This window comes from Pseudomonas sp. NFPP25 (assembly GCF_900116505.1).
Classification (GTDB): Bacteria; Pseudomonadota; Gammaproteobacteria; order Pseudomonadales; family Pseudomonadaceae; genus Aquipseudomonas; species Aquipseudomonas protegens.
Window position 1 is genome coordinate 111,814 of sequence record NZ_FPBG01000007.1, and the last position, 55,979, is coordinate 167,792.

51 protein-coding genes and 3 tRNA genes (2 of these 54 only partly in view) are annotated in these 55,979 nt (G+C 62.5%); 34 read left to right on the top strand and 20 right to left on the bottom strand.

The window, feature by feature from the left end:
• A protein-coding gene (locus tag BM382_RS25730; protein WP_011062285.1) for a DUF1993 domain-containing protein crosses the window boundary here: on the top strand, positions 1 to 470 show its 3' portion. The gene continues 40 nt to the left of window position 1, outside the view; 470 of the gene's 510 nt are visible here — the last part of the coding sequence; its start codon lies off the left edge, out of view; the stop codon is at positions 468 to 470.
• Positions 471 to 533: 63 nt separating this feature from the next.
• On the opposite strand, the gene sstT is transcribed toward BM382_RS25730, so the two are convergent.
• Positions 534 to 1,763 carry a serine/threonine transporter SstT gene (sstT, locus tag BM382_RS25735; protein ID WP_011062284.1) on the bottom strand — a complete coding sequence of 410 codons (1,230 nt, stop codon included), beginning with the start codon at positions 1,761 to 1,763 and terminating at the stop codon, positions 534 to 536.
• A gap of 341 nt (positions 1,764 to 2,104) precedes the next feature.
• Between sstT and BM382_RS25740 the strand changes: the two genes are divergently transcribed.
• A complete protein-coding gene (locus BM382_RS25740; protein ID WP_011062283.1) occupies positions 2,105 to 3,262 on the top strand; it encodes an MFS transporter in 1,158 nt (385 codons plus the stop codon).
• Here BM382_RS25740 and nhaR read toward each other — a convergent pair whose 3' ends face one another.
• Positions 3,263 to 4,168 (bottom strand): transcriptional activator NhaR, encoded by a 906-nt coding sequence (nhaR, locus tag BM382_RS25745; RefSeq protein ID WP_011062282.1) that lies wholly within the window; start codon positions 4,166 to 4,168, stop codon positions 3,263 to 3,265.
• A gap of 134 nt (positions 4,169 to 4,302) precedes the next feature.
• On the opposite strand from nhaR, the gene BM382_RS25750 reads away from it, so the two are divergent.
• Complete coding sequence (locus BM382_RS25750; RefSeq protein ID WP_011062281.1) at positions 4,303 to 4,554, top strand: hypothetical protein; 252 nt, start codon at positions 4,303 to 4,305, stop codon at positions 4,552 to 4,554.
• 30 nt (positions 4,555 to 4,584) lie between these two features.
• On the top strand, positions 4,585 to 5,340 hold the full coding sequence (locus BM382_RS25755) for a TerC family protein (protein WP_011062280.1): 756 nt from the start codon (positions 4,585 to 4,587) through the stop codon (positions 5,338 to 5,340).
• Positions 5,341 to 5,419: 79 nt separating this feature from the next.
• Here the strand turns inward: BM382_RS25755 and BM382_RS31935 are convergent, their stop codons facing one another.
• On the bottom strand, positions 5,420 to 5,590 hold the full coding sequence (locus BM382_RS31935; RefSeq protein ID WP_011062279.1) for a hypothetical protein: 171 nt from the start codon (positions 5,588 to 5,590) through the stop codon (positions 5,420 to 5,422).
• A gap of 222 nt (positions 5,591 to 5,812) precedes the next feature.
• Between BM382_RS31935 and BM382_RS25760 the strand changes: the two genes are divergently transcribed.
• Positions 5,813 to 6,487 carry a peptidase C39 family protein gene (locus BM382_RS25760; protein WP_011062278.1) on the top strand — a complete coding sequence of 225 codons (675 nt, stop codon included), beginning with the start codon at positions 5,813 to 5,815 and terminating at the stop codon, positions 6,485 to 6,487.
• 53 nt (positions 6,488 to 6,540) lie between these two features.
• Here the strand turns inward: BM382_RS25760 and pbpG are convergent, their stop codons facing one another.
• Together pbpG and folD are read right to left on the bottom strand one after the other, a co-directional pair.
• On the bottom strand, positions 6,541 to 7,479 hold the full coding sequence (gene pbpG, locus BM382_RS25765; protein WP_011062277.1) for a D-alanyl-D-alanine endopeptidase: 939 nt from the start codon (positions 7,477 to 7,479) through the stop codon (positions 6,541 to 6,543).
• A 282-nt stretch (positions 7,480 to 7,761) separates the two neighbouring features.
• Positions 7,762 to 8,616, bottom strand: coding sequence for a bifunctional methylenetetrahydrofolate dehydrogenase/methenyltetrahydrofolate cyclohydrolase FolD (gene folD, locus BM382_RS25770; RefSeq protein ID WP_011062276.1), 855 nt, complete (start codon positions 8,614 to 8,616; stop codon positions 7,762 to 7,764).
• 280 nt (positions 8,617 to 8,896) lie between these two features.
• On the opposite strand from folD, the gene BM382_RS25775 reads away from it, so the two are divergent.
• The 9 genes from BM382_RS25775 (at position 8,897) to BM382_RS25815 (ending at position 18,148) form a co-directional block, all read left to right on the top strand.
• A tRNA-Arg gene (locus tag BM382_RS25775) sits at positions 8,897 to 8,973 on the top strand.
• A gap of 32 nt (positions 8,974 to 9,005) precedes the next feature.
• Positions 9,006 to 9,081 (top strand) — tRNA-His (locus BM382_RS25780).
• A gap of 57 nt (positions 9,082 to 9,138) precedes the next feature.
• A tRNA-Leu gene (locus tag BM382_RS25785) sits at positions 9,139 to 9,223 on the top strand.
• Between the two features lie 411 nt (positions 9,224 to 9,634).
• Positions 9,635 to 10,945, top strand: a complete 1,311-nt coding sequence (tig, locus tag BM382_RS25790; protein WP_011062275.1) for a trigger factor — start codon at positions 9,635 to 9,637, stop codon at positions 10,943 to 10,945.
• A gap of 92 nt (positions 10,946 to 11,037) precedes the next feature.
• Positions 11,038 to 11,673 (top strand): ATP-dependent Clp endopeptidase proteolytic subunit ClpP, encoded by a 636-nt coding sequence (gene clpP, locus BM382_RS25795; protein WP_011062274.1) that lies wholly within the window; start codon positions 11,038 to 11,040, stop codon positions 11,671 to 11,673.
• A gap of 112 nt (positions 11,674 to 11,785) precedes the next feature.
• Positions 11,786 to 13,069, top strand: coding sequence for an ATP-dependent Clp protease ATP-binding subunit ClpX (clpX, locus tag BM382_RS25800; RefSeq protein ID WP_011062273.1), 1,284 nt, complete (start codon positions 11,786 to 11,788; stop codon positions 13,067 to 13,069).
• Positions 13,070 to 13,231: 162 nt separating this feature from the next.
• Complete coding sequence (gene lon / locus BM382_RS25805; RefSeq protein WP_011062272.1) at positions 13,232 to 15,628, top strand: endopeptidase La; 2,397 nt, start codon at positions 13,232 to 13,234, stop codon at positions 15,626 to 15,628.
• A 149-nt stretch (positions 15,629 to 15,777) separates the two neighbouring features.
• Positions 15,778 to 16,050, top strand: a complete 273-nt coding sequence (locus tag BM382_RS25810) for an HU family DNA-binding protein (protein WP_011062271.1) — start codon at positions 15,778 to 15,780, stop codon at positions 16,048 to 16,050.
• A 226-nt stretch (positions 16,051 to 16,276) separates the two neighbouring features.
• Positions 16,277 to 18,148 carry a SurA N-terminal domain-containing protein gene (locus BM382_RS25815; RefSeq protein ID WP_011062270.1) on the top strand — a complete coding sequence of 624 codons (1,872 nt, stop codon included), beginning with the start codon at positions 16,277 to 16,279 and terminating at the stop codon, positions 18,146 to 18,148.
• 69 nt (positions 18,149 to 18,217) lie between these two features.
• Here BM382_RS25815 and BM382_RS25820 read toward each other — a convergent pair whose 3' ends face one another.
• A complete protein-coding gene (locus tag BM382_RS25820; protein ID WP_072444577.1) occupies positions 18,218 to 19,183 on the bottom strand; it encodes an AraC family transcriptional regulator ligand-binding domain-containing protein in 966 nt (321 codons plus the stop codon).
• A gap of 66 nt (positions 19,184 to 19,249) precedes the next feature.
• Here BM382_RS25820 and BM382_RS25825 point away from each other — a divergent pair, with 66 nt between their 5' ends.
• Complete coding sequence (locus BM382_RS25825; protein WP_072444575.1) at positions 19,250 to 20,128, top strand: sterol desaturase family protein; 879 nt, start codon at positions 19,250 to 19,252, stop codon at positions 20,126 to 20,128.
• A gap of 58 nt (positions 20,129 to 20,186) precedes the next feature.
• On the opposite strand, the gene BM382_RS25830 is transcribed toward BM382_RS25825, so the two are convergent.
• A complete protein-coding gene (locus BM382_RS25830; protein ID WP_047337323.1) occupies positions 20,187 to 21,392 on the bottom strand; it encodes an MFS transporter in 1,206 nt (401 codons plus the stop codon).
• A gap of 124 nt (positions 21,393 to 21,516) precedes the next feature.
• On the opposite strand from BM382_RS25830, the gene BM382_RS25835 reads away from it, so the two are divergent.
• Both BM382_RS25835 and BM382_RS25840 read left to right on the top strand, forming a co-directional pair.
• Complete coding sequence (locus BM382_RS25835; protein ID WP_011062266.1) at positions 21,517 to 22,416, top strand: LysR family transcriptional regulator; 900 nt, start codon at positions 21,517 to 21,519, stop codon at positions 22,414 to 22,416.
• Positions 22,417 to 22,508: 92 nt separating this feature from the next.
• A complete protein-coding gene (locus tag BM382_RS25840; RefSeq protein ID WP_011062265.1) occupies positions 22,509 to 23,354 on the top strand; it encodes a DUF2242 domain-containing protein in 846 nt (281 codons plus the stop codon).
• Positions 23,355 to 23,359: 5 nt separating this feature from the next.
• Here BM382_RS25840 and aceE read toward each other — a convergent pair whose 3' ends face one another.
• Complete coding sequence (aceE, locus tag BM382_RS25845) at positions 23,360 to 26,035, bottom strand: pyruvate dehydrogenase (acetyl-transferring), homodimeric type (protein ID WP_072444573.1); 2,676 nt, start codon at positions 26,033 to 26,035, stop codon at positions 23,360 to 23,362.
• A 160-nt stretch (positions 26,036 to 26,195) separates the two neighbouring features.
• Between aceE and BM382_RS25850 the strand changes: the two genes are divergently transcribed.
• Positions 26,196 to 26,666, top strand: coding sequence for a MarR family winged helix-turn-helix transcriptional regulator (locus tag BM382_RS25850; protein ID WP_072444571.1), 471 nt, complete (start codon positions 26,196 to 26,198; stop codon positions 26,664 to 26,666).
• Positions 26,667 to 26,677: 11 nt separating this feature from the next.
• Here BM382_RS25850 and BM382_RS25855 read toward each other — a convergent pair whose 3' ends face one another.
• Positions 26,678 to 27,766, bottom strand: coding sequence for a transketolase-like TK C-terminal-containing protein (locus tag BM382_RS25855; RefSeq protein WP_072444569.1), 1,089 nt, complete (start codon positions 27,764 to 27,766; stop codon positions 26,678 to 26,680).
• Positions 27,767 to 27,980: 214 nt separating this feature from the next.
• Here BM382_RS25855 and BM382_RS32210 point away from each other — a divergent pair, with 214 nt between their 5' ends.
• On the top strand, positions 27,981 to 28,106 hold the full coding sequence (locus tag BM382_RS32210) for a hypothetical protein (RefSeq protein ID WP_011062261.1): 126 nt from the start codon (positions 27,981 to 27,983) through the stop codon (positions 28,104 to 28,106).
• Positions 28,107 to 28,135: 29 nt separating this feature from the next.
• Here BM382_RS32210 and BM382_RS25860 read toward each other — a convergent pair whose 3' ends face one another.
• Both BM382_RS25860 and BM382_RS25865 read right to left on the bottom strand, forming a co-directional pair.
• The gene (locus BM382_RS25860; protein ID WP_072444567.1) at positions 28,136 to 29,176 is read right to left on the bottom strand and encodes an AraC family transcriptional regulator; all 1,041 of its coding nucleotides are present in this window, start codon (positions 29,174 to 29,176) and stop codon (positions 28,136 to 28,138) included.
• Between the two features lie 4 nt (positions 29,177 to 29,180).
• Positions 29,181 to 30,311: a carbon-nitrogen hydrolase family protein gene (locus BM382_RS25865; protein ID WP_015636340.1), complete on the bottom strand. Its 1,131-nt coding sequence runs from the start codon at positions 30,309 to 30,311 to the stop codon at positions 29,181 to 29,183.
• 509 nt (positions 30,312 to 30,820) lie between these two features.
• Between BM382_RS25865 and BM382_RS25875 the strand changes: the two genes are divergently transcribed.
• From BM382_RS25875 to BM382_RS25890, 4 genes are all read left to right on the top strand, one after another.
• Positions 30,821 to 31,888, top strand: a complete 1,068-nt coding sequence (locus BM382_RS25875; protein ID WP_072444565.1) for a fatty acid desaturase — start codon at positions 30,821 to 30,823, stop codon at positions 31,886 to 31,888.
• A 148-nt stretch (positions 31,889 to 32,036) separates the two neighbouring features.
• Positions 32,037 to 33,182: an EstA family serine hydrolase gene (locus tag BM382_RS25880; RefSeq protein WP_011062257.1), complete on the top strand. Its 1,146-nt coding sequence runs from the start codon at positions 32,037 to 32,039 to the stop codon at positions 33,180 to 33,182.
• Between the two features lie 159 nt (positions 33,183 to 33,341).
• Positions 33,342 to 35,381 (top strand): NADPH-dependent 2,4-dienoyl-CoA reductase, encoded by a 2,040-nt coding sequence (locus BM382_RS25885; protein WP_011062256.1) that lies wholly within the window; start codon positions 33,342 to 33,344, stop codon positions 35,379 to 35,381.
• A gap of 207 nt (positions 35,382 to 35,588) precedes the next feature.
• Positions 35,589 to 36,518: a 1-aminocyclopropane-1-carboxylate deaminase/D-cysteine desulfhydrase gene (locus BM382_RS25890; RefSeq protein WP_072444563.1), complete on the top strand. Its 930-nt coding sequence runs from the start codon at positions 35,589 to 35,591 to the stop codon at positions 36,516 to 36,518.
• Here BM382_RS25890 and BM382_RS25895 read toward each other — a convergent pair.
• The 3 genes from BM382_RS25895 to BM382_RS25905 all read right to left on the bottom strand — a co-directional run bounded on the left by BM382_RS25895 (position 36,509) and on the right by BM382_RS25905 (position 39,304).
• Entirely contained in the window at positions 36,509 to 37,063 is a 555-nt protein-coding gene (locus BM382_RS25895) for a cytochrome b (protein WP_011062254.1), read from the bottom strand. The two genes, BM382_RS25890 and BM382_RS25895, sit on opposite strands and share 10 nt — an antisense overlap.
• Positions 37,064 to 37,264: 201 nt before the next feature.
• Positions 37,265 to 38,092 carry a phosphonoacetaldehyde hydrolase gene (gene phnX / locus BM382_RS25900; protein WP_072444561.1) on the bottom strand — a complete coding sequence of 276 codons (828 nt, stop codon included), beginning with the start codon at positions 38,090 to 38,092 and terminating at the stop codon, positions 37,265 to 37,267.
• A 102-nt stretch (positions 38,093 to 38,194) separates the two neighbouring features.
• Positions 38,195 to 39,304, bottom strand: a complete 1,110-nt coding sequence (locus tag BM382_RS25905) for a 2-aminoethylphosphonate--pyruvate transaminase (RefSeq protein WP_011062252.1) — start codon at positions 39,302 to 39,304, stop codon at positions 38,195 to 38,197.
• A gap of 110 nt (positions 39,305 to 39,414) precedes the next feature.
• On the opposite strand from BM382_RS25905, the gene BM382_RS25910 reads away from it, so the two are divergent.
• Positions 39,415 to 40,275 (top strand): LysR substrate-binding domain-containing protein, encoded by an 861-nt coding sequence (locus BM382_RS25910; RefSeq protein WP_047337317.1) that lies wholly within the window; start codon positions 39,415 to 39,417, stop codon positions 40,273 to 40,275.
• Positions 40,276 to 40,445: 170 nt separating this feature from the next.
• Here the strand turns inward: BM382_RS25910 and BM382_RS25915 are convergent, their stop codons facing one another.
• Positions 40,446 to 41,333, bottom strand: coding sequence for a LysR substrate-binding domain-containing protein (locus BM382_RS25915; protein ID WP_011062250.1), 888 nt, complete (start codon positions 41,331 to 41,333; stop codon positions 40,446 to 40,448).
• A 286-nt stretch (positions 41,334 to 41,619) separates the two neighbouring features.
• Between BM382_RS25915 and BM382_RS25920 the strand changes: the two genes are divergently transcribed.
• From BM382_RS25920 to BM382_RS25930, 3 genes are all read left to right on the top strand, one after another.
• Entirely contained in the window at positions 41,620 to 42,945 is a 1,326-nt protein-coding gene (locus BM382_RS25920; protein WP_019095130.1) for an MFS transporter, read from the top strand.
• A 98-nt stretch (positions 42,946 to 43,043) separates the two neighbouring features.
• Positions 43,044 to 44,435, top strand: coding sequence for an FAD-dependent oxidoreductase (locus BM382_RS25925; RefSeq protein ID WP_072444559.1), 1,392 nt, complete (start codon positions 43,044 to 43,046; stop codon positions 44,433 to 44,435).
• 108 nt (positions 44,436 to 44,543) lie between these two features.
• Positions 44,544 to 45,248 (top strand): YebC/PmpR family DNA-binding transcriptional regulator, encoded by a 705-nt coding sequence (locus BM382_RS25930; RefSeq protein WP_011062247.1) that lies wholly within the window; start codon positions 44,544 to 44,546, stop codon positions 45,246 to 45,248.
• A 65-nt stretch (positions 45,249 to 45,313) separates the two neighbouring features.
• On the opposite strand, the gene BM382_RS25935 is transcribed toward BM382_RS25930, so the two are convergent.
• The 4 genes from BM382_RS25935 to zapE form a co-directional block, all read right to left on the bottom strand.
• Positions 45,314 to 46,627, bottom strand: coding sequence for a leucine-rich repeat-containing protein kinase family protein (locus BM382_RS25935; RefSeq protein ID WP_072444557.1), 1,314 nt, complete (start codon positions 46,625 to 46,627; stop codon positions 45,314 to 45,316).
• Positions 46,628 to 46,716: 89 nt separating this feature from the next.
• On the bottom strand, positions 46,717 to 47,085 hold the full coding sequence (locus BM382_RS25940) for a hypothetical protein (protein WP_011062245.1): 369 nt from the start codon (positions 47,083 to 47,085) through the stop codon (positions 46,717 to 46,719).
• The gene (locus BM382_RS25945) at positions 47,072 to 47,686 is read right to left on the bottom strand and encodes a hypothetical protein (protein ID WP_011062244.1); all 615 of its coding nucleotides are present in this window, start codon (positions 47,684 to 47,686) and stop codon (positions 47,072 to 47,074) included. Before BM382_RS25945 ends, BM382_RS25940 begins: the two co-directional genes overlap by 14 nt.
• Positions 47,683 to 48,813 carry a cell division protein ZapE gene (zapE, locus tag BM382_RS25950; protein WP_072444555.1) on the bottom strand — a complete coding sequence of 377 codons (1,131 nt, stop codon included), beginning with the start codon at positions 48,811 to 48,813 and terminating at the stop codon, positions 47,683 to 47,685. Before zapE ends, BM382_RS25945 begins: the two co-directional genes overlap by 4 nt.
• A 240-nt stretch (positions 48,814 to 49,053) precedes the next feature.
• Here zapE and BM382_RS25955 point away from each other — a divergent pair, with 240 nt between their 5' ends.
• From BM382_RS25955 to BM382_RS25985, 7 genes are all read left to right on the top strand, one after another.
• A complete protein-coding gene (locus BM382_RS25955; protein WP_170866354.1) occupies positions 49,054 to 49,554 on the top strand; it encodes a Csu type fimbrial protein in 501 nt (166 codons plus the stop codon).
• Between the two features lie 102 nt (positions 49,555 to 49,656).
• Positions 49,657 to 50,193, top strand: a complete 537-nt coding sequence (locus BM382_RS25960; RefSeq protein WP_011062241.1) for a Csu type fimbrial protein — start codon at positions 49,657 to 49,659, stop codon at positions 50,191 to 50,193.
• Positions 50,194 to 50,213: 20 nt separating this feature from the next.
• Positions 50,214 to 50,750 carry a Csu type fimbrial protein gene (locus tag BM382_RS25965; RefSeq protein ID WP_015636327.1) on the top strand — a complete coding sequence of 179 codons (537 nt, stop codon included), beginning with the start codon at positions 50,214 to 50,216 and terminating at the stop codon, positions 50,748 to 50,750.
• A gap of 4 nt (positions 50,751 to 50,754) precedes the next feature.
• Positions 50,755 to 51,255, top strand: a complete 501-nt coding sequence (locus tag BM382_RS25970; protein ID WP_072444551.1) for a Csu type fimbrial protein — start codon at positions 50,755 to 50,757, stop codon at positions 51,253 to 51,255.
• Positions 51,256 to 51,322: 67 nt separating this feature from the next.
• Entirely contained in the window at positions 51,323 to 52,093 is a 771-nt protein-coding gene (locus tag BM382_RS25975; RefSeq protein WP_227454130.1) for a fimbrial biogenesis chaperone, read from the top strand.
• A 119-nt stretch (positions 52,094 to 52,212) separates the two neighbouring features.
• Positions 52,213 to 54,570: a fimbria/pilus outer membrane usher protein gene (locus BM382_RS25980; protein WP_072444549.1), complete on the top strand. Its 2,358-nt coding sequence runs from the start codon at positions 52,213 to 52,215 to the stop codon at positions 54,568 to 54,570.
• Positions 54,571 to 54,602: 32 nt separating this feature from the next.
• A complete protein-coding gene (locus BM382_RS25985) occupies positions 54,603 to 55,592 on the top strand; it encodes a Csu type fimbrial protein (RefSeq protein ID WP_011062236.1) in 990 nt (329 codons plus the stop codon).
• 3 nt (positions 55,593 to 55,595) lie between these two features.
• On the opposite strand, the gene BM382_RS25990 is transcribed toward BM382_RS25985, so the two are convergent.
• Positions 55,596 to 55,979, bottom strand: partial view of an anti-sigma factor family protein gene (locus tag BM382_RS25990; RefSeq protein ID WP_072444547.1) — the 3' portion only. It continues 342 nt past the right edge of the window; the window shows 384 of its 726 coding nt (coding positions 343-726); its start codon lies off the right edge, out of view; its stop codon occupies positions 55,596 to 55,598.

Below are 55,979 nucleotides of genomic sequence, written 5' to 3' on the forward strand. Positions count from 1 at the left end.
AGCAAATGCTCAATGCCTTGAGCGACGTGCTGCACAAGGCCGAAGCCCACGCCACGGCGAAGAACATCGAGCCCAACGCCCTGCTGCAGGCGCGCCTGTACCCGGACATGTTCCCGCTGGTGCGCCAGGTGCAGATCGCTGTGGACTTCGCCAAGGGCGTATCGGCGCGCCTGGCCGAAGTCGAGCTGCCCAAGTACGACGACACTGAAACCACCTTCGCCGACCTGCAGGCGCTGATCGCCAAGGTCCTGGCCTTTATCGACGGCATCCAACCGGCGCAGATCGATGGCAAGGAAGGCATCGAGATCGTGACCCGTCCGGGCACCCCGAAAGAGAAGCGCTTCAGTGGCCAGTCCTACCTGCTGACCTACGGCCTGCCGCAGTTCTTCTTCCACGTCACCACCACCTACGCAATCCTGCGTCACAACGGTGTGGAAGTGGGCAAGCGCGACTACATGGGCGCGTTCTAAACCCCAGGCGATAAAAAAGCCCGGCCAGGTTGACCCTGGCCGGGCTTTTTTGTGGCCGTTGGATCAGGCGGCTTGCGCCTTGTCTTCCTGGGCCATGCACGCGGCGGCGGTGAAGAGTACGTCGGTGGAGGAATTCAGCGCGGTTTCCGCCGAATCCTGCAGCACGCCGATGATGAAGCCCACGGCCACCACCTGCATGGCGATTTCGCTGGGAATGCCGAACAGGCTGCAGGCCAGGGGAATCAGCAGCAGCGAGCCGCCGGCCACGCCGGAAGCACCGCAGGCGCAGATGGCCGCGACCACGCTGAGCAGCACGGCGGTGGGCAGGTCGACGGCGATACCGAGGGTGTGCACGGCGGCCAGGGTCAGCACGGTAATGGTGATTGCCGCGCCGGCCATGTTGATGGTGGCGCCCAGCGGGATCGACACCGAGTAGGTGTCTTCATGCAGGCCCAGGCGCTTGCTCAGTTCCAGGTTGACTGGAATGTTGGCCGCCGAGCTGCGGGTGAAGAAGGCGGTGATGCCACTTTCGCGCAGGCAGGTCAGCACCAGCGGGAAGGGGTTGCGGCGAATCTTCCAGAACACGATCAGCGGGTTCATCACCAGGGCCACGAACAGCATGCAGCCGATCAGGACCGCCAGCAGGTGCAGGTAGCCGAGCAGGGCGTTGAAGCCCGAGGTGGCCAGGGTCGAGGCCACCAGGCCGAAGATCCCCAGGGGCGCGAAGCGGATCACCACGCGCACGATGACAGTGACCCCGTTGGACAGGTCATCGAGCACGGTGCGGGTGGTCTCGCCGGCATGACGGATGGCCACGCCCATGCCAATGGCCCAGGCCAGGATGCCGATGAAGTTGGCGTTCATCAGGGCGCTGACCGGGTTGTCCACCACGCTCAGCAGCAGGCTTTGCAGCACTTCGGTGATCCCGCCGGGCGCGCTGATGGCCACGTCGTGGGTCGACAGCACCAGGGCGGAAGGAAACAGGCTGCTGGCGATCACCGCGACCACGGCGGCGGCGAAGGTACCCAGCAGGTAGAGCACCAGGATCGGCCGGATATGGGTTTCCTGGCCGTGCTTGTGGTTGGCGATGGAGGCCATCACCAGCACGAACACCAGGATCGGGGCCACGGCCTTGAGCGCCGAGACGAATACCTTGCCGATAAAGGTGGTGGATTTCGCCACCTCCGGTGCCAGCAGTGCCAGGGCGATACCGGCGATCAGGCCGATAACGATCTGCGTGACCAGGCTCAGGCGTTTGAGGGAATGCAGAAAGGAAGGGGGTGAAGCGCTCATAGCGGTATCTCTGTTTTTTTTAATGTGCGGAGCCTGCCGGTCGCCAGCGCCGGTGGTTGAACCGCCAGGCACAGACGCAGTCTGAAAAGGCGACGGGCGATCGAGACGTTTGAAGGGTAGACGAACTCGACAGGGCCTGTTTTCAGCAGGGGGCGGACTTTATCACAGCAGGCCGGGGTTACCGTGTCGATGTGACGATCTGCCACTTGCCCCTTGCAGAGCCGTGCACGCGGTGGTTGCCCGGAGCCGGGCGCACTCTGTTAAGATTCGCCATCCCCTTTTTCTATCCAGTCAGCGGGCCCTTCGGGCTGTCGCTGCTGTCGCTGTTTCTGGAGTTCTGCATGCTGTTGCCCATCCTGCTGTTGTCGGCCGCCGGTTTTACCGTGCTGACCACGGAGTTCATCATCGTCGGCCTGTTGCCGTCGATTGCCCGCGACCTGCAGGTCAGCGTGTCCCAGGCCGGGCTGCTAGTGACCCTGTTCGCCTTTACCGTGGCTGCCTTCGGGCCATTTCTGACCGCCTACTTCGCGCGTTTTCCCCGCAAGAAGCTGTTTATCAGCGTGCTGGTGATGTTCGGCCTGGCCAATACCCTGGCGGCGCTGGCGCCGAACATCTGGGTGATGTCCCTGGCGCGGCTGGTGCCGGCCCTGGGGTTGCCGGTGTTCTGGGCCCTGGCCAGCGAGACGGCGGTGGACATCGTCGGCCCGGACTACGCCGGGCGGGCGATTGCCAAGATCGGCTTCGGCATTGTCTGCGCCACGGTGTTCGGGATTCCCGTGGGCACCCTGATTGCCGATGCGTTCGGCTGGCGCAGCGCCTTCGGCATCCTGGCGGTGGTGGCGTTCGCCAAGGCCCTGTTGCTGTTTATCTACCTGCCGCAAACCCGCCTGCACAACGAGCAGGTGAGCCTGCGGGCGCAGTTTCGCATCCTGCGCAGCCCGCTGATGCAAGGGCATGTGCTGCTGTCGATCCTGGTATTTAGCGGCATGTTTACTGCCTACACCTACCTGGCGGACATACTCGAGCGCCTGGCCGGGTTCGACGGTGCATTGGTGGGCTGGTGCCTGATGGGCTTTGGCGCGGTGGGCCTGATCGGCAATTCCCTGGGCGGCCGGGCGGTGGACCGTCACCCGCTGATCGCCTCCATGGTGTTCTGCGCACTGATGATCGGCGGCATGGTAGCCCTGGTGCCGAGCATTCATTCGACCCTGGGGCTGGCAGCGGCCATGGCCATCTGGGGCGTGACCCAGGCGGCGATGTTCCTGGTGAGCCATGTGCGCTTGATCAAGGCGGCTCCCCAGGCGCCGGCCTTCGCCGCTTCGTTGAACATTGCCGGGGCCAACCTGGGCATTGGCCTGGGGGCAATGGTCGGCGGCCGGGTGATCGATACCCTGGGCCTGGGCAGCCTGGGGTTCGCGGCCTCGGGTTTCATTCTGCTGTCGATCGCCCTGGCGCTGCTGCTGATGAAGCTCAAAGCGCCGAGTGCCTGCGCTTCCTGATCAGAGATTGAGGGGCGTGAACAATTCCCGTCGCGCCCCTTCGGTAATGGCCACGATGCCGGGGTGCTTGACCTTGCGCTCCACGGAAATGGCGTAGAACGACTCGGCCACGGCATCGGTCTGGCCAATCAGTTGCACTCCGTACTGGTGCATGACCTCGTCGGCAATCACGCTGGGGGCGATGAAGATTCCACTGCCGGATTGGCCAAAGGCCTGCATCAGGGCGCTGTCGTCGAATTCACCGATGATCCGTGGCTGCAACTGTTGCTCGGCGAACCAGCGCAGCAGGCGGCTGCGGACCACGGTTTCCTGCCCGGGAATCAGCAGTGGCGCGCCGTGCAGGCCCCGGGGGAAGTCAGCGCCGTGCCGCCGCGCCAGCTCCTCGGTGGCGAAGAAACTGATGCCGCATTCCCCGAGCTTCTGGCTGTAGCCCTTGATGTCCAGGTGCGAGGGCATCGGGCTGTCGGAAATCACCAGGTCCAGGCGCTGGATGGCCAGGTCCGCCAGCAGGCGTTCGAGCTTGTCTTCGCGACAGGTCAGGCGGATCGGCTCGCTGAGCTCCATGGTCGGGGCGATCAGGCGATAGACGATGGACTTGGGCACCACATCCGCCACGCCGACCCGGAACTGGATCTGCTGTTCGTCGGGGCGGGCGCGGAGCATGGCTTCCAGCTCGCCCCCGAGCTGGAACATCTGCTCGGCGTAGGGCAGGGCCTGGCGTCCGGCTTCGGTCAGCTCCAACTGGCGGCCAACCCGGCGAAACAATTCGATGCCGTAAGTCTGTTCCAGCAGGCTGATCTGGCCGCTGATGGTTTGCGGGGTCAGGTTCAACTGGTCGCAGGCGCGGACGATGCTGCCGGTCTTGGCCACAACCCAGAAATAATGCAGCTGGCGGTAGTTGAGCATGGGCACATTCAGTTCGTAAAAAGCGAAGTATAACTGCTAAAAAAACGAATTTTCCTGAAGTATCACTCTCCTTAGAATGCCTCGCTATCGCCGGGGCCCTACTTGGTCCCGTCCGATCTATCGAGGAATACGGCATGTCTTTCAAAACCTTGGGCGCAGCGTCGCTGCTGGCCCTGTCTATGCTGACCCTGGCGGGTTGTGACCAGGCGGAAAAAAGCGCGCAGCAGATGCTGGGCAAGGCGGCGGAGTCGGCCAAGCAGGCCATCGACGATACCCACAAAGCGGCGGAACAGGCGCTCAGCGATGCGACTCAGAGCGTGACCGGCAAGGAAAAGCCAGAGGACGACAGCGAGAAGAAACCAGCGCCTGCGTCCCAGGAAATCTGATCTTTCATACAACCGAGTCAGGATTGACCCATGGATTACCTTTTACAGCTCGCTGCAAGCCCCACCGCCTGGGTCGCCCTGGCCACCCTGGTGGTGATGGAGATCGTGCTTGGCATCGATAACCTGATCTTTATCTCCATCCTCACCAACAAGTTGCCGCAAAAGCATCGGGCCAAGGCACGACGCATCGGTATCGGCATGGCCTTGATCCTGCGCCTGGCGCTGCTCAGTACCATTGCGTTCATCGTCCAGCTCACTGAGCCGGTGATTGAAGTGATGGGGCAGAGTTTCTCCTGGAAGGACATGATCCTGATTGCCGGTGGCCTGTTCCTGGTGTGGAAAGCCACCACGGAAATCCACCACAGCATGGACCCTGAACCTGAGCAGGCCAAGAACGAGACTCCGGGCGTGGCTATCGGCTTTGCCGCAGCGATCGGTCAGATCCTGTTGCTGGACATGGTGTTCTCCATCGACAGCATCATTACTGCAGTCGGCATGACCGAGCATTTGCCGATCATGATCATTGCCGTGGTGGTGTCGGTGCTGGTGATGCTGCTGGCGGCCGAACCGCTGGCCAAGTTCATCAATGACAACCCGACCGTGGTGATGCTGGCCCTGGGTTTCTTGATCATGATCGGCATGACCCTGATCGCCGAAGGTTTCGGCGCCCATGTGCCCAAGGGCTATGTGTATGCGGCGATGGCCTTCTCGGCGGCCATTGAGAGTCTCAACATGCTGGCCCGCCGGGCCCGGCAGAAGCGTCAGGCGGCCCATAGCGACGCTTGATCCGCAGCCATGACTGGCGGCCGCCTGTACTCCTTGGAGTCAGGCGGCCGCTTTGTTTCAGGGGTAGGGGAAACCTTGATCAGTGGGCAGCGGCAGGACGCCGGGCGCTCTTTCCAGCCTTGATGGCGGGGGCTGCTTGCCGGGGCTGATGATGGTGGCGGCGGGTGATGCGCAGCACGCCCCAGAGCATAGCGGCGGCTACCGCCAGCCAGCCGAGGATCAGCATCAGGATGGTCGTTGTCAGGCTCATAAGTGCCTCCTTTATGCCCCGTGCGGGGCACACACTCTTAACAATCGACAGTCTAGTAGCCTATGTGTTTCAAGCTATTGACCAATAGTCGAGAGTCTTCGAACACTTCGCTCTATGGTTTTCAATTAACTGGCGCCTAACGCTATACCCTTGCCCGCGGGCGCCCTATTATCAGGGCCCCAGCCGGAGGCGGGTCGCCCGGTGTCTGAATAGAGAGCAAAGATGGTGCGGGTATTTCCTCGGTTTCGAGTGGCGCTGCTGGCCAGCGCCTGTGTCTTGGCCCTAGCCGGTTGTGCCGGTAGCGTGCAGCCTGACATCCAGCGCCTGCCGGAACGTGTCGAACTCAACAGCGTGCCGTCTTTCCGTGGCCAGATGTACCAGAGCGGCCCAGGTGCACTGGCCAGCATGCTGTCGCAGCAGGGCGTGGTGATCACGCCCGGTCTGCTGGACAAGCCATTGCATCTGCCGGGTGCCGAGGCGCAGTTGCAGCAGAACATGCAGAACCTGGCGCGTGAATACGGCATGGTCGTCTATCCCCTGGATAACCAATTGTCGGCGTTGCTGACGCAGGTGGCGGCGGGTTACCCGGTGCTTGTACGCTTTACCGAGGGTTCGACATTCTGGGCTGAGCCGCGCTACGCCGTACTGGCCGGCTACAACCGCGACAAGCAGACAGTGCTGTTGCGTGGGGCGAAAAGCCGTCGGCAACTGATGAGCTTCAGCGAGTTCGAGTCATCCTGGAAGAGTGCCGGCAGCTTTGCGGTACTGATCCAGGCCCCCAACCAGTTGCCGGCCAAGGTGGATCGCCAGCGTTGGTTGAAAGCCGTCAATGAATTGGCCCAGGCCGGCCAGGAGCAGGCGGCAGCCCGGGCGAGCAAGGCACTGGACAGTCATTGAGTGTGCTACAGACAACAACGGCGCCTGAGGGCGCCGTTGTTTTTTGCCGGGTATCAGTGTGAGGCCTGGGGAGCGGCGACCTGACGGTTCTTCAGGTTCTTGTCCGCTTTGTAGCGCAGGGCGACGTCCGGTACCGAGCCGCTCTTACCGGTTTCGACCCAATTGCGGATGCGGCTGGCATCGGCGAAGTGGGTGTATTTGCCGAAGGCATCGAGAATCACCAGCGCTACCGGGCGATTACCCATGCTGGTGACCAGCACCAGGCAGTGGCCCGCCTGGTTGGTAAAGCCGGTCTTGGTGATCTTGATGTCCCATTTTTCCTTGTTCACCAGATGGTCGGTATTACGGAAGCCCAGGGTGTAGTTGGGCTTGCGAAAGGCTACGGTCTTTTCCTTGGTGGTACTCAGTTCGCTGAGCAGCGGGTACTTGCGCGAAGCCACCAGCAACTTGCTCAGGTCACGGGCGGTGGAAACGTTGTGGATCGACAGGCCTGTAGGCTCCACGTAGCGGGTGTGGGTCATGCCCAGGGACTTGGCCTTGGCGTTCATTGCTGCGATGAACGCTGCGTAGCCGCCCGGGTAATGATGGGCCAGGCTGGCGGCAGCGCGGTTTTCCGAAGACATTAGGGCGATCAGCAGGGTGTCCCGGCGGCTCAGCTCGCTGTTGAGCTTGACCCGGGAGAACACCCCTTTCATTTCCGGGGTATCGCTGATGTTCATGGAGATGTATTCGTCCAGGGGCAGCTTGGCGTCCAGGACCACCATGGCGGTCATCAGCTTGGTCACCGAGGCGATGGGGACTATCACGTCCGGGTTGCTGGAATAGATGACTTTGTTGGTCTGCAGATCCAGCAGCAGGGCGCTGCCGGACGCGATATGCAATTGTGAAGTGTCTCTTGGCGCCGCGGTGGTTTCGCTGGCGTCGACGCTGTGCGCGATCAGTGTGCCGGACACAGCAAACAACAAGCTGAGAATGGAGAGACGAATTTTCACGCGGGCGGACTCGATAAAGAATGGATATGCCGTTGGGTAACGGGCTTTCTGGGAAAAACGTTACATTTTATGAGTATGGCTGAAGAACTGTCGATTGTTCTTCCACGGTCAGCCGAAAGCCCTTAAAAATAAAGAAAAAACACGTTTTTTTCCTGAACGGTAGGGCTTTGCGCAGCAATGGGCGCGGGCTAAGAGTCAGGGGTGATAAAGACCCCGGGCGGCCTTTAATTTCAGAATAAAAAAACCCGCCATTGGCGGGTTTTCTGTTGCGGGGCAGCAAACTCAGCTGTGCAGCGATTCGGCTGCGTACAGCGTGTTTTCCAGCAGGCAGGCGCGGGTCATGGGGCCGACGCCACCAGGTACTGGAGTGATCCAGCCGGCGCGGGGCAGGGCGGTTTCATACACCACATCACCCACCAGCTTGCCGTCGTCCTGGCGATTGATGCCAACGTCGATGACGATTGCGCCTTCCTTGATCCACTCGCCCTTGACCAGGCCCGGCTTGCCGGCGGCTACGACTACCAGGTCGGCACGGCCGACATGACCAGCCAGATCCTTGGTGAAGCGGTGGGTCACGGTCACGGTGCAACCGGCCAGCAGCAACTCCATGGCCATCGGGCGACCAACGATATTGGAAGCGCCGACAACCACTGCATCCATGCCGTACAGATCGGCACCGGTGCTTTCCAGAAGGGTCATGATGCCCTTGGGGGTGCAAGGGCGCAGCAGTGGAATGCGCTGGGCCAGGCGACCGACGTTATAAGGATGGAAACCGTCCACGTCTTTGTCCGGGCGAATACGCTCCAGTAATAGAGAAGCGTCCAGGTGCTCGGGAAGCGGCAACTGCAGCAGGACGCCATCGATGTTCGGGTCATCGTTGAGGCGGTCGATCAAGCCGGCCAGGTCCTCTTGAGTGGTGTTGGCGGGCAAGTCATAGGCTTGGGAAAGGAAGCCGACCTCTTCGCAGTCTTTACGCTTGTGCGAGACATAAACTTGAGAGGCCGGGTCGCTGCCGACCAGAATCACCGCGAGGCCTGGAGTACGCAGGCCTTGCTGGCGACGCTCGGCGACGCGTTTGGCGATCTGCTGGCGCAGGCTAGCGGCGATCGCCTTGCCGTCGATTAGTTGTGCAGTCATGACGCGTGATTAACCATCGAGAGGGTGAGAAAAAGAGAACGCATTCTCGCATGTCGGAACGTGAGGGCAAAGGCGCTTGGTCTGCAAATTCCCCTAAGCCCTTTAATTAAATGAATTTTTTTCAAAAAAGAGTTGACGACCTAACGGACCGTCTATAACATTCGTCGCACTTGTCGGGCACAGCCTAGCACTGGTTAAGAAGGTCGGGCAGAGTTGATGTTTAACTCGTAACGACTGAAAGCAATTAGTTTGTAATCGTTAAAGAATACAGATTAATAAGGCGCCCGTAGCTCAGCTGGATAGAGCATCCGCCTTCTAAGCGGATGGTCGCAGGTTCGAGTCCTGCCGGGTGCGCCATTAGGCAGCTTTGGCACAAGTAACGCAATATGGTGGGCGTAGCTCAGTTGGTAGAGCACAGGATTGTGACTCCTGTTGTCGTGGGTTCGATCCCCATCGTCCACCCCATATTCGAAGAAGGCGCCAGATTAATAGTCTGGCGCCTTTGCTTTAAAAGCTTGTTACGCGGACGTGGTGGAATTGGTAGACACACTGGATTTAGGTTCCAGCGCCGCAAGGTGTAAGAGTTCGAGTCTCTTCGTCCGCACCAATAAAGTAGCTAGTTAATAGCAGATAACGGCGCAGCACCTGAAAAGGGCTGCGCCGTTTTCGTTTCTGGATTTGATACCTCTAAATGGCTGCATCCGATGAGCCGGTTGAGTGGCAGAATGTTGTCCTTTGGTCGTTGAAGGTTCCGGGTTTCAGCTATTGGCTGGCGTTTTTCAGGGGTGTGCTGAACGACTCCTTCTATATATAGAAGGGTTGAAGTAGAGGCCCTGGTTTGGTTCGCAATATTTGCTCTCATGGCGAGGCTCAATCCTTTGTCCCCGCCTTCACATTGCCGGCGGTTTTTTACCCGTTTTCAGTAGGGTGACTTCTTGAGTTTGACCCTCTAGAATGCATGCCCTTGATTCTGGGGTCGGAAAACGGCCGGCTAACGTCTGTGCAACGAGGAATATCCATGCAAGTTTCTGTTGAAAATACTTCTGCTCTTGAGCGCCGCATGAGCATCACCGTGCCGGCTGAGCGCATCGAGAGCCAGGTCAACAAGCGTCTGCAGCAGACTGCCCAAAAGGCCAAGATTCCAGGCTTCCGTCCTGGCAAGGTTCCAATGAGCGTGATCCGTCAGCGTTATGAGGCTGATGCGCGTCAAGAAGCAGTAGGTGATGTGATCCAGGCTTCCTTCTATGAAGCCGTTGTCGAGCAGAAACTGAACCCTGCCGGCGCTCCTTCGGTCGAGCCTAAAGTGCTGGAGAAGGGCAAGGACCTGGAGTACGTTGCCACTTTTGAAGTGTTCCCAGAGTTCACTGTTGCCGGTTTCGAAAACATCGCCGTTGAGCGCCTGAGCGCTGATGTGGCTGATGCCGACCTGGATAACATGCTGGAAATCCTGCGCAAGCAGAACGTGCGTTTTGAAGTGGCCGATCGTGCTGCGCAGAACGACGATCAACTGAACATCGATTTCGTTGGCAAGGTCGACGGTGAAGTCTTCGCTGGCGGTTCGGCCAAGGGTACCCAGCTGGTGCTGGGCTCGGGTCGCATGATTCCTGGCTTCGAAGAAGGCCTGGTAGGCGCCAAGGCGGGTGAAGAGCGCGTCCTGAATCTGACCTTCCCTGAGAACTATCAGAACCTGGACCTGGCCAACAAGGCCGCCGAGTTCACTGTGACTGTCAATAGCGTTTCCGAGCCTAAGCTGCCAGAGCTGACCGAGGAGTTCTTTGCTCAGTTCGGTATCAAGGAGGCAGGTCTGGAAGGCTTCCGCGCCGAAGTTCGCAAGAACATGGAGCGCGAACTGCGTCAGGCCATCAAGTCCAAAGTGAAGAATCAGGTCATGGACGGTCTGCTGGCCTCCAACCCGATCGAAGTGCCGAAGGCGCTGCTGGACAACGAAGTTAACCGTCTGCGCGTTCAAGCTGTCCAGCAATTTGGTGGCAACATCAAGCCGGATCAACTGCCAGCCGAGCTGTTCGAAGAGCAGGCCAAGCGTCGCGTGGTACTGGGTCTGATCGTTGCCGAGGTTGTTAAGCAGTTCGATCTGAAGCCTGATGAAGACCGCGTTCGCGAGCTGATCCAGGAAATGGCTTCGGCTTATCAGGAACCTGAGCAGGTCGTGTCCTGGTACTACAAGAACGAGCAGCAATTGAACGAAGTTCGTTCGGTTGTGCTGGAAGAACAAGTTGTGGATACTGTTCTGCAGAAAGCTAGCGTGACCGACAAATCGGTCTCCTACGAAGAAGCGGTCAAGCCGGTAGAAGCACCTCAAGCCGACTGATTTTCTTCTCGTTCGAAGCACACACCATAAGCCAGCCTTCGCGCTGGCTTATGCGTATTCAAGACGTGACTATTTGGGAGTGACTGCAGAGCATGTTCCGTAATTCGTATATTCAGCAGAACTCTGATATCCAGGCCGCAGGCGGCCTGGTCCCGATGGTTGTCGAGCAGTCCGCTCGTGGCGAGCGCGCCTACGACATCTACTCGCGCCTCCTCAAGGAGCGAGTGATCTTTCTGGTGGGCCCTGTAGAGGACTACATGGCCAACCTGATCTGTGCGCAACTGCTGTTCCTTGAAGCGGAAAACCCGGACAAGGACATCCATCTCTATATCAACTCCCCGGGCGGTTCGGTGACAGCTGGCATGTCGATCTACGACACCATGCAGTTCATCAAGCCTAACGTTTCAACCACTTGTATTGGCCAGGCATGCAGCATGGGCGCGTTCTTGCTGACAGCCGGCGCTCCAGGCAAGCGTTTCTGCCTGCCAAACTCCCGAGTGATGATTCACCAGCCACTGGGCGGTTTCCAGGGCCAGGCATCGGATATTGAAATCCATGCCAAGGAAATCCTCTTCATCCGTGAGCGTCTCAACACGCTGATGGCCAAGCATAGCGGGCGCACCCTGGAAGAAATCGAGCGCGATACCAATCGCGATAACTTCATGAGCGCCGAAGCTGCGCGTGAGTACGGGTTGATCGACGAAGTCATCAACCAGCGCCCCGCTTAAAATAAGCAGCTCAAAATAGGCATGGTCGGTTGTTCCGATCAGTGGCGGGCTTGAAAAAGCCCGCAATAGCCTTCATCTTGTGTTGCAAGCCTATCGGATTTGGATCGAACGAATGACTGACACCCGCAACGGCGAGGACAACGGCAAACTGCTTTATTGCTCCTTCTGTGGCAAAAGCCAGCATGAAGTGCGCAAATTGATTGCCGGCCCCTCGGTCTTTATCTGCGACGAGTGCGTCGACCTGTGCAATGACATCATCCGTGAGGAGGTGCAGGAAGCACAGGCCGAGAGCAGCGCGCATAAATTGCCTTCGCCTAAAGAAATCAGCGGCATCCTTGATCAGTATGTGATTGGTCAGGAGCGTGCAAAAAAGGTTCTAGCAGTAGCGGTGTACAACCACTACAAGCGTCTGAACCAGCGTGACAAGAAGAGTGACGACGTCGAACTTGGCAAGAGCAACATCTTGCTGATCGGCCCTACAGGTTCGGGTAAGACGCTGTTGGCCGAAACCCTGGCTCGCCTGTTGAATGTACCTTTCACCATCGCAGATGCCACTACCCTGACCGAAGCCGGTTATGTGGGGGAAGACGTCGAGAACATCATTCAGAAGTTGCTGCAGAAGTGCGACTACGACGTAGAGAAGGCCCAGATGGGCATTGTCTACATCGATGAGATCGACAAGATTTCCCGCAAGTCTGACAACCCTTCGATTACCCGGGATGTTTCCGGCGAAGGCGTTCAGCAAGCCCTGTTGAAGTTGATTGAAGGCACGGTTGCCTCCGTTCCTCCGCAAGGTGGTCGCAAGCATCCGCAGCAGGAATTCCTGCAGGTCGATACCCGTAACATCCTGTTCATCTGTGGTGGTGCGTTCTCGGGTCTGGAAAAGGTTATTCAAAACCGTTCCACCAAGGGCGGCATCGGTTTCAACGCAGAAGTTCGCAGCAAGGAAGAAGGCAAGAAAGTCGGTGAGTCCCTGCGTGAAGTCGAGCCTGACGATCTGGTCAAGTTCGGTCTGATCCCGGAATTCGTCGGTCGTCTGCCTGTCCTGGCGACCTTGGATGAGTTGGACGAAGCGGCATTGATTCAGATCCTCACCGAACCGAAGAACGCCTTGACCAAGCAGTACGCCAAGTTGTTCGAGATGGAAGGTGTTGACCTGGAGTTCCGTACCGATGCCTTGAAGTCCGTCGCCAAGCGAGCCCTTGAACGCAAGACTGGTGCTCGTGGCCTGCGCTCCATTCTTGAAGGTGTTCTGCTCGACACTATGTATGAAATCCCCTCGCAGTCCGAGGTGAGTAAAGTAGTGATCGACGAAAGCGTTATTGAAGGCAAGTCCCAGCCACTGTACATCTATGAGAACAGTGAGCCGACGGCCAAGGCGGCGCCAGACGCGTAAGCGTCGCGCTGTTGGAATGAAAGAAGGGGCCTTCGGGCCCCTTTGTTTTTAGCGCCTTAAAGTGCTGTCTTTGAGCTTGTTTTTTTTCCAGGCAGCCCCCATCTTGGTTTCAAGCTTACTTCCATCTGTTTACGGCCTTACGGCCGCCGTAGAGGCGAAATCATGAAGACAACCATCGAATTGCCTCTCCTGCCATTGCGTGATGTTGTGGTTTATCCGCACATGGTTATCCCGCTGTTCGTGGGGCGCGAGAAGTCGATCGAAGCCCTCGAGGCAGCGATGACGGGCGACAAGCAGATTCTCTTGCTGGCGCAGAGAAACCCTGCTGATGACGATCCCGGTGAAGATGCACTCTATCGCGTAGGTACCATTGCGACTGTCTTGCAGTTGCTCAAATTGCCTGATGGCACCGTCAAGGTATTGGTTGAAGGCGAACAGCGTGGTGCTGTTGAGCGCTTCAGCGAAGTTGATGGCCATTGCCGTGCCGAAGTCTCCCTGATTGACGAAGTCGATGCTCCTGACCGTGAGTCGGAAGTGTTTGTTCGCAGTCTGCTGTCCCAGTTCGAGCAGTACGTGCAACTGGGCAAGAAAGTCCCTGCCGAGGTGCTGTCGTCCCTCAATAGCATCGATGAGCCAAGCCGCCTGGTGGATACCATGGCTGCGCACATGGCGTTGAAGATCGAGCAGAAGCAGGAAATCCTCGAGATCATCGATCTGTCCGCTCGGGTCGAGCATGTCCTGGCATTGCTGGACGCCGAGATCGATCTGCTGCAAGTGGAAAAGCGCATCCGTGGTCGCGTCAAGAAGCAAATGGAGCGCAGCCAGCGCGAGTACTACCTGAATGAGCAGATGAAGGCCATTCAGAAAGAACTGGGTGATGGCGACGAAGGGCACAACGAAATCGAGGAGCTGAAAAAGCGTATCGATGCCGCAGGCCTGCCAAAAGACGCCATGACCAAGGCTCAGGCCGAACTGAACAAGCTCAAGCAGATGTCGCCGATGTCTGCCGAGGCGACTGTGGTCCGCTCTTATATCGACTGGTTGGTTCAGGTGCCGTGGAAGGCACAGAGCAAGGTTCGTCTCGATCTGGCACGTGCCGAAGATATTCTCGATGCTGACCACTATGGCCTGGAAGAGGTCAAGGAACGCATTCTCGAATACCTCGCCGTACAGAAGCGGGTGAAAAAGATTCGTGGCCCGGTACTGTGCCTGGTGGGGCCTCCTGGGGTGGGTAAGACCTCCCTGGCGGAGTCGATCGCCAACGCTACCAACCGCAAGTTCGTACGCATGGCCCTGGGTGGCGTGCGTGACGAGGCGGAGATTCGTGGTCATCGTCGGACTTACATCGGTTCGATGCCAGGAAGATTGATTCAAAAGATGACAAAAGTGGGGGTGCGCAACCCACTGTTCTTGCTCGACGAAATCGACAAGATGGGCAGCGATATGCGCGGTGATCCGGCCTCGGCATTGCTCGAGGTGCTGGACCCCGAGCAGAACCATAATTTCAACGATCACTACCTGGAAGTCGATTACGACTTGTCCGATGTGATGTTCCTCTGTACCTCCAACTCGATGAATATTCCGCCGGCCTTGCTGGACCGGATGGAGGTGATTCGTCTGCCTGGCTACACCGAGGACGAGAAGATCAACATCGCGGTCAAGTACCTCTCGCCCAAGCAGATTCAAGCCAACGGCCTGAAGAAGGGCGAGCTGGAATTCGAGCCGGATGCGATCCGCGACATCATTCGCTACTACACCCGCGAGGCCGGTGTACGCGGCCTGGAGCGGCAGATTGCCAAGGTTTGCCGCAAGGCGGTGAAAGAGCATGCGATGGAAAAGCGCTTCTCGGTGAAGGTCACTTCCGACCTGCTGGAGCACTTCCTCGGCGTGCGCAAATTCCGCTACGGCCTGGCCGAGCAGCAAGACCAGATCGGTCAGGTGACCGGGTTGGCATGGACTCAAGTGGGCGGTGAGCTGCTGACCATCGAAGCCGCTGTGGTTCCGGGCAAGGGTCAGTTGATCAAGACCGGTTCCCTGGGCGATGTGATGGTCGAGTCGATCACTGCAGCACTGACCGTGGTGCGCAGCCGGGCCAAGAGCCTGGGCATTCCCCTGGACTTCCACGAGAAGCGCGACACCCATATCCACATGCCTGAAGGGGCGACCCCGAAAGACGGCCCCAGCGCGGGTGTAGGCATGTGCACGGCGCTGGTTTCGGCGCTGACCGGCATTCCGGTGCGGGCTGATGTGGCAATGACGGGCGAGATCACTCTGCGTGGTCAGGTATTGGCTATCGGCGGGTTGAAAGAGAAATTACTCGCCGCTCATCGGGGTGGAATCAAGACAGTGATCATTCCGGAAGAGAATGTTCGCGATTTGAAAGAAATTCCTGACAATATCAAGCAGGATCTGCAGATTAAACCGGTTAAATGGATTGACGAAGTCCTGCAAATTGCGCTGCAATACGCGCCGGAGCCCTTGCCGGATGTGGCTCCCGAGATAGTCGCAAAGGACGAAAAACGCGAGTCTGACTCTAAGGAAAGAATTAGCACGCATTAGTACGCATTAGCCTGGGGGGCTTCCTTGACAGCTTTTTAGAGCCCTTGTTATAAAGCGGCTCTTAAGTGTCTGTAGGCCATTCAGCACTCGTTTTTGCTTTCACCAAAAAAACTTAGAATCATACTCATAGATATATAAGGGGACTTAGAGTGAACAAGTCGGAACTGATTGATGCTATCGCTGCATCTGCTGATCTCCCGAAAGCTGCTGCTGGCCGTGCGCTGGACGCAGTAATCGAATCCGTTACTGGCGCTCTGAAGGCCGGTGACTCTGTGGTGCTGGTTGGTTTCGGTACTTTCTCCGTAACTGATCGTCCAGCGCGTATCGGTCGTAACCCACAGACCGGTAAGACTCTGGAAATCGCTGCTGCTAAAAAGCCAGGTTTCAAAGCCGGTAAAGCACTGAAAGAAGCCGTTAACTAAGTTTCTTCAGGGTCTTTGCCCATCCGGGTCGGGGTCATGCCTGATCTGGCAGCGGGGCGCTAGTCAACCGGTCTACCACCGGTTCACGCCGAGGGTCGCGGGTTTAACCTTCGTCCGCTCCGCCAGTTACGAGAAGGCGCATCCTCGGATGCGCCTTTCTTCTATCCGGACTCTACCCACGCTCCACGGTTGCTCAAATTGAAGTACAACCGTTTCTGGGGGACGCATGCTGCAGAATATCAGGGACAATTCACAAGGCTGGATTGCCAAAACCATCATCGGGGTTATCGTCGCGCTGTTGGCGTTGACGGGATTCGATGCCATTTTCAAGGCCACTACCCACAATCAGGACGCGGCCAAGGTCAACGGTGAGGAAATCACTCAGAACGAGTTGAGCCAGGCCGTCGACATGCAACGTCGTCAGTTGATGCAGCAGCTGGGCAAAGACTTCGATGCCTCCCTGTTGGACGAGAAGATGCTGCGCGAAGCTGCTCTCAAAGGGCTGATCGACCGCAAGCTGTTGCTGCAAGGTGCGCAGGATTCCAAGTTCGCGTTCTCCGAAGGTGCGCTGGACCAGGTCATTCTGCAAACGCCGGAGTTCCAGGTTGATGGCAAGTTCAGCCCCGAGCGTTTCGACCAGGTGATCCGTCAACTGGGTTACACCCGCCTGCAATTTCGCCAGATGCTGACTCAGGAAATGCTGATCGGCCAGGTACGCGCCGGTCTGGCAGGCAGCGGTTTTGTCACCGACGCCCAGGTGCTGGCATTCGCCCGTCTGGAAAAGCAGACCCGTGACTTCGCTTCCCTGACCATCAAGGCCGACCCGGCAGCGGTCAAGCTGACCGACGACGAGGTCAAGGCGTACTACGACCAGCACGCCAAGGAGTTCATGACTCCGGACCAGGTGGTGATTGATTACATCGAATTGAAGAAGGCCGCCTTCTTCGATCAGGTCAGCGTCAAGGACGAGGACCTGCAAGCGCTGTATCAGAAGGAAATTGCCAACCTGTCCGAGCAACGCCGTGCCGCGCACATCCTCATCGAAGTCAATGACAAGGTGAATGAGGCCCAGGCCAAGGCCAAGATCGAAGAGATCCAGGCACGTCTGGCCAAGGGCGAAAGCTTCGAGGCATTGGCCAAGGAGTTCTCCCAGGACCCGGGTTCGGCCAGCAACGGCGGCGACCTGGGTTTCGCAGGTCCTGGCGTCTATGACCCAACCTTCGAGAAAGCCCTGTACGCCTTGAACAAGGACCAGGTATCGGCGCCGGTACGTACCGGCTTCGGTTTCCACCTGATCAAGCTGCTGGGTGTCGAAGCGCCGGAAGTGCCGAGCTTCGCCAGCCTCAAGGGCAAGCTGACCCGGGATCTGAAGACCCAGCAGGTCGAGCAGCGTTTCGTCGAGGCCACCAAGCAACTGGAAGACTCGTCGTTCGAAGCGTCCGATCTGGCACAACCGGCCCAGGACCTGAAGCTGACTGTCCACACCTCCGCGCCATTCGGCCGTGAAGGTGGTGACGGCATCGCAGCCAACCGCGCCGTGATACAAGCGGCGTTCAGCACCGAAGTCCTCGATGAGGGTGCCAATAGCACCGCCATCGAACTGGACCCGGAAACCGTGGTAGTGCTGCGTGCCAAGGAACACCGCAAACCTGAGCAACTGCCACTGGAAAGCGTTGCCAGTGCCATTCGCACGCAATTGGCCAAAGAGCACGCCAGTGCCGCGGCCAAGACCAAGGCTGAAGAGCTGATCGCCAGCCTGCGCGACGGCAAGACCGCGCTGAACAAGCCGGTGGATGGCCAGGACTGGAAAGTCGCGCATGCCGTGACCCGTGGCCAGGAAGGGATCGATCCGGCCGTGCTGCAGGCGCTGTTCCGCATGACCAAGCCTGAGTCCAAGGACAAACCGACCTTCACCAGCGTGACCCTGCCTAATGGCAACCTGTTGGTGCTGCAGCTCAATGGTGTCAACGAAGCCGCTGCGCCGACCGAGGAAGAGAAGGCTCAATACCGTCGCTTCCTGGCCTCGCGGGTAGGGCAGCAAGACTTTGCCGCCTACCGCAAGCAGCTGGAAAACCAGGCGGACATCAAGCGTTACTGATGCCTGACCCACAGTGTTGAAAAGACCCCGGCCGCAATGCCGGGGTCTTTTTTTGGGCTGGAAAAAACTTCAGCCAAGGGCGTTCTTCCAGCGTTTGCGTGCATGCAGGTAGGCCGCCTGATCGTTGTAGCCCAATTGCAGGGCAATCTGGGCCCGGGATTCGCCTTGCAGTTGCAGGTGCATTTCCAGCTCGGCGCGGGTCTGGTCGAGCAATTCGCGAAAGCTCAACCCCTGTTCGTCCAGGCGTCGCCGCAGCGTTCGCGGGGTTTGATGCAGTTGCGCGCAAAGGCTTTCCAGGGTTGGTGAGTGGCCGGCGGCCAGGGCCTGGCGACAAGCCGCTGCCACCTTGGCGGCCCAACCGCTCTGTCGCCGGTGCAGGGCCACCCGTCGATCCAGCTCCTCGCTCAGCAGTTCCAGCATGCCGGCGTGGCGGGTTTGCAGCGGCAGTTGCAGGGTTTGCGGGTCGAAGTAGAAACGGTTGGCCGGGCAATCGAATTCGATCCGCTCGCCGAACCAGTGATGGTACTGCGCGTGATAGGCCGGGCGCGGATGGCTGAAGCAGGCCAGTACCGGCTGCACTGCAAGGCCGGTGCCACGGCGCAACTGAGTGATGGACATGACGCCATAGTGCTCGATCAGGTAGCGGCCGAGTTGCGCCGATGTGTCGATATCAACCTCGACACCGGCCCCCCGGGTATCCGCCACCAGCTGTACCCGGTCGGTATCCGAACCCAAGGGCGCGTAGCGCACCCAGAACGCCATGGACGCGGCGACATCCGGACAGTACAGGCTGGCGTGGGCGATCACGTGCCAGTCCTGGGGGGTGAAGCGTTCGAACAGCTTGAGGCCGATGGCCGGCTCCAGCGCTGCCGCGGCGCGCCACAGCTGCTCCAGCTGCAGCAGGTTGTAGTCCTGCTGGGGGCCGGTGTTCTGGTCATCGAGAAAGCGTTGCAGGACTTCACCCAGGCGCCCGCGATGGAAACGCGGGGTCATGCCCTTGGCCGGATCTCGCGGAATTCTGTCCAGTTCGCGCATAGAGCGGGCTGCCTTGCTGATCTCTAATGGTGGGGCGATGCCCACAAGGATAAGAGCGAGAATGCCATGAACCACGACCTGCTGACCAACAACCCGCTGCTGATCGTTTCGGCGATCTTTGTGTTTTTCATCCTCCTGGAAATCACCTGTTCGGCCTTTGGCCAACGCCGCGGCCAGCGCCGTGATGTGTTGATCGAGGCGGTGGGCTCAAGCCTGTTGCTCGGTGTGACCTTTCCCCTGGTGATGTGGGCCAGCGGCGCGCTCATGCAGCTATCGCTACCCGAAGCAAAGGGAGCACTGGCACAGATCCCCTGGGTACTCGGCCTGCTGCTGTTCCTGGTCTTCGATGACATGACCCAGTACTGGTGGCACCGCTTGACCCACCGCGTACCGGCGCTGTACGCGTTGCATCGCGCGCACCATTCGGCGCCCTACATGAGCATTCGCATCGTCTACCGCAACAACAGCTTCTATTACCTGCTGATGCCCGGCATCTGGTTCTCGGGAGTGCTGATTTATCTGGGGCTGGCGCCGGTCTACTACGGTTACCTGATTCTCAAGATGACGGTGATCTTCGCCGCTCACAGCAGTGTGGCCTGGGATGACAAGCTGTACCGCATCGGTTTTCTGCGGCCGCTGATGTGGTTGCTGGAGCGGGTCTTTTCTACGCCGTCCACCCATTCGGCGCACCACGGCCTGAGCGCCGAGGATGGTGTGACCCATTACAAGGGCAACTTCGGCAACCTGCTGTTCCTCTGGGATGTGCTGTTTGGTACGGCGAAGATCACTCGGCGCCGGCCCGCTGCCTATGGCATCGAACACTTGGCACCCGTGAGCTGGACGCAAGAGTTGTTCTGGCCGCTGGTACGCAGCCGTAAAGCCCGCTCCAGTGCAGGGGCGAAGGTAGAGGGCGCCTTGCCGGCGAACCCTGCTTCGCAAGGCTAGGCATTCTTTCACGAGCCCTGGTGCTGGAGCCCCGGCCACCCGAGCCGGGCGCCGGATTTTAAGCCCGGGCAGGGAAGCCCTGGCGCCGGGCGTTCATCGCCACTAGCAGGGTCACCAGCAACAGGGCGGCAATCACCCAGGGGAAGGTGGCCACGCCCGGCCCCTGCAGCAGCAACGCGCCGCCCAGGCCGCCACCGGCGATTGCCAGGTTCCACAGGGTCACCAGCATCGACTGCGCGGTATCGGCGTGCTCGCCGGCGGCCTTGGCCAGCGCAGTCTGCAGCAAGGTGGCCATGCCGCCAAAGGACAGCCCCCAGATAGCGATTGCCCCATAGATTGCCAGTGGCCGGTCGCCGAGCAGGCCCAGCAGCAGGGTCGAGCCGATAAACAGCAGACAGCTGGCCAGTACCAGCTCACGCAGCCAGCGGTCGATCAGCAGGCCCACCAGCCAGATGCTCAGCAAGGCGGCCAGGCCGAACACCAGCAACACCCGCTCGATTTCCCCGCCAAGCCCGGCCGGCTCAAGAAAAGGCGCGATGTAGGTGTAGAGAATGTTGTGGCCCAGCACATAGGCGAAGGTCACGAACAGCACCGGCCGGATCCCCGGCAGGGTCAGGACACGACTCAGCGACAGGCGCTTCTGCGCCCGCAGCCCGGGGAAGTCCGGCACTTGCACCAGTACCCAGCCGATCAGGCCCAGGGTCAGCACAGTCATCACGGCGAAACTCATGCGCCAGCCCAGCAGGGCGCCCAGCCAGGTCCCGGCGGGCATGCCCACCGACAGCGCCAGCGGCGCGCCGAGCATGGCCAGGGTAATCGCCCGGCCCTGCAAGTGTGGCGCCACCATGCGGCTGGCATAACCTGCCACTAGGGCCCAGAGCAAGCCGGCGAAGACTCCGGCAAAGAAGCGCGCCACCAGGATCAGGCTGTATTCGGTGGAGAGGGCCGTGATGCTGTTGACCACGGCGAAACCGCCGATGGCGATCAGCAGCAGGGGCCGGCGCCGCCAGCCCTGGGTGAGGAGGATCAGCGGAATGGCCGCCAGCAGTGAGCCCAGGGCGTAGACGGTCACCAGTTGGCCGATCAGCGCTGCAGACACGCCCAGGTCGGCACTCATCTGCGGTAGCAGGCCGGCGGGCAGGGTTTCGGTCATCAGGGTGATGAACCCGGCAGTGGCCAGGGCCAGCAGGCCGCCGACAGGCAGGCGTTCGTGGGTTGTGGCAGGTACTTGCAAGGGTTCGCAGGCATTGACGCAATTGCTCATGGAAAGGCCCCGATGGGTGGGTTCGGAAGTGAGGGGCCTAGGGTAGGGCGCTGTTCATGGCGGAAAAATAGGCTAAGGTTCCGAACTTATCGGACACAGGTGTCCTTAATTTCGGAGCGGCGCGATGGACTGGCTCGGCAGTATCCCGGTGTTTATGCAGGTGGCGGAAACCCGCAGCTTCACCGAAGCGGGGCGCCTTCTGGGAGTCTCTTCCTCGGCGGTTGGCAAAAGTATTGCCCGTCTGGAGGAGCGCCTGGAGACTCGTCTGTTTCATCGCACCACCCGCAGCATCAGCCTCACCGCCGAAGGCGCCGGATTCCTCGAACGCTGCCGCAGGATCGCCGCCGAAGTCGAGGCGGCGGAGTTCCAGCTATGTGACTCTTCCAGCGCGCCGGTGGGCAAGCTGCGGGTCAGCGCGCCGCAGGTCCATGGGTTGTTGATGCCGGTACTGGCCGAGTTCATGCAACGCTATCCGCAGATCGAGCTGGATATCGACCTCTCCGATCGCATGGTGGATGTGGTGGAAGAGGGTTTCGACCTGGTAGTGCGCACCGGCAACCCCAAGGACTCGCGGTTGCTGGCCCGGCAGCTGGGGCGCTTTCGCATGGTGCTGGTGGGCAGCCCCGGCTATTTCCAGCAGCGCGGCGTGCCGCAGACCCCGCAGGAATTGCGCAGTCACTCCTGCCTGCGGCATACCTTTCACCACACTGGCAAGCTCGAGGCCTGGCCCTTCAAGGTTCAAGCGGATGCGCCGGAGCCAGTGCTGCCCACTCGCCTGACCAGCAGCTCCATCGAGGCGGTGGAGCACGCGGCGCGCAGCGGGCTGGGCATTGCCTGCCTGCCGGACTTCATGGTCCAGGCCGCGGTGCGCCGTGGCGAGTTGCAAACCGTGCTCGACCCATACCTGGAGCACAACGGCGCCTTCTGGGTGTTGTGGCCCTCGAGCCGGCATGCAGCGGCCAAGCTGCGGGTGTTGATCGAGCACTTGAGCGAGCGACTTTTTCCGGCAAACAGTGGTCAGTAAACTGATGAGAAATTTAAGGCACCAATTACCCGCGCTGCGGGACGCTGATCTGTTGCACAATACGCGCCGGAGCGTTTTCCTCAGGATTCTCGATGTTTAAATCATTTCATCTGCGCGCCACGGCCGGGGTGTTGCTGCTGTCTGCGGTGGCCGGCTGTTCGTCGCACAAGACCGCCATCTACGAGCACGAAAGCTTCGATGATTCCGGCACGTTTTCGCGCAATTACCCGGTGAGCGATGCCGCCTCCTGTGAGGCCGCGCGGCGTGCCCTGCTCAGCCAGGGCTACATCATCACCAGCAACGATCCGAAGCTGGTCAGCGGCCACAAGAGCTTCCAGCAGACCGGCGAGACCCACCTGGAAATCAGCTTCAACGTGGTTTGTGCCCAGGACGGCAGCGGCGACCAGCGTTCGACGATGTTCGCCAACGCCCTGCAGGATCGCTATGCGCTGAAGAAGGTCAACAACTCGGCCAGCCTCGGCGTGGGCGTGCTGGGCTCGGTGTCGATGCCGATCGGCTCTACCGATGATTCGATGGTCAAGGTGGCCAGCGAAACCGTGTCCTCGGCCAAGTTCTATGACCGCTATTTCGCCCTGGTGGAGTTGTTCCTGCCCCAGGAAGCGAAGAAGGCGGCGCATATCGAAGAGAAACCCAAGGCCGACCTCGGGGTTCCCGAGAACAAGCCCGAGGCGCCAGCCAAGCCCGAGCCCAAGGCGCAGCCAGTGGTCGAGCCTGCCCCTGTGGCCGCGCCGGCACCCGCCACCGAGCCTGAGCCTGCGGTCTCGCAACCCCTGGCTCCTCCGGCCGAGGCGGCGCCGATAGTGCCGGCAGCCAGCAGCGAGCCAGCGCCCGCCACACAAACCGTCACGCCGCCACCGGCCAGCAACCTGCCGCCGCCCAGCGAGCCGATTCCGGCCCTGCCGAGCAGCGGGCACTAAGGCTCCTAGACCGAGCTCGGGTCGACTTTTTCAGCGTCGATCCGATAGCGGCTCAAGGCTTCGCCGACCTGGCTGTAGGGTATCTCCCCGTCATCGGCCAGGGCTTTCAACGCCGCCAGGGCGATGAAATGCCGGTCCACCTCGAACAACTGCCGCAGGTTTTCCCGGGTATCGGACTGGCCGAAGCCGTCGGTGCCCAGGGCGACGAAGCGCCGACCCTCGACGAAGGGGCGGATCTGGTCGGCGAACAGTTTCATGTAGTCGGTGGCCACCACCAGCGGGCCTTGATGGCCTTCCAGGCATTGCTCGACATAGGCCGCTCGCCGAGGCTGCTGCGGATGCAGCAGGTTCCAGCGCTCCGCCGCCAGGCCCTGGCGGCGCAGTTCGGTGAGGCTGGTGGCACTCCAGATGTCGCTCTGCACCCCGAAGTCCTTCTCCAGCAGCTGCCCGGCGGCGATCACCTCGCGCAGGATCGAGCCACTGCCCATCAGTTGCACCCGCGGGGCTTTGGCGCCCTGGGCGGTGCTTGAGCTGAAGCGGTACAAGCCCCTGAGAATGCCTTCGCGAGCACCTTCGGGCATGGCCGGTTGCGGGTAGTTTTCGTTGAGCAGGGTGATGTAGTAATACACATCCTCCTGCTGCACATACATGCGCTGCATGCCTTCATGGATGATCACCGCCAGTTCATAGGCGAAGGTCGGGTCGTAGGAGATGCAGCAGGGGATCACCGAGGCGAGGATATGGCTGTGGCCGTCGTCGTGCTGCAGGCCTTCGCCCATCAGCGTGGTGCGCCCGGACGTGGCGCCCAGCAGGAAGCCCCGGGCCCGCGCATCGCCGGCGGCCCAGGCCAGGTCACCGATCCTTTGGAAGCCGAACATCGAATAGAAGATGTAGAAGGGCAGGGTCATGACCTGGTGGTTGCTGTAGGAGGTACTGGCGGCGATCCATGAGGAAATCGCCCCGGATTCGTTCAGGCCCTCCTGCATGATCTGGCCGTCCTTGCTCTCCTTGTAGTAGCTCAGTTGCCCGGCATCCTGTGGGGTATAGAGCTGGCCCACCGCCGAGTGGATGCCGATCTGGCGGAACAGGCTTTCCATGCCGAAGGTGCGCGACTCGTCAGGCACGATCGGCACCACCCGCTTGCCGATCTGCGGGTCCTTGAGCAGGGTGCCGAGGATGCGCACGAAGGCCATGGTGGTGGAGATCGCCCGGTCGCCGGTGTCCTTGAGCTGGGTGGCGAAGGCTTCCAGGGCCGGGATCTGCAGCGGTGCGCAGTCGTTGTAGCGAGCCGGCACATAGCCCCCCAGGCGGCTGCGACAGGCTGCGAAGTAACGGCCTTCCGTGCTGTCCGCCGTGGGCTTGAGGTAGGGCATTTCAGCCAGTTGCTCATCGCTGACCGGCAGTTCGAAGCGATCACGGAAGGCCTTCACTGCCTCGGCCCCCATCTTCTTCAGCTGGTGGTTGATGTTCTGGCCTTCGCCGGCCTCGCCCATGCCGAAGCCCTTGACGGTTTTCGCCAGGATCACCGTGGGCCGGCCGCTGTGGCGTACTGCGGCGGCATAGGCGTTGTAGACCTTGAGCGGGTCGTGGCCGCCCCGGGAGAGCTTCCAGATCTGCTCGTCCGAGAGATCGGCCACCAGCTCCAGCAATTGCGGGTACTTGCCGAAGAAATGCTCGCGTACATAGGCGCCGTTCTGCGACTTGTAGTTCTGATAGTCGCCATCCACGCACTCCATCATGCGCTGGCGCAGCAGGCCGCTGCGGTCCTTCTCCAGCAGCGCGTCCCAGCCGCTGCCCCAGATCACCTTGATCACGTTCCAGCCGGCGGCGCGGTACAGGCTTTCGAACTCCTGGATGACCTTGGCGTTGCCCCGTACCGGGCCATCGAGGCGTTGCAGGTTGCAGTTGACGACGAAGATCAGGTTGTCGAGTTTCTCCCGCCCGGCCAGGGAAATCGCCGCCAGGGATTCGGGCTGGTCCATTTCGCCGTCGCCGAGGAAGGCCCAGACCTTGCGCCCCTGGTGCTGCTTGAGCCCGCGCAGTTCCAGGTAGCGCATGAAACGCGCCTGATAGGCCGCGGTGATCGGCCCCAGGCCCATGGACACAGTGGGGAACTGCCAGAAGTCCGGCATCAGCCTGGGGTGCGGATAGGAGGAAATGCCCTGGCCGTCGGCCTCGCGGCGGAAGTTGTCGAGCTGGGCGGCGCTGATCCGGCCTTCCAGGTAGGCGCGGCCGTAGATGCCTGGGGAGGAGTGGCCCTGGATGTACACCATGTCACCGTCGAAGCTGTCGCTGCGGCCGCGGAAAAAATGATCGAAACCCACGTCGTAGAGCACGGCTGCCGAAGCATAGGTGGCGATGTGGCCGCCCACGCCCGAATGCTTGCCGGCGCGCAGCACCATGGCCATGGCGTTCCAGCGGATCATCGCGTTGAGCTTGCGCTCGGTCTCCAGCTCGCCGGGGTAGGGCAGCTGCCGCTCGGGGGCAATGGTGTTGATGTAGGGCGTGGTCACCCGGCCATGGAAGTCGCCGTGGCGTGCCACGTCGAAATCCAGCAACTGGTCGATCAGGTAATGGGCCCGCGGGCGACCTTCCACCGTCAGCACCGACTCCAGAGAGTCGAGCCACTCGCGGGTTTCCTGGGGATCGTTATCGAGGGTTGCACTGTTGTTCTGGGTCATACCTGGCTCCGTGTTGGGCGGGGTTCCAGCGCGTGGATTCTTGTGGAATCGGAAGGTATTCGGCGCCGGGAAAAGTAATTGCAATTGCAACTACATGGCCGAATCTATCCCGGCATGCGCTACTATTGCAACCCTTCTTCAAACCTTCGGATGGTGTGGCATGTCTTCAAAAGAGCCCGATGTCTGGTTCCGTTTTGTCAGGGCTCACCGGACGGTGATTCGCGAAATCGAGCGCCGCCTGACCCAGGCCGGCTTGCCGGCGTATGCCTGGTACGACGCCCTCTGGGGCCTGGAAAGCGGCACCGAAGGTACCCGGCGCATGCACGAATTGGCCGATGTGCTGGCCATCGAGCGCTACAACCTCACACGCCTGGTGGATCGCCTGGAAAAAGACGGCCTGGTGCAGCGCTCGCGCTGTGAGGGCGATGGTCGCGCGGCCTTTGTCAGCATCACCGACGAAGGCCGAAAGCTGCGCAAGAAGATGTGGAAAATCTACGAGGCGACAGTGGCCGAGCTGTTTCTCTCGCAACTGGACAGCGAGCAGAAACACGCCTTTGCCGATGCCCTGGAACGCACCGCGACCCTGGCTCGGGCGGCGGCCAATGGTGGCGACACAGGCTCCAGGGGCTGAGCCCGGTACCGTCAGGGCAGGCCATAGGTCGCCATGGCCTGTTCCACGCATTGCATGGGCAATTGCCCAGCGTCTGCCAGGCTCTTGAGCGCCAGCACGGCGATCCAGCGAGCCTCGGGGCAGCGGCCGCGTCGCGGGTCGCGGGCGGCATCGAAGGAGTCGGTGCCCAGGGCCACCAGCTCGGCCTTGAGGTGAGGGCGTAGCTGTTCGGCCACCGCCTGGCCGTAGCCAGTCACTGCAATCACGGGCGCCGAGTCATCCGCCAGGCAGCGCTGCAGGTGTGAGCCGCGCTTCTCCTGCCCAGGATGCAGGCGATTCCAATGCTGCGCCGCAGCCGCTTCCCGCGCCAGGCGGGTGTAGCTGGGGCAACTCCAGAGCTGGCTGGCCACCTTCCAATCACGCTGCAGCAGATCCGCCGCGGCCCTGACCTGGGCAAACGCCCGGCCGGCGCCCAGCAGTCGCACGCGTCCCGCCGCTGGGTGGGCAGTGGTGTCCGTCACCTTGTACATGCCCTGCAATGCGGCTTGCCGTTGCTCGGGCGTCAGTTCCAGTTGCAGCTCATGGTCATGCAGGGCCAGGTAGTAGAAGCCTGGCTGGCCCTCGATATACAGGCGTTGCAGGGCCTCCAGGATAATCGCCTCGGCCTCCGCGCCAGTCGCCGGGTCGAATGGCAGGCAGTGCGGGTTGTGGGCCAGCCACAACGCCAGTGACGGGTCGGCACCCTTGGGCCATGGGGAGGTTTGGGTCTCACTGTCGTTGCACAGGATGCCCCGCGCCGCGGTCTCGGCGCTGACCGCGCACAACTGCGCCGAAGAACTGCAGCGGTGCAGATAGAGCAGGGGTTTTTCCGCGCTGTCGGTGGAGAACCACAATGGCCAGGCGCTGATCCGGGTACTCCTTTGTGGTGCGCCGTGGCTGCGCACCACAAAGGACTGGCGTGCGGTGCGCCGGTCCAGCTCCAGGGTATTGGCCATCTCCAGCACGGTGTTGAGTGGCGAACCGCCAGGGGAGCGGGCGCTCCTGAGCAGGTCCAGGCAGGCCTGGGCCGCCTGTTGCGCGAGGGCGTTGTGGCGAGTGGGGAAAAGTGAGGATGGGTTCATGCTCGGCGCCGTCCGCAAGGGGGGAGAGCGGCTACCCTAACGGATCGGCAAATATGATTGCAATTGCAATCGTTGCGGTTGCATCTGTGTTCGAGGATTAAATTCCTCACGGGCTGTTACGTTTTAATGATAGAAATCCTGACCTGGGGGGTAGTATTTTTTCTGTCATCCCGGCACTTTATGCTGATCCCGATGGTCATTAGGCACAGGGCTATTGAACAAGGTCTTTCAACAACGGAAAAAGGAGTCCGCCATGGACGAATACCAAGAGGAACTGCTGGAGTATCAGGCTTTCGAGCTGGATCCTCTGGAACCTGCAGAAGACGCCACCGAGCTGTAACGCCGGTGGCGTTTTTTTTTACCGTTTCTCTAGCCGAATTGTCGGTGGCTGCGGCGAAAATCCCCGGGGGTCTGGCCATTCCAGCGCTTGAAGGCCCGTTGAAACGCCTCGGCTGAGGCAAAGCCCAGCAGATAGGCAATCTCCCCGAACGCCAGTTCAGTATCGCGAATGTAGGTCATGGCCAGGTCACGGCGGGTGTCATTGAGAATCGCCCGGAACTGCGTCCCTTCTTCCGCCAGCTTGCGCCGCAGGGTCCAGGTCGGCAGCTTCAGGCGCATCGCCACTTCTTCCAGGTCCGGCTCGCGGCCGCCATTGAGCAACGGCCCCAGCATCTGAATGATGCGTTCGCGCAGGCTGCGGGTGCGGGTCAGTTGTTCCAGTTCTCTCTCGCACAACTGCACCAGATGCCGCCAGGTGCTCGGGCAATGCTGCGGGTTGCGCAGGCCCAGGCTGGCCTGGCTCAGGCGCAGCTGGTTCTGTTCGGCGCCGAACTGGATAGGCGTGGGGCCGAGTACCGCATAGGCCTCGTGGTAGTCCGGGCGCTGGAATTCGATATCGATCTGTTCGGCGTGGATCGCCTGGTCGGCGACGCTGGACAACTGCTGCAGCCAGCCGGAGATGATCGAGTCCACCACGAAGCGGTTGTAGGCGTTGTACGGGCTGATGGAGTAGAAGCACAGCCAGGCGCCGCTGGCATCCTCGTGAAAGCTCGACTGGCCGCGATAGTTGGAGCCATACAGAGCTTCGAAGCGGGTCAGGCAGCGGGCGGCTTCGCGCACGGTGGGGGCCTGGGCTGCGGTCACTCCGGCCAGGCCGGCCTGGCTCAGCCGGCTCAGGCGGCCCATGCGCAAGCCCAGGGCCGGGTCTCCGGTCAGCTGGATCGCCCCGTGGCCCAGGCGCATGTAGCGCGGGATTGACAGCCGCGCTCCGGCTTCGGCCAGGCGCGCGGCGTCCAGGGCGTACTGTTCCAGCAGGGGGGTGGGGTCCTGCCCGTAGCTGAGGACCGCGTCCACCAGGCTATGGACGAAGCCCACCGACAAGTCGCCCAGGCGCATCGGTGGGGTTTTCATTGGCCTACAACCAGATGTTCAGCAGGCGAGCGCCGCGGTTGCCATCGTCGGCAAAGGTCTGGCCGTTGCTGTTGATGAAACTCTGGCCACTGCTGCGTTGGTCCCAGAACTGGCCGCGCAGGAACACGCTGACCCCGGCGCTGGCCAGGCTGCTGGGTGCGCGCGCAGTCAGTGTCAGGCGATGCCAGGCCTCACCCTCGCTGACTTCCTCGGGCTTGAGGCTGACTTCGCTGGGGGTGGCGATACTCTTGTATCCGCGCCAGGGTTTGTCCCAGCCATCACGGCCCATGACAAAGGCCGGGACCGCCACCAGTTGGGCGTGCTGGTCATTGAGCTTGCGGTAGTTGTCGGGGTACCAGCTGTCGCTGCCGATCAGCACACCGAGGCGCCCGGCCGGGGTGTCGATAACCTCCAGCGCTTTGTCGGCATCGCCCTTCACGTAGCCGCTTTCGGCGTAGGTCGGGTAGATCTGCCGCTGGGGCTGGCCCATGGGCAGGCCATCGCTGCCAAACACCAGGCTGCTGTTGTACAGGGCGCCGCTGCCGATCTGCAGGTTGCCCTGGCTGACACTGGGTTCTGGAAGAATGATGCTGCCGGCCACCAGGGTCACATGAAACTCCTTGGCCAGGCCGCCGAACAGCGACTGATAGTCCCGAGCCATCCTCTTGGCCTTCATGCGCAGGTACGCATCGTCCAGGCGGCTGTCACCCCTGGCGCTGATCAGCGCCTTGAGAAACGGCAGCGGGTTGCTCACCGCCAGCCAGTTCATTGCCTCTTTCAGAGAGGTGGCCTGATACAGCTCATTCTTTTCACCACTGACCATCAGCCAGGTGCCGACATGCTCGGGCAGCACGACGATGGTCTTGTCATTGACCAGGCCCTTGTCACGGGCTTGCTGCATGTAGGCCGCAAGCTTGCGATGCAGGCGCTCGATGCTCTGGTAGTCGGTGGGGAACAGCTCGGGCTGGATTGCCAGCAGGTTGCCGTGGTCGGCAGGCACACCCTGGTCCACCGCGAGCTGGATACGCAGGTCCGACAGGTAGTGCGCCCCTGGACGATCACGGGTCCAGATGGCGTAGCTGGTGATGGCGGCAAGCAGGGCCAGGGTGAGGGTGATGTAGAGAAGTTTGCGCATGGGAAAACAGTCAGCGGCCGTGTGCTGGATCGTGACATTTCTCGGATATTTGGGCCAAAGGTACAGGAAAACAGTGTGTTAGAGCGTTTTTTTGCATGAAATGGGTCATTTTCCGTGGCGTTTCGGGCTTTTCCCTGGGCTGCGCCTGCGATGTCGCCTCAGGGGAGAGAGGGCTGGCAGGGTGCTGCGGGCCTGCGTCGAGCGCGTCAGGTTTAGTGCAGTTGCCCCTACTTTCGTTGAAGTTTGAGGTTTTGCAGGTTGATGGGTTGTTCGACAATGAAGCAATCTTGAAAGTTCTTCGGGACTTATCCGAAGAGGCTCAGTAGTGGCTAACTAATAGTTCCAAAGTGGACTGCTGGGTCATTCATAACAGTTGTTAAAAAAACCAGCGGTCCAGGGGGCCACTTATCAGTTGTAGCCGCCGTTTCGGCCCAATTGGTTGTTTTGCTATCGAAGTATGTCTTTCTATTGAAGTTCGCCTCCACTCATTTTCTTCAAAGGATGAAGTGATGAACTCCATAGAAAAGGAACTTGATTGCGGTCGCTCCGTAACTGACCAGCAAAAGATCGAAGAAGTCACCCGCCAAATTACCGAGCATGGTAACGAACTACGCAGACGCTATCCTGTCCTGAACTATCAGAACGCCCTGGGTGCAAGTGCCATGGCTGTTTCGGTGACAGTTATGGTGGTGACTGGTGTGTTGTATGTGAAGGGCATCATGCCCGCGTGGTTGTGCATCTTGGTAAACGCGCTGTCGACCTCGATCATTCATGAACTTGAACATGACCTGATTCACCGTCTGTATTTCCGGAAACAGCCTCTGGCCCATAACTTCATGATGCTGCTGTGCTGGCTGACGCGCCCGGGAATGCCCAGCCCCTGGCTCAGGCGCGGCCTGCACTTTCATCATCACAAGGAATCCGGAACCGCCACCGATGTCGAGGCCTGGATCACCACCAGCGGCAACCCCTGGGGCATTCTCAGGCTGCTGAAGCTGATGGATGGCTTCCTGTTCGGCTTTGTAAATGCGGTCTGCGCGCCGGGCTGGCGGCAGAAAATGAAACTGCTGGCCAGGATCATTCGCCTCAATACCCCTTTCGGGCTCCTGTACTGGGGCAGCTGGTATGTGTTCCTGGGTTATCACTTGTCTACCTGGCTGGGCGGCCTGGCAGGAGTGCCGCCACCAAGTTCGCCGTTAGTGCTGCAAGTGATGAACGTGATTGATTGTGTAGTGGTCATTGTTGTTGCGCCGAATATGATTCGACAGTTCTGCCTGTATTTCATCAGTTCCAATATGCATTATTATGGTGATGTTGCGCCACGCAATGCTCTACAGCAAACCCAAGTAATGAACCATTGGCTGTTGTGGCCGTTCCAGTTGTTCTGTTTCAACTTTGGCAGTACTCACAGTATTCACCATTTTGTCGTGAAAGATCCTTTTTATCTTCGACAGATGACGGCGCCCTATGCCCATGAAGTCATGGGGAAGGCCGGAGTTCGTTTCAATGACTTCGGTACCTACAAGCGGGCAAATCGTTTCAAGTTGGATACGGTCCACTTTCAGTCCAGAGGCTGAAGATCTTTTGCACCTCTATTGCTCTTGTTATCACAGGTTTGCATTGCCGTTGACGAATGCAACCGGCCTCTTGGTTTCGGTTTTTAACTCATGCTGACCCTGGCCGACTCTCGCCAGGGCGGCATGACGATGGATGGGAGTTTTGAGAATGGAAGCGCAAGGAACATGTGCGAAGGGTTTCGAAGCCGTGCTGCACGCCTTCGAGGCAATGTTCGATGATCCCCAGGAGCGCGGCGCCGGGCTCTGTGTGCAGGTCGGCGGCCAGACCGTGGTCGACCTGTGGGCCGGCGTGGCGGACCTGGAGGGCAACAAGCCGTGGCACCACGGCACCCTGGCCAATACCTTCTGCACCATCAAGCCCTTGGCCGCAGTGGCTGCCCTGATGCTGGTGGAGGAGGGCAAGCTGGAGCTCGACGCGCCGGTGGCCCGCTACTGGCCCGAGTTTGCCCAGGGCGGCAAGGGGCGGGTCACCGTGCGCCAGGTCATGACCCACACCTCCGGCATACCGGCGCTGCGCGGGCCCAATCACAACGCCATGATGTATGACTGGGAGCACATGGTTGAGATCCTGGCTGCCGAGCCATTGTGGTGGCAGCCAGGAACCGGGTTGGGGTATGCCACCACTATCTTTGGCTGGGTCATCGGTGAGTTGATTCGCCGGGTCGACGGTCGAGAGCCTTGCACCTTCATCCACGAGCGGATCACCCGGCCCCATGACCTGGAGGTTTACCTGGGGGTCGAGGAACAGGATTTTGAGCGTATCGCGCATTTCGATGCCGCCGAGGGGCGGGTGGGCGACTACTACTCGGAGGACCTGCGCAAGGTGATCATTGCCGAGCCGGAGCATGTCGCGACCCTGGCCTTTACCAACCCGGGCATGGTCCCCCGGCGCACCTGCGACCCCCGCTGGTGGGCCTATCGGCAGCCGGGGGTCAACGGCCACAGCACCGCCCATGGCCTGGCCGGCTTTTACAGCGCATTGCTGGGGGGCCGCCTGATCGGGCCCGACCTGTTGAGTGAGTTCACCCGTGAGCACAGCAATGACATGGATCGCATCTGGCGACGCCCCATGCGCTATGGCCTGGGCTGCATGATGGAGCAACCGGCCGATCCGGCTGCCTCCCTCGGCATGGGGCCCGAGACTTTCGGTCATATCGGCCTGGGCGGCCCGATCAGTTTTGCCGACCCCGAACGCGAGGTGAGCTTCGGCTTTGTCACCACCACCTCGGGCCGGCACACCATGATCGATCCCCGCCCGCAGCAACTGGCCGCGCTGGCCTACGCGGCACTTTAATAGGAAGGGGGGATGGTAAAAGGGTGTGCGTTCTGATCATTAAGTTGTCAGTTACGGTCATTGAGTGCCCGATGTTCTGCTCTTAGTCTGTGCAGCACTACTGATGGAAGCCGCAGAGCTTCCGCATTTTTCCGTGATTGCCCGATCTGGAGTGACACCATGGCTGGAGCACCTTACCCGCATTTGCTGGCCCCCCTCGACCTGGGTTTCACCACCCTGCGCAACCGTACCCTGATGGGGTCGATGCACACCGGTCTGGAAGAAAAGCCCGGCGGCTTCGAGCGCATGGCGGCGTACTTTGCCGAGCGTGCCCGGGGCGGCGTGGGCCTGATGGTCACCGGCGGCATCGGCCCCAATGATGAGGGCGGGGTGTATTCCGGCGCCGCCAAGCTGACCACCGAAGAAGAGGCACTCAAGCACCAGATCGTGACCCGGGCGGTGCACGAGGCCGGCGGCAAGATCTGCATGCAGATCCTTCATGCCGGGCGTTATGCCTACAGCCCCAAGCAGGTGGCTCCCAGCGCCATCCAGGCACCGATCAACCCGTTCAAGCCAAAGGAGCTGGACGAGGAAGGCATCGAGAAGCAGATCCGCGATTTCGTCACCTGCTCGACCCTGGCCCAGAAGGCCGAGTACGACGGTGTCGAGATCATGGGCTCGGAAGGTTATTTCATTAACCAGTTCCTGGCCGCCCACACCAACCACCGCACCGATCGTTGGGGCGGCAGCTATGAAAACCGCATGCGCCTGCCGGTGGAAATCGTCCGTCGGGTACGTGAGGCGGTGGGCCCGAACTTCATCATCATCTTCCGCCTGTCGATGCTCGACCTGGTGGAAGGCGGCAGCACCTGGGAAGAGATCGTGCAACTGGCCCAGGCCATCGAGCAGGCCGGCGCCACCCTGATCAACACCGGGATCGGCTGGCACGAAGCGCGGATCCCCACCATCGCCACCAAGGTGCCGCGTGCCGCATTCAGCAAGGTGACGGCCAAGCTGCGGGGTTCGGTGAGCATTCCGCTGATCACCACCAACCGCATCAACACCCCGGAAGTCGCCGAGCAGATCCTCGCCGAGGGCGATGCCGACATGGTCTCCATGGCGCGGCCATTCCTGGCCGACCCGGACTTCGTCAACAAGGCCGCCGAAGGCCGCGCCGACGAAATCAATACCTGCATCGGCTGCAACCAGGCGTGCCTGGACCACACCTTCGGCGGCAAGCTCACCAGTTGCCTGGTCAACCCGCGCGCCTGCCACGAGACCGAGCTGAACTACCTGCCGGTCAAGCAGATCAAGAAGATCGCCGTGGTCGGTGCCGGCCCGGCGGGCCTGTCCGCCGCTACCGTGGCTGCCGAGCGTGGGCATCAGGTGACCCTGTTCGATTCCGCCAGCGAGATCGGCGGCCAGTTCAACATCGCCAAGCGAGTGCCGGGCAAGGAAGAGTTCTTCGAGACCCTGCGCTACTTCAAGCGCAAGTTGCAGACCAGCCATGTCGAGCTGTGCCTCAACACCCGCGTCGATGTGCAGCAACTGGTGGCCGGCGGCTTTGACGAAATCATCCTGGCCACCGGCATCGCCCCTCGCGTGCCGGCGATTCCCGGGGTGGAGCACGCCAAGGTCCTCAGTTACCTGGACGTGCTGCTGGAGCGCAAGCCGGTGGGCAAGAGCGTGGCGGTGATCGGTGCCGGCGGCATCGGTTTCGATGTTTCCGAATTCCTCGTGCACCAGGGTGTGGCCACCAGCCAGGATCGCCAGGCGTTCTGGAAGGAATGGGGCATCGACACCCAGCTCCAGGCCCGTGGCGGCGTGGCCGGGATCAAGCCCGAGCCCCATGCACCAGCACGGCAGGTGTTCCTCTTGCAGCGCAAGAAGACCAAGGTCGGCGACGGCCTGGGCAAGACCACCGGCTGGATCCATCGCACCGGTCTGAAGAACAAGCAGGTGCAGATGCTCAACAGCGTCGAGTACCTGAAGATCGACGATGCCGGCTTGCATATCCGTATCGGTGAGGCCGGCGAACCCCAGGTGCTGCCGGTGGACAACATCGTCATCTGTGCCGGCCAGGATCCGCTGCGCGAACTGCAGGACGGCCTGGTGGCGGCAGGGCAGAACGTGCACCTGATCGGTGGTGCCGATGTGGCCGCCGAACTGGACGCCAAGCGCGCCATCAACCAGGGTTCGCGTCTGGCGGCCGAGCTGTAACGGCCTGCCGTCCTGTAGCCGCTGCCGTAGGCTGGGCACGAGGCCGCAGGACTCGCCCAGCGGGCAATCGCGCTGCAACCAGCGAGCGCGGTTGCCTGTCTTGCGGGTTCTGCGAACCCGCTCGCAGCCTGCGGCAGCGGCTACAAGGATGAGCCTGGGCCTGGAGCTGATAGACTGCGCAGCTTCTTCCCCGAACCCCCGCTGCCGATGTCCTTCCCCGACTCCTTCGACTGGTTACCCCACGCCCCACTGCAACGGCTGGAGCTGGACTGGCTGTCGCGGGCCGGGGTCGAGGTGGCGGTGCTGCGCCTGGACCTGATCGACCCGCTGATCAGCGGCAACAAGTGGTTCAAGCTGACCGAACACCTGGCGGCGGCACGTACCGCCGGTGCCCACGGCATCATCAGCCTGGGGGGCGCCCATTCCAATCATCTGCATGCGCTGGCCGCTGCTGGCCGGCGTTTTGCCTTTCCCACCGTGGGTCTGTTGCGTGGCCATCCACAGGACACACCGACGGTGCTCGACCTGCAAGCCTTCGGCATGCGCCTGCACTGGCTGGGCTATGGCGGTTATCGCGCGCGCCACGAGGCGGGTTTCTGGACGCCCTGGCAGGCCCGGTATCCGGAGTTGTACCCGGTGCCCGAAGGCGGCGGTGGCCTGGCCGGCGCAGCGGGCTGCATGACCCTGCGCGATCAGGTGCGGCGGCAGTTGCCGAGCCTGGGCTGGAGCGACTACCACGGCTGGTGGCTGGCCGCCGGCACGGGCACTACCCTGGCCGGGCTGGTGCTGGCGGAGGCCGGAGCGCATCCGGTCTACGGCGCCCTGGCGGTTCCCGAGGATCACGGGGTGGCGCAGCAGGTCGAGGGGATCTTGCAAGAGGCCGGGCAGGGCCGCGGCGGTTATCAACTGCTGGACAGCAGCCGCGGCGGTTTTGCCAAGGTCGATGAAGTGTTAAGCGGGTTTATCCGGCTCACAGAACAACAATGCGCTCTACCGCTTGAACCCTTGTACACCGGCAAGGCCCTGCTGGCTTTGCAGGAACAGGTCCAGGCCGGGCGTTTCGCCCCGGGTTGCCAGTTGATCTTTGTGCATACCGGCGGCCTGCAGGGCCGTCGCGGGCTGTTGGCTCAGGCCTGACCGCGCTTGCGCCACATGCGTTGCAGAGTGTTGTCGCGCATCACGTAGTGGTGGTAGAGCCCGGCCAGGGCGTGCAGCCCGATCAGCCAGTAGCCGACCGTACCCAGCAGTTCGTGCCAGCCCTGGAGCTGCTTGGCCAGTGGCTTGTTCTCGGCCAGCAGCAGCGGCAGGTCGAGGCCGTAGAACATCACCTGATGGCCCTTGGCGCTGGTGGTCAGCCAGCCGAGGATCGGCATGGCGATCATGAACAGGTACAGCGCCCAGTGCATCAGGGTCGACAGCAGCCGTTGCCAGTGGGGCGGGGTGGGCAGGATCTTCGGCGCTACGCCCTGGGCACGAGCGAACAGGCGCAGCCAGACCAGCGCAAACACTGTGAGGCCGAGCATGAAGTGGGCTTCGACAATCAGCGTGCGACCACCGCTGCCTTTGGGGAAGATGCCGCGAAATTCGATACAGGCGTAAACCACGGCCAGTAGCACCAGCATCAACCAGTGCAGGGCGATCGTCATGGTGCTGTAGCGAGACTCAGTGTTTTTCCAGGGCATACGGGACATCCTCGGTCATCAGGTCTGAAGCCTCCGTTCTTGAGCGACGGAGTGCTTTAACTGTAATCCGCTTTATGCCGGTCTGCCTGGAGCTGTAGCGGCTTTTATCGCCCCCCTGTGCAGCGCCGGGGCGGTGGGCGGGTATGAAAAAACGGCGGCCCCGAAGGCACCGCCGTTTTTTAATGTTGCCCCGTGCCTGAATCAGTTGCCCTGGGGCATTTCCCCCCGGGCCAGGCGCTGGTTGATGTCGGCGATCACCTGGGGCAGGTCGGCGATGGTGTCGATCAGGTAGTGCGGGCGCGAAGCCTCGAACAGCTTGTGGATGCGCTTGCGCTCGCTGGCCAGGGTGTCGCTGGCCAGGGCCCGGTAGCTTTCGTAGGTCAGGCCCAGGGCATTGCCCGAGCAGGTCAGCGCCACGGTCCACATGCCGGCGCGGCGGCCTTCGAGAATGCCCGGTACGGTGTCGTCGATCTTCACGCAGGCGGCCACGTCGTCGATGCCCAGGGCGATCACGTTGGCCAGGGCCTGGGCTGGCCATGGGCGGCCGTTGGGCACTTCGTCGGTGGCCACCACGTGGTCGGCGGTGTAGCCGTTGGTGGCGGCCAGGGCTACCACCTTGTCCATCACCTGCTTGGGGTAGCCGGAGCAGGAGCCGATCTTGATCCCCTGTCCACGCAGCTTGGCGATCACCTCCAGGGCGCCGGGGATCAGCGCCGAGTGCTCGGCGATCTTCTCGATCTGCAACGGCATGAAGCGTTCGTAGATAGCGGTCACATCGGCGTCAGTCGGGGTGCGGCCGAAGACCTTGCGATAGCGCTCGGCCACCTCCGGCAGGTCGCACAAGGTGCGGATGTGGTCCCACTTGCCCATGCCCATGGGGCCGCGGGCTTCTTCGATGGACACCTGCACATCGAACTCGGCGAAGGCTTCGACAAAGATCTGGGTCGGGGCAAAGGAGCCGAAGTCGACCACGGTGCCGGCCCAGTCGAGGATCGCCGCTTGCAGCTGAGAAGGGTTGCTGTAGTTCATGGTTTCGATGCCTGTGTAGGAGCGAGCTTGCTCGCGAAAAAAGGTTCGGTATCGCGTCGCCTGATTCGCGAGCAAGCTCGCTCCTACAGGCTCGGTGGGGAGTCAGATATCGAGGACTTCCATCTCTTGCAGCACTTCGGCGATGGCGGCGACGGCAGCCTGCATGCCGCGGCGGTCGACATGGCCGATGCAGCCCACGCGGAAGGTTTCGACCTGGGTCAGCTTGCCCGGGTAGAGGATGAAACCCTTGGCCTTGACCCGCTCGTAGAAATCCTTGAACTGGTAGCGGGGATCTTTCGGGGCGTGGAAGGTGACGATGATCGGTGCCTGGATCGCTTCCGGCAGAAAACTGCGCAGGCCCAGCTCGCCCATGCCGTCGAGCAGTGTCTGGCAGTTGTCGGCGTAGCGGGCGTGGCGCGCCGGCAGGCCACCTTCCTCGGCGTATTGCAGCAGGGCTTCGTGCAGCGCGGCGACCACGTGGGTCGGCGGGGTGAAGCGCCACTGGCCGGTCTTGGCCATGTAGCTGTGCTGGTCGTGCAGGTCCATGGCCAGGGAATGGGCATTGCCGCCGGCCTGGGCCAGGGAGGCCTTGGCAGCGAAGACAAAGCCCATGCCGGGCACGCCTTCCAGGCATTTGCCTGAGGCGGCGATCAGCGCATCGAAGGGGATTTCCCGGGCATCGATGGGTAGCGCGCCGAAGGAACTCATGGCGTCGATGATCAGGCGCTTGCCATGGCTGGCCACCACCTGGGCGATTTCCGGCAGCGGGTTGAGGATGCCGGTGCTGGTTTCGCAGTGGATCAGCGCCACGTGGCTGATGCTGCTGTCGGCCTGGAGCAGGCGCTCGACATCCGCGGCCGTGGTGGGTTGGTCCTCGGCGGTTTCGAAGGTGCTGAAATCCCGGCCGAGCACTTCGCAGATCTTCGCCAGGCGCTTGCCGTAGGCACCGTTGATCAGCACCAGGACCTTGCCGTCGCGGGGCACCAGGGTGCCGATGGCCGCTTCCACGGCGAAGGTGCCACTGCCTTGCAGGGGCACGCAGTGATGGCTGTCGGCGCCCTGGATGATGGCCAGCAGCTGTTGGCACAGGCTGGCGGTCAGCTGGTTGAAGCGGTCATCCCACGAACCCCAGTCCACCAGCATTGCCTGGCGGGTGCGGGCGGAGGTGGTCAGGGGGCCGGGGGTAAGCAGGATTGGCTCGGCGATGCTCATGCTGTGTCCTCGAAAAGGTGGGGATGACGCTACGGGGACTAAATTGCAGTTTGCCTTGTCATCAATCAAATTGTTTGTTGTTATGCCAGCCATCAGTGAGGCCGATAGCTATGAACCTGTTTCAACTCCGCGCATTCGACGCCGTGGCCCGGGAAGGCAGCTTTACCCGGGCCGCCGGACGGTTGTTCATCAGCCAGCCGGCGGTCACCGGGCATATCAAGGCCCTGGAAGAGCATTACCAGATCACCTTGCTGCGGCGCACTGCGCGCCGGGTGGAACTGACCGAAGAGGGCATCAAGCTGGCGGCCATTACCCGGGCCATGTTCGGCCTGGCGGAAGAGGCCCAGGCCATGCTCGAGGCCAACCGGCAATTGCTCACCGGGCGCCTGGAAGTGGCAGCGGACGGCCCCCATCTGGTCATGCCGATGCTGGCCAGCCTGCGGGCGCGCTACCCGGGGGTGACGGTCAACCTGCGCCTGGGCAATGCCCAGGAAACCCTGGCGGCGCTGTTGTCCGAGCATGCCGACGTGGCGGTGCTGACCGAGGTCGAGCCGCGCAAGGGCCTGCATCTGCAAAGCCTGGGCGAGTCGCGGATCTGTGCCCTGGTGCCCGATGGGCACCCGTGGCTGGAACTGGCCGAGGGCGTCGCCATCGAGCAGTTGGACCAGGTGATCATGGTGCTGCGCGAACCGGGTTCGATCACCCGCCGGACGTTCGATGAGGCCTGTGGGCTGGCCCGGGTCCAGCCCCGGGTGCTGCTGGAGCTGGACAGCCGCGAAGCGGTGACCGAGGCGGTGGCGGCGCACCTGGGGGTGGGCATTGTCAGTTCGGTGGAGGTTGGCCACGACCCGCGGGTGCGCACGGTGCCGATCCGCGGTGCGGGGCTGGTCAACCGGCACATGATCGGCTGCATCGAGCGGCGCCGGGACCTGCGCCTGATCCAGGCGTTTTTCGCCCTGGCTCCAGCCTGAGCCCACCTCCACTCTTGAAGGAGCTGGCTTGCCAGCGAAGAGGCCCGAAAGATCGCCTTCGCCGACAAGCCAGGCTCCTGCGGTAGCGGTGTCTGGGGGATCGCTTTCGCCGGCAAGCCGGCTCCTACGGTAGTGGTGCCTGGAGATCACCTTCGCCGGCAAGCTGGTTCCTACAGGGCGGTGGGGGAGGCCAGGCTTTCGCGTACCAGGTCGAGGAAGGTGGCGACGATCCGTCGCGAACTCTGTTCGCGCAGGCACACCAGGGTTTCGGTCAGGCGCCGCTGGCAGTCGACGATCGGCAGGGCGCAGACCCGGGCGTCGGCGCCGAACTCCGCCGCCGAGACCACCCCCACGCCAATGCCCACCACCACCGCTTCGCGCGCGGCTTCGCGACCTTCCACCTGGATGGTCGGGCGGATGCGCAGGCCGGCGCGGTTCATTTCCTCTTCCAGGGTCTGGCGGGTTACCGAGCCGACCTCCCGCAGCACCAGGGGCGTGTCGTCCAGGTCGGCGAGGCAGATGGACTGGCGGCCGGCCCAGGGGTGGTGACGGGAGACGAACGCCACCATCGGGTCGTTGCGCAGGGTCAGAGACAGCAGGCGCTCGTCGTCCACGGCCCGCCCCAGCAGAGCCAGGTCGGCCTGGTAATTGAACAGGCGCAGCAGCGATTCATCGGTGTTGCCGGTTTCGATCTTCACATTGATCCCGGGGTACAGCTCGCAGAACCGGGCGATCTGCGGCAGCACATGCACCGGGGCATCCACCGCCAGTACCAGGCTGCCGGTCTGCAAGGCCCGGGACTCCTGCAGCAGCTCCTTGGCTTCGGCTTCCACCACGAACAGGCGCTGGGTGATGGCCAGCAGGCGCTCGCCCAGGTCGGTCAGGCGCACCGAGCGCTTGTTGCGATGAAACAACAGCACCCCGAAGCGCTCTTCGAGCTTGCGCACCTGGTCGGAAATCGCCGGCTGCGTCAGGTACAGGCGTTCGGCCGCCCGGGTGAAGCTGCCGTGCACCGCCACGGCGTGGAAGGCTTTCAATTGGGCGTGGGAAACCGACATGGGCCAAACCTCTTACAAGCTGAGCTTATATTTGAAATACGATAAATCGATTTCATTTATTAGTCAGTAATTGCTTCCATCCCTGCAGGCCCAGTGACCGGTCGGTCGACCGGCACCGGGCCCTGAGGCCTGTGCGTGCAGCTTCGGTCCCCGAAACGGGCCGGCAACAGGACTCATCTGACCAGCAGCGCCCGCCGCGAGGGCCCTGCTGCAGTGCTCAAGAATAAAAAACACAGGCGTTTGCTTCGCATCCTGCCGGCACACTCACCCTGAGGTCAGAACCACAATGAACAAGCAGATCGGCACCATCAAACGTTGGCGCGTGCAGATTTTCGCCATCACCTGGATCGCCTACGCGGCGTTCTACTTCACCCGCAAAGCCTTTTCCGTCGCCAAGCTCGGGATCGCCGACGATCCCGACTTCACCCTCGACAAGATGGCCATGGCCAACCTCGACGCCATCTACCTGGCGGCCTACGCCGTGGGGCAGTTCACCTGGGGCATCTTCGCCGACCGCTTCGGCCCGCGGGTGGTGGTGCTGGGAGGTTTGCTGATTTCCGCCGCTGCGGCGCTGGTGATGGGCAGCTTCGCCACCTTGCCGGTGTTCGCCACCTGCATGCTGGTCCAGGGGCTGGCGCAGTCCACGGGCTGGTCGGGGCTGTGCAAGAACATCGGCAGTTTCTTTCCCGCCGGGCAGCGCGGCAGGGTGCTGGGGCTGTGGAGTTCCTGCTACGCCTTCGGCGGCCTGGTGGCCTCGCCCTTTGCCGGCTGGTGGGCCTATACGCTGATCGGCACCTGGCACGCGGCGTTCATTTCCAGTGCGGTGGTGGTGGGCCTGACCGCGGTGCTGTTCTTCATCTTCCAGCGCAATACCCCGGAGGACGTGGGCCTGCCCGCCGTGGAGCCATTGCCCCCGCAGAGCGCCGAAGAAGACGCCGCCGAACGGCGCATGAGCGTCTGGGAACCGCTGCGCGAGATCCTGCGCAACCGCACGGTGCTGATCCTCGGGCTGTCGTACTTCCTGCTCAAGCCGGCGCGCTACGCGATCCTGCTGTGGGGGCCGGTGATCGTCTACGAACAGATGCCCTCGGTGGGCAAGGTGGGGGCGGCGATCGTGCCCACCAGCTTCGAGCTGGCCGGGCTGTTGGGGCCGGTGATGATCGGCCTGGCCTCGGACAAGCTGTTCGGCGCCCGGCGCATGCCGGCCTGTGTCATCAGCCTGCTGGCGCTGACCCTGTCCCTGGCGCTGTTCATGGGCGCTCTGCATACCGGCAGCGTCGTGCTGGTGATGGCCCTGCTGTTTTTCATGGGCCTGACCCTGTATGGGCCGGACTCGATGATCTGTGGCGCTGCAGCCATCGACTTCGGCTCGGCCAAGGCCGGGGCCACCGCAGCCGGTTTCGTCAATGGCTGCGGCTCGGTGGGCGCGGTGCTGGGTGGCCTGCTGCCGGGTTACTTCGACACGGTCACGGTGTTCATCGTGTTTGCCGCCTGCGCCCTGGTCTCGGCCCTGGTGCTGGTGCCGTACTGGAACAGCCGGCCCCAAGGGCTCGAGCCGGTGCGCGCACTCGTTCCCAATGGACCTTTGCTGATCAAACCGCTGCGTACCTGACTTTCGGGCCTCTTCGCCGGCAAACCGGCTCCTACGAAGGCTTGTAGGGGCAGGCTTGCCAGCGAACCCACTCGCCGTTTTTTACCTGGAGACTCACCATGCGACCTTTCTGGCTGGAACAGGCCCTGCAACAGCAACCCTCACCGGCGTGCCCGCCACTGTCGGGCGATACCACCTGCCAGGTGGCGATTGTCGGCGGCGGCTACACCGGGCTGTGGACCGCCATCATGCTCAAGGAGCAGAACCCCGGGCTGGACGTGCTGCTGCTCGAGGCGGATATCTGCGGCGCCGGTGCCAGTGGGCGCAACGGCGGCTGTGCGCTGTCCTGGTCGGCCAAGTACTTCACCCTGGAGCGGCTGTTCGGTATCGAGGAGGCCGTGCGCCTGGTCAAGGAATCCGAGCAGAGCATCTATGCCATCGGCGCCTTCTGCGAGCGCTACGGGGTGGATGCCCAGTACCGCCTCGACGGCACTTTGTACACGGCCACCAACCCGGCCCAGGTCGGCTCCACCGATGGCGTGATCGCTGCGCTGGAGCGCCGCGGCATCAACTCCTTCGACAAGCGACCCCTGGCCGACGTGCAGCGCATGGCCGGTTCCAGCCAGCATCTGGAGGGCTGGTATTCGCCGGCGGCGGCCAGCGTACAGCCGGGCCTGCTGGTGCGCGGGCTGCGCCGGGTGGCCCTGCAACTGGGCGTGAGGATTCATGAGAACACCGCCATGACCGGGCTGGAGGAGGGGCGCCCGGCGCTGTTGCGCACGCCCCTGGGGCAGATCCGCGCCGAGCGCGTGGTACTGGCGATGAATGCCTGGATGGCCCGGGCCTTCCCGCAATTCGAGCGCAGCGTGGCGATTGTTTCCAGCGACATGCTGATCACCGAGCCGCGGCCCCAACTGCTGCAGCAGATCGGCCTGACCAGCGGCGTGACGGTGCTGGATTCGCGGATCTTCGTGCACTACTACCACAACACCCCGGACGGTCGGATCATGCTCGGCAAGGGCGGCAACACCTTCGCCTACGGCGGGCGGATGCTGCCGGTGTTCGACCAGCCGTCGCCCTACGCCGGCTTGCTCAAGCGCAGCCTGGGGCAGTTCTTCCCGGCCTTTGCCGACGTGCCGGTGGCGGCCACCTGGAATGGCCCGTCGGATCGCTCGGTGACCGGCTTGCCGTTCTTCGGCCAGATGAGCCGCGCGGGCAATGTGTTCTACGGTTTCGGGTATTCCGGCAGCGGCGTCGGCCCCTGCCATATGGGCGGGCAGATCCTCGCCTCCCTGGTGCAGGGGCTGGACAACCCCTGGACTCGCTCGCCGCTGGTCAATGGCCCCCTGGGCTACTTCCCGCCGGAGCCGATCCGCTACCTGGGTTCGCTGGTGGTGCGCAACGCCATCCGCCGCAAGGAACGGGCCGAGGACCACGGGCGCCGGCCGCGGCACCTGGATGTGCGCCTGGCGCGTTTCGCTGCGGCGGCCGGCAAGGCCGACAAGGGCTGAAGCCTGCCAGCCACTGACTTTTTGGTCGATCAGGGCCTTGAGGACGTATAAACTTGCCCATCGCGTCGGCCAAATCCAACTCGACGCCATAGATCAAGAGAGTGAGTAATGGGCGCACAGTGGAAGGTTAAACACAAAGAAGCGGCAGCCAATGCCAAGGGCAAGATTTTCGGCAAGCTGGTCAAAGAGATCACCATCGCCGCACGTAACGGCGCCGACACCGCCACCAACGCCCACCTGCGGCTGGTGGTGGAACAGGCGAAAAAGGCTTCGATGCCCCGCGAGACCCTGGAGCGTGCCATCAAGAAAGGCTCGGGCCAGCTGGGCGAGACCGTGCAGTACCACCGCGTGACCTACGAAGGTTTTGCCCCGCACCAGGTACCCCTGATCGTTGAATGCGTGACCGACAACATCAACCGTACCGTGGCGGAAATCCGCGTGGCGTTCCGCAAGGGCCAACTGGGCGCTTCGGGTTCGGTGTCCTGGGATTTCAACCACGTGGGCATGATCGAGGCCTCGCCGGACAGCCCCGACGCCGATCCGGAACTGGCCGCCATCGAGGCCGGTGCCCAGGACTTCGAGCCGGGCGAAGAGGGCGCGACTCTGTTCCTGACCGAGCCTGCGGACCTGGATGCGGTACAGAAAGCCCTGCCCGAGCAAGGTTTCACCGTGCTTTCGGCCAAGCTTGGCTACCAGCCGAAGAACCCGGTCAGCGGCCTGAGCGATGAGCAGATGGCTGAAGTCGAGGCGTTCCTCGAAGGCCTGGACAACCATGACGACGTGCAGGACATGTTCGTCGGCCTGGCAGGCTAAGGCGATTCGCCGGCCAGCCCGCTCCTGCATACCTTTGTAGGAGCCGGCTGGCCGGCGAAGCTGTTTTAAAGCCCCGCCAATTCCTCGCAGACCTGGGTAAAGCCCGGTCGCGCCAGTACCTCCGGCTGGCAGCAGCGCTGCACCAGCGCCGCCAGTTTCTGCCGCTGCTCCAGGCTCAGCGAGCCATCCCCGCGCTCCAGCAATTCCTCCAGCAAGATACCGAAGGCCCGCACTTCCAAGCGTTGCAGCGCCCGGCTTTGCACGGTGTCGTCCTGGGCATGGAAGGACGCTGCGCCAAAATCCCCCAGCAGGCAGTCGCCTTGGGCGTTCCACAAGGAGTTGTGGCCATAGAGGTCGCCATGGGTGATGCCCTGGGCGTGCAGGTGCGCGCCCACCGAGGCGATGCCGCGGGCAATGCCCAGGGTTACGTCGGCGTTGAAGCGGGCGTCGTCCGGGTAGATATCCCGGGAGCAGGAATCCAGGCTGGGCAGCGCTGCAAGGTTGGCAAAACTTTTGTCGATCAACTGCATCACCAGGCCGTTCTGGCCTTGGGGGTGGTCGAGGATGCGGCCTTCGACGCGGATCAGGTTCGGGTGCAGCCCGGCGCTGATACAGGCGTTCATTTCATGCAGCGGCGAGCCGTCGCTGGTCATCTCGCCCTTGTACAGCTTGACCGCCACCGCTCGCGGCGGTTGCCCGGCGGGCTGCCACTGCGCCTGGTGAATCACCCCCGAGGCGCCTTCGCCCAGGCGCTGTTCCAGGGTCAGTTCGCTCCAGGGGATGCTTGGCGTGGATGCCAGCGCCGTGGCGTCGGCTTCCGACTCCAGCGGATTGCCGGCGTAGGCCAGCCAGGTCAGGCGCGGCAGGGCCAGGAGGAACGGCGGCAGCTCGGTCAGGCGGTTGGCGGCAATCCGCAGCAGTTCCAGGCGGTGGCACTGGCCCAGGCTTTCGGGCAGGCGGGTCAGGCGGTTGCCGGCGAGCATGAGTTTTTGCAGCAGCGGGCGCTGGCCCAGTTCTTCCGGCAGCTCAGCGATGCGGTTATCGGTGAGGATCAGCCAGCGCAGTTGCGGTGGCAGGGCGGCGGCCGGCACCCGCTCGATGCGGTTGGCCTTGAAGCCGATCATGCTCAGTTGCAGGCATTGGCCGAGGCAGGCCGGTACTTCACTGAACCGGTTGTCCGAGCAGAACAGGATGCGCAGGCGAGTGAGCCGGTGCAGGTCCTCGGGCAGGCTGCTCAGGGCGTTGCCACTGAGGTTGAGGATCTCCAGGGAGTCGGCCAGATCGAAGATTTCCCGGGGGAACTCGGTCAGCCCGCAGGACAGGTCCAGGCGCTTGATGCCGGCCAGTTGGCCAGCCCGCAGTTGGGCAAGGGTATCCATGAACAGCGTCAACACTCGAAAGAAGAAAAAGGCGGGCAGAATAAAGCAGTTCGACGGTTTTTGCTGCCTGAGCGGCCATGGGATGGGGGCTATTGGGTTTCCAGCAGCCTGAAGGCCAACGCGCCCGCTCCTTGAACGTAGTCGGCAATCAGGGTCAGGTCGGTCTTGCGGCCTTTGGACCACAGCTGGCAGGCCACTCTCATGGTCGATGGCTCGGTGCCCAGCGGGTAAAGGTCCAGGGCGACCCGGCCGCTGCGGTCCGGCTGGAATGCCCGATCATAAGGCGCAAGGGCCAGGTCCCTGGCCTGTTCTCCCGAGCTGTCCAGCTCTTCGAGGATTTCTGCATAAATGGCCGGGCTCACGCCAACTGCCGCCAATGCTGTTGGCTGGGCATGTTCAATGGCGCGCAAGAGTGCCTCTGCCAGTCGGTAAATCTCTTGGCGGTCAAATGCTTGCATCTTGCAGTGCTCCAGCCAGCCGGCGAAATGCCGCGGGGTGCCTGGAGTTCCCGGCTTCAGCCAGCATCGACTCCAGGCTGTGGTGCTCCAGGGTATTTTTTACCGATCCGGTGGCGGCTCTGCCCAGCGGGCTTTCCAGGTCGAAGTCGCTCTCCAGGGTTGCAAGCAGGTAGGCGCCCTGGCGGCTCCATTGGTTGAAACGCATGACGTGCCGGTCATCCAGAATCACCGCGCCTTCCTGCTTGTCGTCCGAGAAATGGAACGCCAACTGTGAAGGGGGCAGGTTTTGCTGGGCTGCAAGGCGTTTCCTGTACTTGAGCACGGACGTCAGGCGGGCCCCGGGGGCCAGGTTGAAGCCACTGCCGACCTGTTGCCGGTCAAGGAAGTAGCACTTGAACAGCACCTCCAGGGTTCGCTGGTGGTAGCGGGTCGTGCAGCTTTTTTCATACTGGTGAAAGTCCTGGGGCTCGCCGACCCGCTCATAGCCTTTGGCCGCCAGTTCGGCTGCCGAGAAACTCTCCAGGCCAAATAGCCGGGAGTGCTTGAGGGTTGAATCTTGCAGGTGCAGGCACACCAGCTCGCAAAAGCTGATCGAACTCATGTGGCTACCTGCTCAAGCGGGTGCTCGGGGCCGATTTCCTGCAATTGCCCGAGGCGGCTGCGGGTGCGGGCCAGGTCGATGGCGTGGCCGCCCAGGCTTTCGGCCAGCGGGCGCTGGCCGATCAGCAGCAGGCGCTTGTCCTGGTCGTAGAGCACGTCGATCAGGTTGATGAAGCGCTGCTGGGCGGCGATCGAGCACTCAGCCAATGGCGGCAGTTCATCGATGATCCAGGTGTCGAACTGGCGGCTCAGTTCCAGGTAGTCCATGACTGCCGTGGGCTGCTGGCACAGGTCGTTGAATTCGAAGCGGATGCTGCGCTGCTGGCGCTGGCGGGTGGTCGGCTGGCGGCTGCCGACCTGCAGCAGCGTTGCCGGGGCGTGGCGTTCGGGCAGCTTGAGCGCCTGGCGCTGGGCCGCGGTGCCGGGCCAGAGATACTGCCCCCGGGTAAAGGCCTGTTGTTCGTGGGTTTGCGCGTGGGTCCGGTAATCCTCGGCACCGCCGACTTCCATGACCTGCATGCGCGCGTTGATCAGTTCGATCACCGGTTTGAAGCGGGCATGGTACAGCGGGTTGGGCAGCAGGCCTTCGGGAGCGTAGTTGGAGGTCACCAGCAGCACGATGCCGCGCTTGAACAGGGCCTTGAACAGCCGGGTGATGAGCATGGCGTCGCCGATGTCGTGGACATGGAACTCATCGAAACACAGTACCCGGCACTGGCGGAGCAGCTCGTCCAGGGTGGTTTCCAGGGCATCGGCCTGCTGTTGGTGGCGAAACATGCCCTGGTGCAGTTGGGCGAAGAAGTCATGGAAATGCAGGCGCTGTTTCTCGGCGATGGGCAGGGCGCGGAAGAAGCCGTCCAGCAGCCAGCTCTTGCCCCGCCCCACGGCGCCATACAGGTACAGGCTCGGCGCCTGCGGGGTGGCCTGCTCCAGGGCGTCGGCCAGTTGCCCCATGCGCTCGATCACCTGCAACTGGCCATGGCTCAGGGTGTAGCCCAGGTCCTGGGCCTTATGGCGAAAGTAGTCATGGATCAGCGCGCCAGCGGCGCTCGGGCGGCGGGCGGGCCTGGCGAACAGGCGACGCCAGGGAGATCGAGTCTGTGCAGGTTTTGGCGGTAAAGCGGCCAATGTTGATTACCCCGATGGTTCCAGGCCGCTCACCTTAAGAGCGGCGCGCCAATTTAACCAATAGAAAATGCCCCGGCCAGTCATCTCGAAAAGGCATGGCTGCAGCCGTGCCGGCGCAGCGCTCATGCCGTGAGCAATTAATACGCTAACTGGCGGTTTCCCCGCGGGTTGCTAACCTGACTTCAGCGAATGCTCCTCATAAGGATTGAGGCCTTGAATGGATATAAGGGTGTGGCAGTGATGAGCGCATTGCTCAGCGCGACAGCAGGGGCCGCGGACTTGCAGGTGCAGGTCCGGGTCGATGTGCTGCGTGGCTGCCAGTTGGTCGGCCAGCAGCGCGAAGCGGGGATCGAACAGCTCGGTACCCTGGACTTCGGCAGCACCGCGCGCCTGGACGGCCCGGCCGGGCCCTTGTCGGCGGCACTGCCGGGCAGCCGCCAGCCGCGCCTGGAATGCAACCCCGATACCCCCTATCAGATGCGCATCGACGGCGGCCTGCACGGTGGCGTCGGCGAAGTGCGCTACCTGGCCAGCAACACCCGGGCCGGCAAACCCATTCCTTATCGCCTCTACCAGGACCCGGCCCGGCGGATTCCGCTGCCGGTGAATGTACCGGTCAGTGGCCGGGTGCCGGATTCCGGCACGGTGGACCTGCCCTTGTACGGGCGTATCGAACCTTTGGCCGAGATCCCCCGGGCCGGCGGTTATTCCGATGTATTGAAAGTGACCCTGACCTGGTAGGGCCGGGGCATGGATGCTGCCACCAGTAACGGGGCAGAGCAGGGAGGGCGGTTCATGGTGAACGGCCCATGTGGGAGTCCTGATGGAACTGGGATGGCTGCAATGAAAGGCAGGACCTGGACGATTGTCGCCCTGGGTTCGTTGTGCCTGTTGGCGGACGACGCCCAGGCGGCAATCAGCGGGCAGATCCAGGCACGCCTGGTGATTACCGCTGCCTGCCAGGTCAGCAGCGGCGGCGATCCGTCTGCCAGCCCGATCGGCGACCCGGGCATGCTCAACTTCGGCCAGCAGGGCCCGACCTGGGTCGCACCGATCAAGGCCAGCCTCACCAACAGCGCCGAGGGCCAACTGCAGGTGGCCTGCAACTCCTCGGTCACCGGCTTCACCGTGACCATCAATGGTGGCCTCAACGGCGACGGTACGACCCGGCGCTTGAGCAATGGCCGTCAGACCATTCCCTATCGATTGTTCGTCGATGCTTCCGGTAGCGACAGCTACAGCATCGGCCAGCAGCGCAATTTCGCAGTGAGCAGCGGCAGACGGATTCCCATCCCGGTGTTCGGCTCTGTGGTCGCGAATACCCGCGCGGTTCCGGCAGGGCTCTACACCGACACCCTGACCATCACGCTGGATTGGTAAACCATGAGAGGACACACATCATGCACGCGCTTGTATCCAGAATCGGCTGGCCTCTGTTGGGGCTGGTCATGGCTTCAACGGCCAACGCCGCCACCACGGTCACCGGGCAGATCAGCTCGACCCTGATCCTCACCAGCAGTTGCCAGGTCAACGGCGTCGGCGGCAGCACCGGGCTGAACTTTGGTGCCCTGAACTTCGGCACCACCAACAGCCTGTTCACCACCGCCACCGGCCAGGTGCTGGGCGGCGGTGGCGGCGCGCTGTCGATCCTCTGCTCCACCGGCACCACGCCGACCCTGACCATCCAGGGCGGCGCCAATGACGGCAAGTCCACCGGTGGCACCCGGGCCCTGTTCGACGGGGTGGCCAACTATGTGCCCTATGACCTGTACACCGACTCCGGGCATTCGCAGATCGTCGCGATCAACGGCGTGATCAACCTGGCGCCAAGCACCGGGGTGGCGCAAACCGTGAACCTCTATGGCCAGGCGGTGGGTAAGGCGGGGCTACCGGCCGGCACCTACACCGATACGGTGTCCGTGCAACTGACCTTCTGATGCCATGGCCAGCCACGCTTGTGCGCTGCTGCTCCTGGCCTGCGCGAGTGCCTGGCCGGGGTGGATCGCTGCGGCCACCAGCCAGAGCTTCCAGGTCAGCGCCACCATCACCGCCGGGTGCCTGGTGGTGGGGGGCGTCAGCAACTACGGCAGCCTGGCCTTCGGCAGCCAGTCGGCGCTGTCCACCAGCACGGTCAGAGTGGCGCTCACCGGGGGCGTGCAGTTGCAGTGCACGCCGGGGGTGACCCTGAACATGACGGTGGACGGAGGCCAGTACAACAGCAGCGGCCGGCACATGCAGCTCGATAGCGGCAGTGCGCAGGTGGCCTATCAGTTGTTTCGCGATGCGGGCTACAGCCAGAGCCTGGGGATAGGCCAGAGCGTGGCCGTGGCCTACAGCGATGCCAATAACATCAGCCTGCCGATCTACGGGCAGGTGCAGTTGCCGGGTAATCAGCCTGGGGGGACGTACAGCGATGTGCTGCAGGTGCAGCTGTCGTGGTGATGGGGCGCATTCATAACCAGCCGGCAGGCGGACAAGGAGTAGCAGTATGCATTTACCTTTGCAGGGCATGCGGGGGACCGGTTATCTGATCCTGGCGGGGCTGTTGGCGGTTGTACCCAGGGTCCAGGCCGCCAGTTCGGTGCTGATCTGGCCGATCGACCCGGTACTGGAGGCCGATCAGCAGGCCAGCGCGCTGTGGCTGGAGAACCGCGGTACCGAGACCGCCAACCTGCAGATCCGGGTGTTTGCCTGGAGCCAGAGCGGCTTTGCCGACCAGTACCAGAACCAGCGCGATGTCATCGGCAGCCCGCCGGTGGCGAAGATCGAGCCGGGGCAGAAGCAACTGGTACGCCTGACCCGCACCCGCGAGGTGCCACCGGGGCAAGAGCTGGCGTACCGGATCATCATCGACGAGATTCCCTCGGCCAAGCCCATCACCCCGGAAGGGGATGCCAAGAGTGCGGCAGCGATCCGCTTCCAGATGCGCTACTCGGTGCCTTTGTTCGCCTATGGCGCCGGGCTGTGGAGCAAGGAAGACACCTCCCGTCCACGCGATCCCAAGGGCGCCGGCGTGCCGGACCTGAGCTGGCGCAAGGTGGCAGTGGACGGCAAGACGTTTTTCGAGCTGCGCAACCAGGGTGCGGTGCACGCCCGCCTGACCGATGTGGCCTTCAAGCAGGGCGGGCAGGCCCGGCCCGTGGCGCCTGGGCTGCTGGGCTATGTGTTGCCCGGGGCGGTGATGCGCTGGCCGGTGCCGGAAACCCTGGCGGCCGAGTCGACCCTGCAACTGCGGGTCAATGGAGCACCGCAGGTACAGGACCTGGCGCCTACGCACTGAGCCTCGGGCGCAACGCGGCCGCCACTCGGACGGCCGGTGGGGAGAGGTACGGACGGATGTGAGCGCGGTGGCGCATCCGCCCCGGGATGGAGATGTCCATAGATGGACTTGAGCCCGCAATGAGCCAGGACCCGGCTCGGCGTTTTCGCAGGTGGCAAGGGCTGGTGACCGGCCTGTGTAGCCTGATGCTGGCCGCAGGGGTGCCGGCGGGCGAACTGCCGCCGCCGCCCAGCAGCCTGGAGTCGATGGCCGATGCACAGCTGTTTCTGGAACTGGTGATCAATCAGATGAACACAGGGAAGGTGGTGGCGGTGGAGCAGCGCTCCGGCCGGCTGTTTCTGCCGGCGCAGACCCTGCGTGAAACCGGGATCAAGCTGCCCGAGGGGCTGGGCGCCGAGGTCGACCTGGACAGCCTGCCGGGCCTGCACAGCGACTACGACAGCCAGGGCCAGCGGCTGCTGCTGGACGTACCGCCCGACTGGCTGCCGGAGCAATTCATCGGCAGCCGCCAGGCTTACCCACGGACCCCGGCCCTGAGCAGCTTCGGCGGGTTGCTCAACTACGACCTGTACCTCAACGACACCGATGACGGCGGCACCTACCTGGCGGCCTGGAACGAGGTGCGGCTGTTCGACTCCTGGGGCACGCTGTCCAACACCGGGCAGTACCGCCAGACCCTGTCGGGGGTGGGGAATAGCTCCCTGAACAACGGTTACCGACGCTATGACACCACCTGGCGTTTTTCCGACGATGAACGCCTGCTGACTTACGAGGCCGGTGACCTGATCAGTGGCGCCTTGCCCTGGAGCAACTCGGTGCGCCTGGGCGGGGTGCAACTGTCCCGGGATTTCTCGGTGCGTCCGGACCTGGTGACCTATCCCTTGCCGCAGTTCTCCGGGGAAGCAGCGGTGCCGTCCTCGGTGGACCTGTTCATCAACGGCTACAAATCCAGCAGCGCCGACCTGCAGCCCGGCCCCTACACCTTGACCAACATTCCCTTCATCAACGGCGCCGGCGAAGCGGTGGTGGTCACCACCGATGCCCTTGGCCGGCAGGTGTCCACCACGGTGCCGTTCTACGTCACCAGCACCTTGCTGCAAAAGGGCCTGACGGACTTCTCGGTGGCCGCGGGTACCTTGCGCCGGGACTACACCCTGCGCGACTTCGGCTATGGCCCGGGGGTGACTTCCGGCAGCCTGCGCTACGGCCTGAGCGATAGCCTGACCCTGGAAGGCCATGCCGAAGCCTCGGACTCCCTGACCCTGGGCGGGGTCGGCGGCAACCTGCGGCTGGGGCAGTTCGGGGTGATCAATACCGCCGTCAGCCAGAGCCGTTTCGACGGCGACGGCGGCCAGCAGTTGAGCCTTGGCTATCAGTACAGCAGCCAGCGCTACAGCGTCGCCTACCAGCGGGTGCAGCGGCGTGATCAGTACGCCGACCTGACGGTGGTCGACAGCCCCTACACCAGCCTCAGCCAGCGTAGCGAGCAACTGACCCTGAGCCTCAACCTGGAGCGCTTCGGCAGCCTGGGCGCCGGTTATTTCGACGTGCGCGCCGCCGACTCGACCCGTACCCGGCTGTTGAACCTGACCTGGAGCAAGCCGCTGTGGCACAGCAGCAGCTTCTACCTGTCGGCCAACCGCGAGATCGGCGACAGCCACTGGGCCATGCAGGCACAACTGGTGGTCCCCTTCGACCTGCACGGCAGCCTGAGCCTGAGCAACGAGCGCAGCAAGACCGGGGAAAACCGCCAGCGGGTCAACTTCAGCCGCTCGGTGCCGATCGAAGGCGGGGTTGGCTACAACCTTGGCTACGCCACCGGCAGTGGCGCCGACTATCGCCAGGCCGATGTGACCTGGCGCCTGCAGTCGGTGCGCCTGCAGGCCGGGGTCTATGGCACCAGCGATGCCGAGACCCGCTGGGCCGATGCCAGCGGTTCACTGGTGTGGATGGACCGCCAGGTGTTCGCCGCCAACCAGATCGACGACGCCTTCGTGGTGGTCAGTACCGACGGCTACAAGGACATCCCGGTGCGCTATGAAAACCAGCTGGTGGGCCAGACCGACAAGAACGGCCATCTGCTGGTGCCCTGGAGCAGCGCCTATTACCGCGGCAAGTACGAGATCGATCCGCTGAACCTGCCGGCCAACGTGCAGAGCCCGAATGTCGAGCAGCGGGTGGCGGTGCGGCGTGGCAGCGGCTACCTGCTGGAGTTTCCGCTGACCCGGATCATTGCCGCCAGCGTGGTGCTGGTGGACGGCCAGCAGCGCGAGCTGCCCCTGGGCAGCAACGTCACCCATGAGCAGAGCGGGGCGCGGACGGTGGTCGGCTGGGATGGGCTGGTCTATCTGGAAAACCTCGCGGCCCAAAACACCCTGCACGTGGAACTGGCCGACGGCAAGACCTGCCGGGCGCAGTTCGACATCGACATGCAACAGCAGCAGGTGCCGTTGATCGGCCCGCTGGTCTGTCAGTAACGGCGGTATCACCGGATCAAGGAGCGTGGCGTGTGAATGCGGGCAAGGGATGGCGACAGGCAATACTGGGGCTGCTGGCGAGCGTGCTGTCGTGCACGGCCCAGGCACTGTGCACGACGGTCCCGACCGCGCCGGCAGGCTTCGGTACCGTCAGCTCGATCCTGGTGCGCACCACCTCGCAGCCGGCCTCCACCACCAATGCCGGGCTGAGCTGTACCGGCTCGCTGCTGAGCATTCTGGCCAGCAACGATCATTTCTACGCCACCATCACCTCCACCACCAGCGGCATGGTGGGACCTACCGGCGACGTCATCAGCTACACCCTGTACGCCAACAACAGCACCAGCTATCCGATCACCCGCGGGGTGCAGTTCGACTTCGCCCGCAATTCCATCATCGACCTGCTGGGCCTGCTGGGCAGCCCGACCGTGGCCAAGACGGTGCCCATCTACCTGGGTACCCTCACCGGCAGCAACGTGGCGGCGGGGGTCTATACCGAGAACCTGAGCATTCTCTGGAGCTGGAACTATTGCTCCGGAATCGGCGCCCTGGGGATCTGTCTGGGCCGGGATGTCGGCAGCGGTACCCAGAGCCTGACCGTGAACATGACGGTGTCCAACGATTGCGTGATCACTGCGCCGAACATCAGTTTCGGTAGCGCGCCGGTGATCAGCGCCTTCGCGACGGTGACCGGGCAGACCATCAACCTGGCCTGCACCAAGGGCAGTGCCTACACCGTGGGCCTGAGCGACGGCCAGCACCCGGTGAGTGCGGGGGGGCGCAGGCAGATGATTTCCGGCAGCAACTACCTTGCCTACGACATCTTCAAGAGTGCCGGTAGCACCCGCTGGGGCAGTGTCGGCAGTGCCCGGCGCTCCAGCACCGATGCCGAGGTGAACCCCGGCAACGGCCTGGGCACCGGCAGCCAGATCTTCAACTACAACGCCAGGATCTACACCGACCAGAGCACCCCGCCGGCCGGCACCTATATCGACAACGTGGTGCTGGACGTGGGCTTCTGAGGGCTACAGGGGAATTTCCGCCGGGCCGACCATGGCGTAGTTGTAGCCCTGGCCGGACCAGTACTGCGCCTGCAACGGGCCCTCGCGGCGGCTGCCCGGGGGCAGCAGCTTGTTCTGTGGCCCTGGCGGGCGGATGTAGAAGCTGACCTTGCGCCCCTCGCGATCCTCGTACAGCACCATGGCCGCCGGGCCTTGCTCGGTGCTCAGCAGGCGCCCGCTGACGGCCCTGAACCCGGCCCCCTGCAGATCCGGCAATGGGCTGGCCTGGGTGAAGTAGCGGTCCAGCCAGGCCTGCATGCTCTGATTGCCCTGTACCTTGAAGTCGGCGGGGAGCATGCCCTGCTCGGCAAACAGACGATAGGCCTGCAGGGCGTCGGTCATGGGCAG

Coding starts and splice junctions, on each gene's coding strand:
- tig (WP_011062275.1), top strand. CDS start 9,635: ATGCAAGTTTCTGTTGAAAATACTTCTGCTCTTGAGCGCCGCATGAGC.
- BM382_RS25860 (WP_072444567.1), bottom strand. CDS start 29,176: ATGAAAACCCCACCGATGCGCCTGGGCGACTTGTCGGTGGGCTTCGTC.
- phnX (WP_072444561.1), bottom strand. CDS start 38,092: ATGAACTACAGCAACCCTTCTCAGCTGCAAGCGGCGATCCTCGACTGG.
- lon (WP_011062272.1), top strand. CDS start 13,232: ATGAAGACAACCATCGAATTGCCTCTCCTGCCATTGCGTGATGTTGTG.
- BM382_RS25975 (WP_227454130.1), top strand. CDS start 51,323: ATGCGGGGGACCGGTTATCTGATCCTGGCGGGGCTGTTGGCGGTTGTA.
- BM382_RS25910 (WP_047337317.1), top strand. CDS start 39,415: ATGAACCTGTTTCAACTCCGCGCATTCGACGCCGTGGCCCGGGAAGGC.
- BM382_RS25875 (WP_072444565.1), top strand. CDS start 30,821: ATGAACTCCATAGAAAAGGAACTTGATTGCGGTCGCTCCGTAACTGAC.
- nhaR (WP_011062282.1), bottom strand. CDS start 4,168: ATGCTCAACTACCGCCAGCTGCATTATTTCTGGGTTGTGGCCAAGACC.
- BM382_RS25825 (WP_072444575.1), top strand. CDS start 19,250: ATGAACCACGACCTGCTGACCAACAACCCGCTGCTGATCGTTTCGGCG.
- BM382_RS25940 (WP_011062245.1), bottom strand. CDS start 47,085: ATGCAAGCATTTGACCGCCAAGAGATTTACCGACTGGCAGAGGCACTC.
- clpX (WP_011062273.1), top strand. CDS start 11,786: ATGACTGACACCCGCAACGGCGAGGACAACGGCAAACTGCTTTATTGC.
- BM382_RS25930 (WP_011062247.1), top strand. CDS start 44,544: ATGGGCGCACAGTGGAAGGTTAAACACAAAGAAGCGGCAGCCAATGCC.
- BM382_RS25925 (WP_072444559.1), top strand. CDS start 43,044: ATGCGACCTTTCTGGCTGGAACAGGCCCTGCAACAGCAACCCTCACCG.
- clpP (WP_011062274.1), top strand. CDS start 11,038: ATGTTCCGTAATTCGTATATTCAGCAGAACTCTGATATCCAGGCCGCA.
- BM382_RS25740 (WP_011062283.1), top strand. CDS start 2,105: ATGCTGTTGCCCATCCTGCTGTTGTCGGCCGCCGGTTTTACCGTGCTG.
- BM382_RS25895 (WP_011062254.1), bottom strand. CDS start 37,063: ATGCCCTGGAAAAACACTGAGTCTCGCTACAGCACCATGACGATCGCC.
- BM382_RS25820 (WP_072444577.1), bottom strand. CDS start 19,183: ATGCGCGAACTGGACAGAATTCCGCGAGATCCGGCCAAGGGCATGACC.
- BM382_RS25980 (WP_072444549.1), top strand. CDS start 52,213: ATGAGCCAGGACCCGGCTCGGCGTTTTCGCAGGTGGCAAGGGCTGGTG.
- BM382_RS25945 (WP_011062244.1), bottom strand. CDS start 47,686: ATGAGTTCGATCAGCTTTTGCGAGCTGGTGTGCCTGCACCTGCAAGAT.
- sstT (WP_011062284.1), bottom strand. CDS start 1,763: ATGAGCGCTTCACCCCCTTCCTTTCTGCATTCCCTCAAACGCCTGAGC.
- BM382_RS25905 (WP_011062252.1), bottom strand. CDS start 39,304: ATGAGCATCGCCGAGCCAATCCTGCTTACCCCCGGCCCCCTGACCACC.
- BM382_RS25815 (WP_011062270.1), top strand. CDS start 16,277: ATGCTGCAGAATATCAGGGACAATTCACAAGGCTGGATTGCCAAAACC.
- BM382_RS25970 (WP_072444551.1), top strand. CDS start 50,755: ATGGCCAGCCACGCTTGTGCGCTGCTGCTCCTGGCCTGCGCGAGTGCC.
- BM382_RS25935 (WP_072444557.1), bottom strand. CDS start 46,627: ATGGATACCCTTGCCCAACTGCGGGCTGGCCAACTGGCCGGCATCAAG.
- BM382_RS25920 (WP_019095130.1), top strand. CDS start 41,620: ATGAACAAGCAGATCGGCACCATCAAACGTTGGCGCGTGCAGATTTTC.
- BM382_RS25915 (WP_011062250.1), bottom strand. CDS start 41,333: ATGTCGGTTTCCCACGCCCAATTGAAAGCCTTCCACGCCGTGGCGGTG.
- BM382_RS25850 (WP_072444571.1), top strand. CDS start 26,196: ATGTCTTCAAAAGAGCCCGATGTCTGGTTCCGTTTTGTCAGGGCTCAC.
- BM382_RS25960 (WP_011062241.1), top strand. CDS start 49,657: ATGAAAGGCAGGACCTGGACGATTGTCGCCCTGGGTTCGTTGTGCCTG.
- BM382_RS25955 (WP_170866354.1), top strand. CDS start 49,054: ATGAGCGCATTGCTCAGCGCGACAGCAGGGGCCGCGGACTTGCAGGTG.
- BM382_RS25830 (WP_047337323.1), bottom strand. CDS start 21,392: ATGAGCAATTGCGTCAATGCCTGCGAACCCTTGCAAGTACCTGCCACA.
- BM382_RS25835 (WP_011062266.1), top strand. CDS start 21,517: ATGGACTGGCTCGGCAGTATCCCGGTGTTTATGCAGGTGGCGGAAACC.
- BM382_RS25755 (WP_011062280.1), top strand. CDS start 4,585: ATGGATTACCTTTTACAGCTCGCTGCAAGCCCCACCGCCTGGGTCGCC.
- BM382_RS25760 (WP_011062278.1), top strand. CDS start 5,813: ATGGTGCGGGTATTTCCTCGGTTTCGAGTGGCGCTGCTGGCCAGCGCC.
- folD (WP_011062276.1), bottom strand. CDS start 8,616: ATGACTGCACAACTAATCGACGGCAAGGCGATCGCCGCTAGCCTGCGC.
- BM382_RS25865 (WP_015636340.1), bottom strand. CDS start 30,311: ATGCGCAAACTTCTCTACATCACCCTCACCCTGGCCCTGCTTGCCGCC.
- BM382_RS25880 (WP_011062257.1), top strand. CDS start 32,037: ATGGAAGCGCAAGGAACATGTGCGAAGGGTTTCGAAGCCGTGCTGCAC.
- BM382_RS25885 (WP_011062256.1), top strand. CDS start 33,342: ATGGCTGGAGCACCTTACCCGCATTTGCTGGCCCCCCTCGACCTGGGT.
- BM382_RS25965 (WP_015636327.1), top strand. CDS start 50,214: ATGCACGCGCTTGTATCCAGAATCGGCTGGCCTCTGTTGGGGCTGGTC.
- BM382_RS25840 (WP_011062265.1), top strand. CDS start 22,509: ATGTTTAAATCATTTCATCTGCGCGCCACGGCCGGGGTGTTGCTGCTG.
- aceE (WP_072444573.1), bottom strand. CDS start 26,035: ATGACCCAGAACAACAGTGCAACCCTCGATAACGATCCCCAGGAAACC.
- BM382_RS31935 (WP_011062279.1), bottom strand. CDS start 5,590: ATGAGCCTGACAACGACCATCCTGATGCTGATCCTCGGCTGGCTGGCG.
- BM382_RS25750 (WP_011062281.1), top strand. CDS start 4,303: ATGTCTTTCAAAACCTTGGGCGCAGCGTCGCTGCTGGCCCTGTCTATG.
- BM382_RS25855 (WP_072444569.1), bottom strand. CDS start 27,766: ATGAACCCATCCTCACTTTTCCCCACTCGCCACAACGCCCTCGCGCAA.
- BM382_RS25890 (WP_072444563.1), top strand. CDS start 35,589: ATGTCCTTCCCCGACTCCTTCGACTGGTTACCCCACGCCCCACTGCAA.